Below are 57,671 nucleotides of genomic sequence, written 5' to 3'. Positions count from 1 at the left end.
CCGAACTCTAGGAGCCGGAGCTCGCCGAGATCAGGGGTCGCGCGGGATCAGGCGCCGCGATACGCCTGCTTGTAGACGCGCTCGGTGCCGTCGGGCGCGGTGACCTCGATGGTCGCCGTGCCGGCCTTGATGGGCGTGAAGACGGTCACGGTCTTGACCGTGAACGACTGGCCGGGCTTGACCGTCTTCTTCGTCTTGCTGCCGTACGCCGTCGTGATCTCGATCGAGACCGTCTCGTCGCCGTTGTTCACCGCCGACACCGTCAGCGTCCGCACGACGGCGAGGCGCTTGGTGGAGGCGGTGGTCGCGACGTCGATGACCGTGACGGGCTCGGGCTCCGGGTCCGTCCGGGTCTCGGGCAGGTCGAGGCCGACGACGACCGGGTCGTGGTCGCTGGAGCGGTACGCCGAGGTGTCGTAGAAGATCGTCGCGTTGTAGTCGTAGCGGCTGTACTCCAGTGCCACGGACTCGCCGCTGTTGATGTTCCAGGTGTCGACCCCGGTGACCGTCCTGTCGGCCGCGGGCGAGGCGAAGACGTGGTCCAGCGAGCCGACCGCGCCGTCGAACGAGTACGAGTACTTGCCGTCCTTCGCACCCTGGTCGATGTAGCCGGCGTCGGTGATCACCTTCACCGGGTCCTCCTTCGAGTAGGCGTTGAAGTCGCCCAGCAGGTAGACGAGCTCGGTGGCCTTCTCGGTGCGGAGGCGGTCGGCGAAGGCGACGAGGGCGGTCGCCTGCTTCACGCGCGAGGCGTTCGAGGCGCCCTGGCCGTCGCCCTGGTCGGCGTCGGCGCCGGATCCGGAGCCCTTCGACTTGAAGTGGTTCACGATCGCGACGAACTCGCTGGCGCTGTCGCCGAGGAGGCGGAACTCCTGGGCGAGGGGCTTGCGGGCGTTCGAGAAGTTCACCGTGTCGTTGAGCACGACGGACTCGCCGACCGGCTCGATGACTGCCTTCTTGTAGATGAAGGCGGTGCGGATGACGTCCTCGTCCGCGAGCGCGGGGAGCGCTGCGGGGGAGGGTACGTAGGCCCAGACCTCGGAGCCGGCCGCCGTGTTCAGCGCGGCGGTCAGGTTGGCGAGGGCCTCGTCGCGCGGCTTGCCGAACTTGGCCGAGTTCTCGATCTCCTCGAGCGAGACGACGCCCGCGCCGAGGGTGTTGATCGCGGTCACGATCTTGGCCTGCTGGCGCTCGAGGTCATCGGCGTTCGCCGCTCCGCGGGCGTCGCAGCCGCTGTTGACCGTGACGGGGTCGCCGTCGCGGTCGGTGTAGAAGGTGCAGCCGGTGATCGAGTCGCCGGTGGTGGAGAAGTAGTTGAGCACGTTGAAGGACGCGATCGAGAGGTCGCCGCCGACGGCCTCGGGCTTCGCGGTCCGGGTGTTCGCGAAGGTCGCGGGCTGCACGTCGCCGGCGTTCTCGACGGTCAGCTGCGTGGTGGGCTGGAAGGCCCAGCCGCCGTTGCGGTAGTCGAGGACGACGGGGCGGGTGAAGGTCGCCGGAGCACCCACGCGGATCGGCGCGGTGGTGGTGAGGTAGGGCAGCGGGATCGCCTTGTTCGCGGCGGCGCCGAGGAAGTTGATCGAGGCGCCGTCGTCGAGGGTGATCGCGCGGGCGGCGTTGTCGGCGACGACGGCCGCGAGCTCCGGCGAGCCGGGGCGGGCGACCTCGGTCGGCGTGAGCAGCGGGGACGTGCCGGCGGCGAGGCCGACCGAGCCGAAGCTGTTCAGGTCGAAGGTGTCGGTGACCGTGTAGGCGCCCTGCGGAGCGATCAGCATGCTCTCGAGCACCTCGCGCTCGGCGGCGGTGCGGGGGAGCGCGACAGCGGCCGGGACCGGCGCTGCGGCGGCGTCGTCGAGCTTCACGACGGTCGCGGCCGAGGTCGGGGTGAGCTCGGTCAGGCCGTTGTACTCGCTCACCACGCCGGTGATGCGCAGGTGGTCGCCGATCGCGACCGACCCGACGGAGGCGGAGGAGAAGACGAAGACGGCGTCGGAGGCCGTGCGCGAGCTCTCGCCGCCGGTGCCGGGGGTCTGGATGACGTAGCCGTTGTAGCCGCCGGACGGGTAGCGCGCGGTGACGACGCCGGAGGTGGTGACGGTGCTGCCGACGAGCGGCGACGCGTCGCCGGTGCCCTGGATCTCCGCGATGGAGACGGCCGGGATCTCGGCCGGCGGGGTGGTCGGGGGAGTGGTCGGCGGGGTGGTCGTCGGCGGCGTCGTGGGCTCGGGCTCGGATCCTCCGCCCGCGGCCTGCGGGGTCGGTGCGCCGAGCGCGAAGTCGGCCGAGTTGACGTCGGTGTCGCCGGTGGCGGTGTCTGCGCGGGCGATCGTCTGGGTGAGCGAGGGGACCGTGGCGACGGACGACTCGAAGGTGTTCGAGGTGCCGTAGCCGACGAGGTCGATCACCGCGTCCGGCTGGGCGGCGGCGCCGGTGGGCGGCGCCACGAGCGCCGAGGTCCCGTCGACGAGGAAGAGGGTGCCGCCCGCGGCGGCCATGTTGAGGCCGTTCGCGCTCTGGTCGGGCGTCGGCAGGGCCGCGCCGTTGGTGCCGTTGCTGGCGCCGGCGAGCAGGAAGTGGCCGCCGGCGGGCACCGAGCCGGTGAGCGGCACGGTCGTGGTGGGGTTCGCGGTGCCGGTCGCCGAGCGGTACTGGATCGAGAGGCCGCCGAGGGCGATCTCGGCGGCGGTGGGGTTGTAGAGCTCCACGTAGCGGTTGCTGAACGCGGCACCGGCGGAGCCTCCGCGGGCGAAGACCTCGCTGATGACGAGCTCGTCGCCCGAGGGCGCGGCCGCGGCGGAGGTCGCGACCAGCGGAGCGGCCGCCAGGGCCAGTCCGGTCAGGGCCGCCAGGCCGAGCCCGCGCCTCCGGCGGCGGTCGGGCGGGGTGGGAGAGTCGGGCATGGTGGTCCTCTCGATCGCCGCTCGGAAGAGCGGTCGCAGCGTCGTCGCCGCGCGGCGCGGCCAGCGCACCCCCGGAAGGGGCACGCATGGCCACGCTATGCAGTGCGGGTGCCCGGCCTGTGAACCGGACGTTTCATGAACGTAAACTCATCCACCGACATCGGGGCGCGCGGGTGCCGCTCGCGGCGCGTTCGCGGCTTCGCGGGACACACTCGTCGGATGATCTCCTTCGAGCTGGCCCGTGCCCTGCGCACGGCGGGCGTGCGCTGGACGCCCCGCACCGGTGACCGCTTCCGCATCGAGCGGGAGGGCTTCGACGGCGACGTCTTCACCGTCAGCGACATGACCATCGAGGCGCACGAGTACCCGAGCGGGACCGTCCTCGGCTTCAACGGCACCACGGAATGGGCGCTCGACTCCGTCTCTCTGGAGGACTCGCTCTGGCTGCCGCGGGAGGACCAGCTGCGCGAGCTCCTCCGCGGGACCTTCCGCTCCCTCCGTCGCCTCGCGGAGCCGGAGGCGCGGTTCGCCGTCGAGGTCGAGCTCGGCGGGCGGGCGCGGACCTTCGAGGACGCGGCGGCCGAGAACGCCTACGCGGAGGCGCTGCTCGCGCTGGTCAGCTCGGTCGCGGTCGACCTCGACGACGTGGACGAGCTGGACGCGGCCGACGAGCCCGACCGGGCGGCCGAGCGGGCCTGAGGCTCCGTCCGACCCCGACCCTCCGCATCCGGCGGGGCTAGGACGCCGCCTTCTCCGCCGCCGCGGTCTTCTTCGGGGTCCGCTTCTTCGCAGGCGCGTCGGCGCCCTTCTCCGTGTCGGCCTTCTTCGCCGCGGGCTTCTTCTTCGCGGCGGTCGTCGCCGGAGCCTTCGCCGCCTTCTTCGGGGCGGGCTTCGTCGCGGCCTTCTTCTCGGCGGGAGCCTCCTCCGCCGGCGCGCCCTTCGCCCCGCGGCTGCGCTCGACCGAGCGCTTGAGGGCCTCCATCAGGTCGAGCACCTCGCCGCCGCCCTCCTCCTCCGGCGCCTCGCCGAAGGTCGCGGCGGTGTCGAGGGCGTCGCCCTGCTCGATCTTGGCGTCGATCAGCGTGCGCAGCTCCTCCTGGTACGCGTCGTGGAACTTCGCGGCGTCGAAGTCCTCGGAGTAGGAGTCGACCAGGTGCGCCGACATCTCGAGCTCGCGCGCCGCGATCCGAGTGGTGCCCTCCAGCGACGGGAACTCGACCTCCCGCACCTCGTCCGCCCAGAGCAGGGTCTGCAGCATCAGGAGCTTGCCGCGCACGCGCAGCGCGGCGAGGCGGGTCTTCTGCCGCAGCGCGAACTCGACGATCGCGGTGCGGTCCGTCTGCTCGAGGGTGCGGCGCAGCAGGACGTAGGCCTTGGGGGAGGAGGAGTCGGGCTCCAGGATGTAGGCGCGGTCGAACATGATCGGGTCGACCTGCTCGCTGGGCACGAACTGCACGACGTCGATCTCGCGGTCGCGCTCCTCCGGCAGCGCCTTGAGCTCGTCCTTGGACAGGACCACGGTGCGCTCGCCGTCGTCGTAGGCCTTGTCGATGTGGTCGAAGGTGACGACCTCGCCGCAGATCTCGCACTTGCGCTGATACCGGATCCGTCCGCCGTCCTTGTCGTGGACCTGGTGCAGCGGGATGTCGTGGTCCTCGGTCGCGCTGTAGATCTTCACCGGCACGTTGACCAGGCCGAAGGTTATCGCGCCCTTCCAGATGGCTCGCATGCGCCCAGTGAACACCGTGTCCCCCGGCCGCCGGAAGCCCTGTCGGACGTGAGGGAGCCCCCGACCGTCGAAGGGACCCGCCGCAGCGGGCGGTCTCGACGGTCCGGGGTCCCCCCAGGGCGGAACGACGGAGCCGCCCGGTCGTCGCGGAGCGACGGCCGGACGGCTCCGGGGCGGTGGCGGCTAGCCGCGCTCGGCGCGCCGGCGGCGCAGCGCGGCGAGCAGGAGCCCGCCGACGCCGCCGGCGATCAGCAGTCCGCCGAGGCCCAGCGGCAGGCCGACGTCGGCGCCCGTCGAGGCCAGGGGCGGGCGGCCGCCGGGGTGCGGCGCCACGGCGGTCGGCGTGCTGCTCGGAGTGGGAGCCGCCGTCGGCGCGGTGGTGGGCGCGGTCGTCGGGGCGACGGTCGGCTGCGCGGTCGGAGCGACGGTCGGCTCGGCGGTCGGGGCCACGGTGGGCTCCGGCGTCGGAGTCGGCGTGGTCGGGTCCTTCTCGGCGTCGATCGCGGAGGTGTCCGCGGCGAACGAGGCGGTCACGAAGGCGATGGCCTTCGACGTGATGCCGAGCGCCTCCTGGTTGATGTTGTCGATGTCGTCGGCGGCGGAGTGGTAGTTCGGGTCGTGCGTGATGCCGGCGGTGCCGCCGAACAGCGCGACCTCCTCCTCCGTCTTGACGTCGTCGGCGCCGGTGAAGACGCCCGAGGACGGGATGCCGACCGAGATGAAGCCGTCGTAGTCGCTGCGGCCGTCGAACGCGGTGTCGATCCAGGGCTGGTCGATCGAGTCGAAGTAGTCGGTGAACGCCTTCTCGGTCGCGATCGAGCCGGCGGGCACGTCCACGGGGGCCTCGTAGGTGGACTGGTCCGCGTCGTAGACGGAGATCACGTAGTTCGGCGAGGCGACCATGTCGAAGTTCATGTAGGTCGCGATCTTCGAGGCGTCCTCCTCCGTCAGGGAGTCGACGTAGGTGTAGGAGCCGACCAGGCCCACCTCCTCGGCGCCCCACCAGGCGAAGCGGACCGCGTTGGTCGTGTCGCCCGCGGCGGCCAGCTGCACGGCCGTCTCGAGCAGCGTCGCGGATCCGGAGCCGTTGTCGTTGATGCCGGGGCCGGCGGGCACGCTGTCGAGGTGCGCGCCGAGCATGACCACGTTGTCGTGGTCGCCGCCCGGGGTCTCCGTGACGATGTTGAAGGTCTCCACCTCGGTCGTCGTCTGGTCGATGAGGACCGAGACGCTCGCGGGGAGTGACGCCAGCAGCGCCTGACCCTCGGCCTGCGTGACGCCGACGCCGGGGACGGCGGCCGCGTCCTGTCCGCCGAACGTCCCGTTGAGGGCGTCGCTCGGCGCGTTGTCGTAGATGATGATCGCGGCGGCGCCGGCGGCACCGGCGGCGACCGACTTCTCGAGGAAGCTGCAGGAGCCGCGGCTGACGAGCGCGACCTTCCCGGTGGCGTCGAGGCCGGTCCAGGCGTCCGTGGTGCAGCCGAGCGGATCGACGGGGGCGATGAGCTCGCCGGTCACGCCGCCCTCGGGCGTCGACGGAGTGAACTCCATCGGCGTGCCGACGGCGCCGGTGCCGGTGGTCAGCGTGAACGCGTCGATCGTCTGCGTCGCGGTGGTGAAGTCCTGGCGCTGCGTCGTGTAGCCGGCGTCCGCGAGGACCTTCTCGACGTACGCGCCGCTCAGCTCGTAGCCCGGAGTGCCGATCGCGCGGGTGCCGCCGTTGGCGTCCGCGATCGCCTGGAGCGCCTCCAGGTGGGTCATGATGCCGTCGACCGTGACGGTGTCGGCGAAGTCGACCGGCTCGACGGCGCTCGCCGTCGGCGCGAAGGCGAAGCCGGCGACGAGGGCGCCCGCTCCGATCATCGCGCTCGAGCCGATCAGCGAGCGGCGTCGGCGGCCGCTCGGGGTGTTCGTGGTGGTTCGCGCCACTGGGGCTCCCTCTCCTCGAGAACGGGCCGCCGCGTCGGCGGCCCCGACGCCCACCTCCCGAAGACTGGGAGGGGATCGCGTCCTCTGCGAGGGTATTCACAGGAAACGGTGCGGCCCAGTCCCCCCTGCCAGATTTCATCCGCACGAAACACGGACCGGGTCGGCGAGCGGATCAGGCCGTCGCCGGGCTCTCGGCCCACTCGCGGAGCATCGCGAGCGTCTCCTCCGGACGGTCGCGGTGGGGGCTGTGACCTGCGCCGGCCACGACCGCGTACCGGATGCGCGGATTCGCGCGCAGCACCAGGGCGGCGAGGGAGGGAGGGAGCAGCGTCTCGACCTGCGGATCGCCGGCCAGCACGAGGACCGGCGGGCGGAGGCCCGGCAGGTCCGCCAGCAGGTCCCACGGATCGTTGTCGTCGATCGTCGCCGCCACCGCGGACGGGTCGGCGTCCCGCACCGCGGCGAGCTTCTCGGCCCGGTCCCGCTCGTCCCAGAGCGGCTGCGCGACAGCGAGCTCCTCGGCCGAGACCGCGAGACCGGCGAGCTCGCCCGCGCGGACGGCGGCCCGCTGCTCCGGGGCGAGCCGGAGCACCGGGTCCAGCAGCGCCAGGCGCCCCGCCCAACCGGACTCGCGGGCGGCGGCGCGCACCGCGACCGCTCCGCCGAGCGAGTGCCCGACGACGAGGTCGAACGGTCCCCGCGCGAGGGCGTCGTCGGCGTAGGCGTCGTGGCGGGCGGAGCCGCCGCGCGGCCCGTCGCCGTGTCCGCGCAGGTCGGGAGCGGAGACGCTCCAGCCCGCCGCGGTCAGCTCGCGGCTCAGCCGCCACCAGGTGCGGCCCGAGCCGCCCAGGCCGTGCAGGAGCAGGACCCTGCCCGCCGTCATCGCCGGAGCCTCAGTCGAAGCGCGGGTCGCGGCCGGTGCGCTCACCGGTCGCGAGCCCGGCGATCGCGGCGAGGTCCTCGTCGTCGAGGGCGAAGCCGAAGACGTCCAGGTTCTCGCGGATCCGCTCCGGCGTCACCGACTTCGGGATCACGACGACGCCGAGCTGCACGTGCCAGCGCAGCACCGCCTGCGCCGGCGAGACGCCGTGCTTCGCGGCGACGCGGGCCAGGGCAGGCTCGTCGAGGAGGCGCCCGCGTGCCAGCGGCGACCAGGCCTCGGTGACGATCCCGTGGGCGGTGTCGAAGGCGCGCAGCTCCTCCTGGGGCAGCCGCGGGTGCAGCTCGACCTGGTTGATCGCGGGCACCACTCCCGTCTCGTCGAGCAGGCGCTGCACGTGCTCCTCGGCGAAGTTCGAGACGCCGATCGAGCGGGCCCGCCCCTCGCTCTGCAGGCGCTCGAGGGCACGGTAGGTGTCGACGTAGCGGTCGCGCGAGGGGATCGGCCAGTGCACGAGGTAGAGGTCGACGTAGTCGGTGCCGAGCAGCTCGAGGCTCCGGTCGAAGGCGGCGAGGGTCTCGTCGAAGCCGTGGTCGTCGTTCCAGACCTTGGTCGTCACGAAGACCTGCTCGCGGGGGAGGCCGCTCGCGCGGATCCCCTCGCCGACTCCGCGCTCGTTGCCGTAGAGGGTGGCGGTGTCGACGTGCCGGTAGCCGGCCTCCAGGGCGACGGCGACCGTGCGGGCCGCCTCCTCGTCGCCGATCTTGTAGACGCCGAGCCCGAGCTGGGGGATCGCGCGGCCGTCGTTGAGGGGGATCAGGGGGACGCTCATGCCTCCCATGCTGGCACGCGCCTCAGACGCTCCAGTCGAGCTCGCCGTGCGGTCCCACGTGCACGTCGTCCTCGATCAGCGCCGCGAGACCGGCCACCCCGAAGAGGAGGCGTCGCTCGGCGCGCTCCGCGTCGCTGCGCTCGTCGATGCCGCGCGCGGCGAAGTGCACGTCGTGGCCCGCCTGCAGGCCCTCGACGCCGAGCCGGCCGCGGAGCGCGCGCACGGGGCGCCGGCCGATGCCGAGTCCGCGCCAGAGGGAGCCCGTCTCGAGGACCACCGCCGTCTCGGAGGCGACGACCCCGTGCTGCTCGCGGTGCGCGGTGAGCTGCCACCCGTAGCCGAGGTGGTGCAGGCGGGTCGAGTGCGGGCCGCGCCAGGCGTGCGAGGACTCCTCGCGGCGGAAGTAGACGGGACTCGGGCGGAAGGACCCCTGCCAGAGCGCGGCGGCGAGCTCCGTGCACCACTCCGGGGTCTCCGGATCGGACCAGGGGTCGAGGAGGTCGGTCCGGGCGGCGGCGCGCCGGTGCTCTCGCACCAGCTCCTCCGCGTCCTCCCGCAGTCCCATGCCGTCCCCTCGTCGTCGTGGGCCTTCACCCTAGGGTGCCCGACAGGCGCCGGACAACCGGGGTGGCGGCCTAGGAGGGCAGCGTGACCGGCTCGGTGTCGGGCAGCGGGCTGGCGTCGCGCCCGCGGAGATCCGGGTGGTACCGGCGGCCGAGCAGGGGCACCAGGAAGCCGACCAGGGCGAAGGCAGCGGCGACGACGATGGCGGCGGTCGGCCCGGCCTGGTCGATCTGCACGCCGGCGATCGCGGAGCCCAGCGCCGCGCCGATCAGCTGACCGGTGCCGACCCAGCCGTAGGCCTCCGCCGTGTCCGAGAAGCGCACGCTCGAGGCGGTGATCGCGAACAGCGCCGCGAGAGCGGGGGCGATGCCGATGCCGGCGAGGAACAGCGTGACGCACAGCCACCAGAAGTCGGTCGAGACCGCCGCCAGGCCCATGCCGACCGTGACGATCAGCATCCGCCGCGCGGTCGCCCACCGGCTGATCGGGATGTGGCCGAGGGCGAGGCCGCCGACCAGGGAGCCCGCCGCGAACACGGCGAGCACGACGCCCGACTCGACTCCGCCCTCGCCGAACACCGCGACGACGCCCGCCTCGACCGCCGAGCAGGCGCCGATCAGGAGGAAGCCGACGACCGTGGCCAGCAGCACCGGGGGCTTCGTGAGCACCACGCCGAGGCGGCGCTTCGAGCGCGGGATGCGGACGCGGCCCACCTCGGGCGAGGCGATGAACCAGATCCCGCCGCCGATCAGGAACGCGGCGGCGGTCAGGATGCCCGCGACCGTCGACACCTGGATCGACACGAGCGTCGCCAGCACCGGGCCGAGCACCCAGATGATCTCCTGCGCGGAGGCGTCGAGCGAGAAGAGCGGGGTCAGCTGCGAGCTGGTGACCATCTTGGGGTAGATGGTCCGCACGGCCGGCTGCACCGGCGGCATGCTCAGGCCGGCGACGAACCCGATCACGACGAACTGCCACACCTCGAGCGGGAGCACGGCCATCGCGATGATCGCGCCCGCGCAGACCACGAGGGTGATCGTCAGCACGCGGCGCATCCCGAGCCGCCCCATCAGGCGGCTGGTCAGCGGCCCGGCGATGGCTTGCCCGATCGACATCGAGCCGAGCACCAGGCCGGCGGCGGCGTAGGAGTGGTGCACCCGCTCCACGTGCAGGAGGAACGCCAGCGAGAGCATGCCGAACGGGAAGCGCGCGGTCAGCTGCGCGAGGATGATGCGCCCCACCCCGGGGGTCTTCAAGAGATCGGTGTAGCTGCCCACCGGACGACACTAGCGCTCCGGAGGGGACTGCGGTTCGTCGAGGGAGACCGCTGCCCGAGGGCCCCTCGACGGGTCGCGGTTCCCTCGGCGGAGGGGCGCGTCAGCCGGCCAGCACCTTGCGGATCCGCTGCAGCGACACGCTCTCGGCGGTGCCGAGCGACTGCGCGAAGAAGCTCACCCGCAGCTCCTCGATCATCCAGCGGGCGCGCGCGATCCGCTCCGGGGCGTGCGCGGGCAGCGGCACGACGCCGCCTGCCGAGCGGTAGAGCTCCTGGGCCGCCTGCACCTCGTTCAGCCAGACGCGGTCGCGCCCGACGTTCTCGGCGATCTTTCCGAAGCGCTCGGTGATCCCGCCGAGGTAGCGCGGGAGGTGCCGCAGCCGCTCCACTCCGGTCGCCGAGACGAAGCCCGGGTAGACCAGGCCGGAGAGCTGCTCCCGCGCATCCGTGAGGGCGGGCAGGAGCGCCATGCTCGTCGAGGCCTTGAGCGCCTTCTCGACGCCCCGGGCGGTGGTGAGGATCGTCGTGACCGTCTTCACGGTCTCGAACATCGCGTCCATGACGCTCGCCGAGACCCGGTCGCGCACGGCGTCGAACTCGGCGCGGAGGAAGAGCATCCCGTCGGGCTTCATCCGCCAGAGGACCGCGTCGACGCAGGCGAGCAGGCAGTCGGTGAAGAGCGCGGTCGTGTTCTGGTACGGGCTCTGCGCGAGCACGAGCTTCTCGTTCGAGGTGAGGTGCTGCTGCACGTAGGCGACGGGGCTCGGCGTCGCGAGCAGGAGGAGGCGGCGGACACCTCTCGGGTGCTCGCGCGCCTGGTCCTCGGCCGTGGCCAGCAGGCGGATCGAGACCGAGTCGCCGTCGTCGATCAGGGCGGGGTAGGCGCGGATGGTGTTCCCGCCCTGCCGGGTGTCGGTGACGCGGGGCAGCTCCGGCATGTCCCAGGTCTTCAGGCCCCGGCGCTCGAGCGCGTCGGGGACCCGGGCCTCGACCACGCGGGCGACCTCGTCGCGGACCCGGCCGCGCAGGCGCTCGGCCAGCGGGGCGAGCTCCTTGCCGGCGGCGACCGTGCGCCCCCGCTCGTCGGCGACGGCGAAGGTGACCCGCAGGTGCGAGGGGATGCGCTCGAGGTCGAAGTCCTCGGGCTGCACCACCACGCCGGCCTCGCGGCGGATCGCTCCGGCCAGGGTCGCCGCGAACGACTCCGTCGGCGGGTTCGGCACGTCGTGCGGCAGGGACGCGGTGAGCTTGCGCGCCCAGTCGTTCGCGGGCACCACGTTCCGGCGCAGGTGCTTGGGCAGCGCCTTGATCATCGCGGTGACCAGCTCGGCCCGGAGCCCCGGCACCAGCCAGTCGAAGCCGAGGGGCGTCACGCGGGGCAGGAGCGCGAGCGGCACGTGCACCGTCACTCCGTCCTCCTCCGTCCCCGGCTCGAACCGGTATGAGAGGCGGAAGCGCTGGTCGGCCTGGCGCCACTGCGTGGGGAACGCGGTCTCGTCGATCTGCTCCGCGTCCTCGGGGAGGAGCGTCTCCTGCGTCATCGTCAGCAGGTCGGGCTCGTCGTGCTGGGTCGTCCGCCACCAGGAGTCGAACGAGCGCACCGAGGTGATGTCGCGGGGGAGTCGGCGGTCGTAGAAGTCGAACACGGCCTCGTCGTCGACGAGCAGGTCGCGGCGGCGCGTGCGCTCCTCCAGCCGCTCGAGCTCGGCCCGCAGGGCGCGGTTCTTGCGGTCGAAGGCGTGGCGCGACTCCCACTCGCCCTCGACGAGGGCGTGCCGGATGAACAGCTCGCGGGCGTACGAGGCGTCGATCCGCGAGAACTGGACGCGGCGGCGGGCGATGATCGGCACGCCGTAGAGCGTGACCTTCTCGTAGGCGACGGCCGCGCCCTGCGACTTCTCCCAGTGCGGCTCGCTGAACTGCCGCTTCACGAGGTCGCCCGCGATCGCCTCGGCCCAGGCCGGATCGATCGCGGCGTTCGAGCGGGCGAAGAGGCGGCTGGTCTCGACCAGCTCGGCGCTCATCACCGCGTCGGGGAGCTTCTTGGCCAGGGCGCTGCCGGGGAAGATCGAGAACTTCGCGTTGCGGGCGCCGATGTACTGCACGTTCTGGCGCTCGCGGCTCTTCGCCGCGCGCTGCGCCTGCTGCGAGGTGGTGTCCTTGATGCCCAGGTGCGAGAGCAGGCCGGCCAGGAGGCTCCGGTGGATCCCGTCGGGGTCGACCTTCGGCTCGCCCAGCTCGAGCTTGAGGGGGCGCGCGAGCTGGCGCAGCTGGCGGAACACGTCCTGCCACTCGCGCACGCGCAGGTAGTTGAGGTACTCGGCCTTGCACAGGCGCCGGAAGGCGCTCGAGGAGAGCTCCTCCTGCTTCTCCTCGACGTAGTTCCAGAGGTTCAGCAGGGTGAGGAAGTCGCTGGTGGGATCGACGAAGCGCGCGTGCTGCTGGTCGGCCTGCGCGCGGCGCTCGAGAGGGCGCTCGCGGACGTCCTGGATCGTGAGGCCCGCGACGATCGCAATCACCTCGCGGCTGACGCCGTGGCGGCGCGACTCGATCACCATCCGGCCGAAGCGCGGATCGATGGGGAGCCGCGCGAGGTCGCGCCCGATGCGCGTGAGCTGCGGCGCGGCCTCCGCCCCCTTGCGCGGGACGCCGCTCGAGTGCGCGTTCGGCGGCGTGCCGCGCACCGGAGCGGCGTCTCGCGGCGCGGCGGAGGCGGCGGAGGGGGAGCCGGGGACGCGGAGGGCGCCGAGCTCCGTGAGCAGGTCGAGGCCGTCCTTGATGCCGCGGGAGTCGGGCGGAGTGAGGAACGGGAACGAGGCGATGTCGCCCAGTCCGAGCGAGATCATCTGCAGGATGACCGCGGCCAGGCCCGTGCGGAGGATCTCGGGATCGGTGTACTCGGGGCGGCGGAGGTAGTCCTCCTCGGAGTAGAGGCGGATCGCGATGCCCGCGCTGGTGCGGCCCGAGCGGCCGGAGCGCTGGTTCGCGGAGGCCTGCGACACCGCCTCGATCGGCAGCCGCTGCACCTTCGAGCGCGCGCTGTAGCGCGAGATGCGGGCCGTGCCGCCGTCGATCACGTAGCGGATCCCGGGGACGGTGAGGCTCGTCTCCGCCACGTTGGTCGCGAGCACGACGCGGCGGCGGACGCCGGGGGTGCGCCCCTTCTCGAAGACGCGGTGCTGATCGGCCGCCGACAAGCGCCCGTAGAGGGGGAGCACCTCGGTGCCCGGCAGGTTCCGACCGCGGATGGCGTCCTCGGCGTCGCGGATCTCGTTCTCGCCCGAGAGGAACACCAGGACGTCGCCCGGATCCTCGCGCGCCAGCTCGGCCAGGGCGTCGGCGATGCCGGTCATCAGGTCGCGGCTGCCGCTCGTCGCGTCGGGGACGTCGGTGTCGTCGTCCTCCTCCGGCTCCTCGGCGACCAGCGGGCGGTAGCGGATCTCGACCGGGTAGGTGCGGCCGGAGACCTCGATGATCGGCGCGGGCTCGCCGGCGGCGTCGGCGAAGTGGGCCGCGAAGCTCTGCGGGTCGATCGTCGCCGAGGTGATGATCACCTTCAGGTCGGGGCGCTGCGGCAGCAGGCGGTGCAGGTAGCCCAGGAGGAAGTCGATGTTGAGGCTGCGCTCGTGCGCCTCGTCGATGATGATCGTGTCGTACCGGCTGAGCATCCGGTCGTGGTTCATCTCGTTGAGCAGGATGCCGTCGGTCATCAGCTTGATCCGCGTCGAGGCGGACGCCTTGTCGGTGAACCGGACCTGGTAGCCGACCAGCCCGCCGACCTCGTCGTCGAGCTCCTCCGCGATGCGCTCGGCGATGGTGCGCGCGGCGATGCGCCGGGGCTGCGTGTGCGCGATGCTCTCGCGGCCGAGCTCCAGGCAGATCTTCGGCAGCTGGGTCGTCTTGCCCGATCCGGTCGCGCCGGCGACGATGACCACCTGGTGGTCGCGGATCGCGGCGGCGATGTCGTCGCGCCGCGCCGACACGGGGAGTTCGGGCGGGTAGCGGATGCTGAGCACGTCTGACATGAGCCCTCCATCCTACGCCGCGTGCGACAATGCCCTGTCTCGTGAAACATCGCGGGCCACCCTGCCCGGTCGGGCGCTCCGGCGCCGGTCGACCACGGCGCACGATCCCGTGGAGCACCCCGATGAATCCGCAGTCCCTGCTGGTTGTGCTGAACATCGTGCTGCTGCTCTTCGCGATCAGGGGCGTGCTGTCGAACCCGAGGCTCTCGAAGGTCGCGAAGGTCTCCTGGGTGGCGTTCATCGTGATCGCGCCGTTCATCGGCAGCCTCGCCTACCTGGCGGTGGGCCGTCGCGGCGGGAGCGGCGGAGGCGGCACGGTAGTGCGCGGCACGGAGCGGCCGTCGGGCTGGTTCTTCGAGCGCTGAGCGGCCGGGCGGGCCGGCGGCGGGGGAGACCCGCGGACGTCGGCGCTCCGCGGACCTCCTGACCCTCCGTCGCGCGGCAACCCCCTGACCGGCGGCTCCGCCCGCGTCTAGCGTGGGGCGCATGGCCGATCGTCTGCGCTCCAGTGTCAGCCCCTACCTCCGCTCGCACGCGGACAATCCGGTCGACTGGTTCCCCTGGGGCGAGGAGGCGTTCGCCGAGGCGGTGCGCCGCGACGTCCCGGTGATGGTGTCGATCGGCTACTCCACCTGCCACTGGTGCCACGTGATGGCGCGGGAGTCGTTCTCGGATCCGGTGCTCGCCGCGCGGCTGAACGCGGACTTCGTCGCGGTGAAGGTCGACCGCGAGGAGCACCCGGACGTCGACACGGCCTACCTGACGGCCGCGAGCGCGTTCACCCGGCAGCTCGGCTGGCCGCTGACGGCCTTCGCCACCCCCGCCGGCGAGACCTTCTTCGCCGGCACCTACTTCCCGCCGCGCGCCGTCGGCGGCGTGCCCGCCTTCTCCGACGTCCTCGACGCGGTCTCGGAGGCGTGGCGGCTGCGGCGCGACGAGGTGCAGGCGACGGCGGGGGGCCTGGCCGCGGCCCTGCGCGAGGCGACCGCGGCGCTGCCCGCCGACTCCGCGCTGCCCGGCGACGCCGAGCTCGACGGCGCCGTCCGCGCACTCGCGGACGAGGAGGACCAGGTGCACGGCGGCTTCGGCAGCGCCCCGAAGTTCCCGGTGGCTCCCGTGCTCGGGTTCCTGGCCTCGCGGCCCTCGGGAGCGGCGCTCGCCGAGCGCACGCTGCTCGCGCTGGCCGCGTCCCCGCTTCGCGACCGCGACGGCGGCTTCTTCCGCTACGCGACGCAGGCCGACTGGAGCGATCCGCACTACGAGCGGATGCTGTACGACAACGCGCAGCTGCTCGACGTCGCGGCCGTCCTGCTCGGGCACGACGGGGCCCGGGTAGAGGAGCTGACCGGAATCGCGGAGGGGGTCGCCGCGTTCCTCCTGACCACTCTCGAGCGGCCGGGCGGCGGCTTCGCGTCGGCGCAGGACTCGGAGAGCATCGTCGACGGTCAGCGCTCGGAGGGCGGCTACTACCTCGCCGAGGACCGGTCCCGCCTCGCGCCTCCCGCTCTCGACGAGAAGGTCGTCACCGGCTGGAACGGCCTGGCGATCCGCGCGCTCGCCCGCGCCGGACGCGTGCTCGGACGGGAGGAGTGGCTCGACGCCGCCCGGCGCGCGGCGGACGCGGTGCTGCAGCGGCACCTCGTCGACGGCCGCGTCGCGGTGCGCGCCTCCCTCGACGGTGCCGTCTCCGCGGCCCGCCCGGCGCTGGAGGACCTCGGGATGCTGGCCGGCGGGCTCCTCGAGCTCGCCCTGGCGGAGGGCCGCCCGCTCTACGCGGTCGCGGCGCGCACCCTGATCGACGGCGCGCTCGACGCGGCCGACGGCCCGCTTCCGTTCGCGCTGCCCGGGGGAGGGGACCCGGCGCTGACCGCGCGGGGACTCCTGCTCGCGGCCGATCCCTCCGAGGGCGCCTACCCCTCCGGCCTGTCGGCGACGGCGGACGCGGCGCACGAGCTGTACCTGCTCACCGGATCGCAGCGCTACCGGGAGGCGGCCGAGGCGGTCGTCGCCTCGATCGCTCCGGGCGCGGTCCGCCGGCCGATGGGCTTCGGCGCCGTGCTCGGGCTCGCTTCGCGGCTGGCTCGCCCGGTGCGGCAGCTGGTCGTCGTGGGCCCCGGCGCGGCGGAGGCGGTGCAGGGCGCGCGGTCCGCCGGGATCGGCGTGCTGGTCGGCGTGTCCGACGAGGGCGCCCGGGACTGGGCGGACGCGGGCTTCGAGCTGTTCGAGGGGCGGATCTCGCGGGAGGGGCTGCCGACCGCCTACTCCTGCGAGGCCTTCGTCTGCGCCCTGCCGACGACCCGCCTCCCGGAGGAGCTGCTCACGCGGCCGTGACCACCAGCGGCGCCGCGGGGTCGGCGGCCCACTCGTTGAGCGAGCCGTCGTAGACGACCGCCGTGTGGACTCCGAGCACCGCCAGTGCGAGTGCATCGGCCGTCGCGGCGATCCCGCCCCCGCAGTAGAGGACGATCCGCTCGGCCTGGAGAGCGTCTCCGAACAGCGACCGCAGCCGCTCCGGCGGCAGGAGCGTGTTGTCGGCGCGGTCGACGAGCCGCCCGGCGGGGACGCTCCGCGAGCCCGGCAGGTGTCCGAGGCGGGGGCGGCGCCCCTCCTCCCCGGTGAACTCCTTCGGCGGGACCGCGCAGACCAGCGCCCCGGGAGCCTCGCCGCGCACGACCCTCTCGACGCCGGCCTTGTCGATCCAGAGCGGCCGCTCCTCGCGCACGCTGATGCCTCCGCTCACCGCGGGCTCGACGTGCCCCGTCTCGATCGGGCGCTCCTCCCGCCGCCAGGCCGGGAGCCCGCCGTCGAGCACCGCGACGGCGTCGTGCCCGGCCGAGCGCAGCAGCCACCACACGCGCGAGGCCCACTGGCCGACCGCGGAGTCGTACACGACGACCACCGAGTCGTCGTCGATGCCGAGCGCGGCGGTCGCGGCGGCGAAGCGCTCCGGGTCGAGCCGGGTGAAGGGCAGGGAAGCCGCCGGATCCGACAGCTGCTCGAGCAGGTCGCCGAACACGGCGCCGGGGACATGCCCCTCGAGGAGGTACTGCTCGTCGCCGCTGAGGTAGCCGGGCCGCCCGTCGAAGCCGGGCACGAGCAGCACGCTGGCGTCGACGACGACGAGGTGCTCGCGGCCGAGCTGGTCGGCGAGCCACTGGGTCGAGACGATCGGCCGGGCGAGGTACGGGGCGGAGGAGGTGCTCACCCGCCCCACGGTAGGCGCGACCGCCGACAGGCGCGCCCCCGTGCGTCACGCTCGGTCACGGACGCCGCCGGGCGCTCAGCACTCGATGACGTTGACCGCGAGGCCGCCCTCGCTCGTCTCCTTGTACTTCGACGACATGTCGATGCCGGTCTGGCGCATCGTCTCGATGACCGCGTCGAGCGAGACGCGGTGGTCGCCGTCGCCGTGCAGCGCGAGGCGGGCCGCGCTCACGGCGGTGGAGGAGGCGATCGCGTTCCGCTCGATGCAGGGGATCTGCACGAGCCCGCCGACCGGGTCGCAGGTCAGTCCGAGGTGGTGCTCCATCGCGATCTCGGCCGCGTTCTCGACCTGGCGCGGACTGCCGCCGAGCACCGCGCAGAGCGCTCCGGCGGCCATCGCGCAGGCCGAGCCGACCTCGCCCTGGCAGCCCGCCTCCGCACCGGAGATCGAGGCGTTCGTCTTGCAGAGCGAGCCGATCGCGGTGGCGGTGAGGAGGAAGCGGCGCAGCCCCGCGCGGTCGGCGCCCGGGACGAAGCGGAGGTAGTAGTGCCCGACGGCGGGGATGATGCCCGCCGCTCCGTTCGTCGGAGCCGTCACGACGCGCCCGCCTGCGGCGTTCTCCTCGTTCACCGCGAGGGCGAAGGCGTGGAGCCACTCCACCGAGGTCGCGCGGGCGCGGTCGAGCGGATCCTCCTCGAAGGCCTCGAGCCGCTCGCGGAGCACCGAGGCGCGGCGGCGGACGCCCAGGCCGCCCGGCAGCACGCCGTCGGTCGCCAGGCCGTGCTCGACGCAGGCGGCCATGGCGTCCCAGATCGCGTCGAGGCGGGCGTCGATGTCGACCCCGGGGTGCAGAGCGCGCTCGTTCGCGGCGGCGATCTCGGCGATGCCGGAGCGGGTCCGATCGCAGGTCGCCAGCAGGTCGAGCCCGGAGACGAAGGGGTAGGGGTGCGGGGCCAGCGCAGCCAGCTCGGCACGCTCGCCCGCGCGCCGGATGAAGCCGCCGCCGATCGAGTAGTAGGTCTCCTCCCACACCGGCAGCGCGTCGTCGCCGACCCAGACGCTGAAGGTGAGGGCGTTCGGGTGCTCCGGCAGCCTCGTGCGCGGCTCGAAGACGACGTCGTCGCGCGTCATCGCGAGGCGCTGCTCGCCGGCCAGCAGGATCGTCCCCTCCGCGTCGAGGCGCTGCCATGTCCCGCGCACCAGCGCCGGGTCGCACGTCTCGGGGTCCAGGCCGGCGAGACCGGCGACCACTGCGTCGGGGGTGCCGTGGCCGATCCCGGTGGAGCCGAGCGAGCCGTAGAGGGTGCATCCCACCCGGCTCACGCGGCCGAGGAGCCCGGCGTCGCGGATCCGCTCGGCGAGGGCGAGGGCGGCGCGCATCGGTCCGACGGTGTGCGAGCTGGACGGGCCGATCCCCACGCTGAACAGGTCGAGGACGGAGACGTAGGCGCTCATCCGTCGAGCGTACGCCGGGGCCGGCGGAGTGCGCCGCCCGAGCCGCGCCCGCGACGAAGAGCCACGGAGATCCGGCGTCGACGAGGGTCGGCGGCGGGTCAGCGCAGCGTCTTGCGCGCCGAGATCTGGCCGGTGTCGAAGCCGAGCAGGTGCAGGCCGCCGTGGAAGCGGGCGTGCTCGACCTTGATGCAGCGGTCCATCACGACGGTCAGGCCCTTCGACTCGCCGTACTCGGCCGCCTCCTGGTTCCAGATCCCCAGCTGCACCCAGACCGTGGGCGCGCCGACGGCGAGGACGTCGTCGATCACGGCGGGGATGTCGCTCGCCTTGCGGAACACGTCGACGATGTCGGGCACGACCGGGAGCTCGGCGAGGCTGCGGTAGACCGGCTGCCCCAGGATCTCGGTGGCGTTCGGGTTCACGAAGTAGAGCTCGTAGTCGCTCGACTGCTGCAGGTAGGTGGCGACGAAGTAGGAGGAGCGGGCCGGGTTCGGCGAGGCGCCGACGATCGCCACGGTCCTTGCGCGGCGGAGGATGTCGAGTCGCCTGCGGGCGTCGGGGCCCACCCAGGTGCGCTGCGAGCGCAGCATCTTCGCCAGCGGCGAGTTCGCCGGGACCGAGCAGCTCAGCCCGTTGGACAGCTGGACGACCGTGTCGGCGGTGTCGGTGGTGCTCATGCTCAGACCTCCACGGCCGGGGTGTGCAGGGTGGTGGTCGTGTCCTCGGGGAGCTCGGTCGGAGTGTCGGGAGTGCCGTGCTCCTCGACCGCGCGGGCGAGCGCCTGGTCGAGATCGTAGATGATGTCGTCCGCGTCCTCGATGCCGACGGAGAGGCGGACGAGTCCGGGGAGGACGCCCGCGTGGAGGAGCTGGTCCTCGGTGAGCTGGGCGTGGGTGGTCGAGGCGGGGTGGATCACCAGCGTCTTGGCGTCGCCGATGTTGGCGAGGTGGCTGGCGAGGTCGACCGATTCGATGAAGGTCTGGCCGACGGCGCGGCCGCCCTTGACCACGAAGCTGAAGACCGAGCCCGGCCCCTTCGGCAGGTACTTCTGCGCACGGTCGTGGTGCGGGTGCGCGGGGAGCCCGGCCCAGTAGACGGCCTCGATGCGGGGGTCGGCGTCGAGCCACTCGGCGACGCGGCGCGCGTTGTCGACGTGCGCCTGGATCCGGTACGGCAGCGTCTCGACGCCCTGGGCGAGCAGGAACGCGGAGTGCGGAGCGAGGACCGGCCCGATGTCGCGCAGCTGCTCCGCGCGCAGGCGCGTGAGGAAGCCGTACTCCCCGAAGTTGCCGTCCCACGACAGGTCTCCGTAGGAGGCGACCGGGTCGTGCAGCAGCGGGAACTTCTCGGGGGAGTAGTGGAAGCGCCCCGACTCGACGACGACGCCGCCGAGCGTGGTGCCGTGTCCGCCGAGGAACTTGGTGGCCGAGTGGATGACGATGTCGGCGCCCCACTCGATCGGGCGGACGAGGTAGGGCGTGGCGACCGTGGAGTCGATGATCAGCGGGATGCCGGCGGCGTGCGCGACCGCGGCGAGGCCCTCGATGTCGGCGATCTCGCCGGAGGGGTTCGCGATCGTCTCGGCGTAGAGCACCTTGGTCTTCTCGGTGATCGCCGCCGCGTAGTCGGCCGGGTCGCTCGAGCGGACGAAGGTGGTGTCCACTCCGAAACGGCGGAGCGTGACGTCGAGCTGGGTGATCGATCCGCCGTAGAGGTTGGCGGAGGACACCACGTGGTCGCCCGCGCCGACGAGCGCCGCGAAGGTGATGAACTGCGCCGAGAGCCCGGAGGCCGTGGCGACGGCGCCGAGGCCGCCCTCGAGGCTCGCCACGCGCTCCTCGAAGGAGGCGACCGTGGGGTTCGACAGGCGCGAGTAGACGTTGCCGTACTTCTGCAGCGCGAAGCGGGCCGCGGCGTCGGAGGTGTCGTCGAAGACGAAGGCGCTGGTCTGGTAGATCGGCAGAGCGCGGGCGCCCGTCACCGCGTCGGGGATGTTGCCCGCGTGGATCGCACGCGTCTTGAAGCCGTACTCACGATCTGCCATGCGATCGACGCTAGCGGGAGCCGCCGACACCGCCGCTCCGGAGCGACGCATCGCGTAACAGAGCGGCCCCGCAGTGCAGAGCGACCGTGCGCGACAGAGCGGTCGAGCGGATCGGAGCGCCGATCAGAGCGCCAGCTGCACCGCGGCCAGTCCCATCGCCGCGATCGCCGCCCACGACACCAGGGCGACGAGGAGAGCACGCCACCCCGTCGTCACGAGCGCGCGCACCCGGACGGCGCTGCCGAGCGCGAAGAGGGCCGCGGCGAGGAGCCAGGTCTGCGCGGTGTCGGCGGCGGCGAGCAGTCCCTCCGGCAGGGGGAGGAGCGTGCGCAGCAGCACCGCGGCGAGGAACCCGACCACGAACAGCGGCACGATCGCCGGGCGCGTCCCGCCGGTCCCGCCTCGGCGCCTCGTGACCGCCGCCGCCACCGCGACCATCGGCGCCAGCATGACCACTCGGGTGAGCTTCACCACGACCGCCACGGCCAGCGCCGACGCTCCGGCCACCTGGGCCGTCGCCACGACCTGGCCCACGTCGTGGACCGAGGCGCCGACCCAGTGCCCGAACTGCACGTCGGAGAGCCCGAGCGGCTGCTGCAGTGCGGGGAGCACCGCGATCGCGAGCGTGCCGCAGAGCGTCACCAGCGCGACCGGCGTCGCCTGCTCCTGCTCCTTCGCCCGGGTCGCTCCGGCCATCGCGCCGATCGCCGAGGCCCCGCAGATCGAGAAGCCCGCCGCGAGCAGCAGCGGCTCCTGCCCGGGCAGCCGGAGCACCCGGCCCAGCGCCCAGGTCAGGCCGAAGGTGGCCAGGACGATCCCGACCACGACCAGGATCGCGCCCCAGCCCAGCGCAGCGATGTCGATCAGAGAGAGCTTCAGCCCGAGCAGGACGATGCCGGCGCGCATCAGCGAGCGGGACGAGAACTTCAGGCCCGGCGCCAGCGCCCCGCTCAGCAGGGGGCGCGCCGCGGGCAGCTGCGCCACGAGGATCCCGAGCGCGACCGCCGCGGTCAGCATCGGCACTGCCGGCACCGTCGCGTGCAGCAGGGCCGCGATCACCGCCGCGACGGCGCAGGCCGCGACTCCCGGGCCCAGCCGCCGGATCAGACCCACGAGGGCAGCCACATGTGGGCCTGCCAGAAGGTGAAGGACGTCTGCGCGCCGATCCAGAGTGGCAGGAAGTAGGCCGTCAGCGCGGCCGCCGCCACCGCGAAGACGAGCACCACGAGGACGCCCCGGGTGCGCCGCCTCCGCTCGTCGCCCGGACTCCCGATCACGATCCCGGCCGTCAGCGCCAGCGCCAGCATCATGTAGGGCTCGAAGACGACGCAGTAGAACTGGAACACCGTGCGGTCGAGGTAGAGCAGCCACGGCAGGTAGCCCGCGACGATCCCCATCAGCACGAAGCCGGCGCGCCACTCCCGGTACCGCGCGAGCCGGTAGAGGAGGTACACCAGCGCCAGGACTCCGGCGTACCAGATGAGCGGATTGGCGACCGAGGTGATCGCCTCGTCGCAGCGTGCGGCGGTGCAGCCGTCGACGCCCGTCGCCTGGTCGACGAAGTACATGCTGGTCGGTCGGAGCATGAGCAGCCAGGTGAGCGGGTTCGCCTCGTAGGGGTGCGAGGCCCGCAGGTTGATCGAGTAGTCGTACATCTGCACGTGGTAGTGCCAGAGGCTCTGCGCCCAGTCCGGCACCCACGCGAGAGCCCCGGTCCAGGCGTTGCCGGGGGCCTCCGACGCCCACTGCCGGGCCCATCCGCCGGAGGTGCGCAGCCAGCCCGTCCAGGTGACGAGGTAGGCGATCAGGGCGATCGGCACGACCAGGAGGAAGGTGACCGGACCCTGCTTGAGGATCGCGCCGCTGCCCCAGAACGGCACGCCCGCACGGCGCCGCATCAGCGCGTCGACGACCACCGCGTACACGCCGTACGCCGCGAGGAAGTAGACGCCCGTCCACTTCACGCCCGCGGCCAGGCCGAAGAGCACGCCGGCCGCGAGCAGCCAGGGCCGCCACCACAGGACCGGCCCCCAGCTCGGCAGCACTCCCGCCGCCACCTTCCGCGCCAGCTGCAGCTCGGCCCAGCGCCGGTCCAGCAGCACCGCCGCGACCCCGCAGAGCGCGACGAACATCAGGATCCCGTCCAGGAGCGACACCCGCGACATCACGATCGCGTGGCCGTCGAGCGCGAGCATCAGCCCCGCGAAGGAGGAGAGGATGGTGGAGCGGAACAGGAGGCGGCCGATCACGATCACCAGCGCGACGGCGAGGATCCCCACGACGGCGGTCGCGACGCGCCAGCCGACGCTGTCGTCCGCGCCGAACACGCCCATCCCGAGCCCGATGATCCACTTGCCCAGCGGCGGATGCACCACGAAGGACGGCGCCCCCGTGAAGGTGTCCACGTCGCCGGCCGCGAAGCCGGGGTCCGGGTTCTCGGGCCAGGCGCCCTCGAACCCGAGGTTCCAGAGGGTCCAGGCGTCCTTCACGTAGAAGGTCTCGTCGAACACGAGCGAGCGCGGGTGGCCGAGGTTCCACAGCCGCAGCACCGCGGCCAGTGCGACCACCAGCAGCGGCAGTCCGAGCTCGTACAGCCGGCGGCGCGCGGGGGAGGCGACGAGCCGGGTGTGCAGGTCGTCGAACCAGGAGCCGCGCGGCACGTCCGGGAGCGGGGTGCGCTCGCGCGGTGCGGACGCCTCGGCGGGCTCCACCGGGACCGAGCGCGCCGATCCCGCCGCGTCCAGGAGCAGGTCGTCGAAGTCGCGCTGCGGTCGGTCCGTCACCTGGCCATGCTAACGGGGCGCCTCCTCCCGGGACGGCGGCGATCCGCGGCGGGAGGCCCCGGACCCGGCCTGGGAGACTGGCGGCATGATCATCCTCGCCGGCACTCCCATCGGAAACCTCGGCGACGCCTCCCGCCGGCTCGTGGAGGCGCTGGGCTCCGCCCGCCACGTCGCCGCTGAGGACACGCGCGTGACCATCCAGCTGATGCGCGCCCTGGGCGTCGAGAACCGGCCCGCCCTCTACGCGCTGCACGACCACAACGAGCGCGAGCGCGCCGCCGAGCTGGTGGAGCTGGCCCGCGAGGAGGACCTGCTCGTGCTGAGCGACGCGGGCATGCCCACGGTCTCGGACCCGGGCTACCACCTGGTCGAGGCGGCGGTGGCGGCGGGAGTCGCGGTCACCGCGCTGCCCGGTCCCTCGGCGGTGCTCATGGCGCTCGCCGTGTCCGGGCTCCCGACGGATCGCTTCAGCTTCGAGGGGTTCCTGCCCCGCCGGCACGGCGAGCGGGTCTCGACCTTCCGGGCGCTCGTCGACGAGCGCCGCACCATGGTCTTCTTCGAGTCCCCGCACCGGATCGGCGACGCGCTCGCCGACCTGGTCGAGGCGATGGGCCCGGAGCGGCGCGTCGTCGTCTGCCGCGAGCTCACCAAGATGTTCGAGGAGGTCCGTCGCGGCACGGCGGCCGAGCTGGCCGAGTGGGCGGCCGACGGCCTGCGCGGCGAGATCTGCCTGGTCGTCGAGGGAGCCCCCGCGAGGGAGGCGTCGCTCGAGGACGCGCTGTCCGACGTGCTGGCCCGCGTCGAGGCCGGATCGCGGCTCAAGGAGGCGTCGGCCGAGGTCGCCGAGATCACAGGGCTCTCCCGCCGCGCGCTCTACGAGGCGGCGCTCGCCTCCCGCCGCGGCTGAGGGCCCCCTCCCCGGCGGCGACCGCGGCCGGTCGTCCACAGCGTCCGTTACACGCCGGGAGCGGTGCCGCACGGTGAATAGGATGGTCGCCATGTCCGACGGCGCCTCCTTCTACCTCACGACCCCGATCTTCTACGTGAACGACGTCCCGCACATCGGGCACGCGTACACCGAGGTCGCCGCCGACGTGCTCACCCGCTGGCACCGCCAGGCGGGCGACGACACCTGGCTGCTGACCGGCACCGACGAGCACGGCCAGAAGATCCTCCGCACCGCCACCGCCAACGGCACGACCCCCCAGGAGTGGGCCGACCGCCTCGTGAGGACCGCCTGGCAGCCGCTGCTCGAGACCATCGACATCGCCAACGACGACTTCATCCGCACCACGGACGCGCGGCACGAGGTCAACGTCCAGAAGTTCCTGCAGAAGCTGTACGACGAGGACGCGATCTACACCGGCGAGTACGAGGGCTACTACTGCGTGGGCTGCGAGGAGTACAAGCAGCTGTCCGACCTCGAGGAGGGCACCGGCGACTACGCCGGCCAGTACGTCTGCAAGATCCACTCGAAGCCGGTCGAGCTGCTGAAGGAGAAGAACTACTTCTTCAAGATGAGCGAGTACACCGAGCGGCTGCTCGCTCTCTACGAGGAGCGTCCCGACTTCGTCCAGCCCGAGTCGGCGCGCAACGAGGTCGTGAGCTTCGTCCGCCAGGGCCTGGCCGACCTGTCGATCTCCCGCTCCAGCTTCGACTGGGGCGTGAAGGTCCCGTGGGACGACTCGCACGTGGTCTACGTCTGGTTCGACGCGCTGCTCAACTACATCACCGCGGTCGGCTACGGCCAGGACGAGGCGGAGTTCGAGCGCCGCTGGCCCGCGACCCACATCGTCGGCAAGGACATCCTGCGCTTCCACGCCGTGATCTGGCCCGCCATGCTCATGGCCGCGGGCCTCGAGGTGCCCCGGCAGGTGTTCGGCCACGGCTGGCTGCTGGTCGGCGGCGAGAAGATGTCGAAGTCGAAGCTCACCGGCATCGCGCCCGAGCAGATCACCGACACCTTCGGCTCCGACGCCTTCCGCTACTACTTCCTCCGGGCCATCACCTTCGGCCAGGACGGCTCGTTCTCGTGGGAGGACCTGTCGGCGCGCTACCAGTCCGAGCTCGCGAACGGCTTCGGCAACCTCGCCTCGCGGGTCGTCGCGATGCTGCACCGCTACTACGACGGCGTCGTGCCCGCGCCGGGGGAGCCGACCGAGGCGGAGGAGCGCGTGCAGCGCATCGTCGCCGAGGCCGCCGCGTCGGCCGACCGGTCGATCGACGCGCTCGCGATCCACGACGCGATCACCGCCGTGTGGAGCATCGTCGAGGAGCTCAACGGCTACATCACCGAGCAGGAGCCGTGGGCACTCGCCAAGCGCGAGGAGCGCGAGCGCCTCGGCACGGTGCTCTACACCGCGACGGAGGGGCTCCGCGCCCTGGCCGTGCTGCTCTCGCCGGTCGTGCCGCGCGCGACGGCGTCCCTCTGGGAGGCGCTCGGCGTGACGGAGTCGCTGGGCGCCCTCACCGCGCAGCCGATCCGCGAGGCGGGCCGGTGGGGAGTCCTCCCCGTCGGCACCACCGTCGGCACGCTCGCCGCGCTCTTCCCGCGCATCGAGGCTCCCGCGTCCTGACGGCCGCGCCTCGACCCGTGGACGGAGCAGCCGAGCGGTGCGGAGTCGCCGGCGGAGGATCCGCAGGAGAGTGCCCGATGACCGCGATCCGAACGCGAGGGGCCGGGTGCGAGCGGCCCTCCGCTCCGTTGGTGCGCTGATGACGCGCGAGGTCCTCGACGCTCTCGAGCAGGCGGCCGAGCTCACCCGGCGGCACGTCGGGCACCCCGAGCGCGCCGCCGCGCTCGCCCTGCGCCTGCACCGGGTGACCGCTCCGACCGAGCTCGTCTACACCCGGTTCCCGCCGACCCTCAGCCTGGTGCTGGCCGGCCGGAAGCGCTCGGTGGTCGGCGACTCCGACGAGCGGTGGGGCGCCGGCCGCTTCCTGATCACCCCCGTCGATCTGCCGGTGGTCGCGGCCGTCGTGGAGACCGGCGACCGCGGCGACTTCCTGTCGGCCAACTGGCGTCTCGACCCGCTCGTGGTGGCCGAGATCGCGGCGCTCGCCCCCCGGACGGCCCCGCGGGCTCCCGCCCCGCGGATCGGCACGGTCACGGAGGAGATGGCCGACTCGCTGCGCCGACTCTTCCGTCTGCTCGACGCCCCCGCCGACATCCCGGTGCTCGCCCCCGCGATCACGCGCGAGCTCGTGCTGCGGCTGCTGCAGACGGACCAGGCGCCCCGGCTGCTGGCCGCGTCCAGCACCGTCCGCTCGGAGGCCGTCTCCCGCGCGGTCGAGGCGATGAGCGCGTCGCTGTCGCGCGGATGGACCCTCGGCGCGCTCGCCGCGGAGGCGGGCACCAGCGTGCCCACACTCACCCGCCGCTTCCGCGAGCTGACCGGGATGTCGCCGCTGGGCTACCTGCGGCGGCTCCGCCTCGGGGAGGCCAGGAGGCTGCTCCTGGTCCGGGGCGACACCGCCGCGCAGGCCGCGGCCGCGGTCGGCTACGCGAGCGCGTCGCACTTCGGGCGCGACTACCGCCGCGCCTACGAGACGACCCCCGCGGCCGACGCCGCGCTCCACCCCGGGCCGCTCGTCCAGATCCACTGAGCGGCGGGCGCTGTCGCGGGGACTCCGAGCGGCGCGTGCCGCGGCGTCAGACGCGGGCGCCGACGATGCCTCCGTCGACGTCGAGCGTCGTGCCGTGGACGTACGAGGCCTCGTCCGAGACGAGCCAGCGCACGGCCAGGGCGATCTCGTCCGGACGTCCGGGCCGGCCGGCGGGGGCGGACGCGGTCATCTGCTCCAGGATCGCCGCGGCGTGCTCGTTGCCGGGCGTGAGAGTCGCGCCGGGCGCGACGGCGACCACGCGCACGCCGCTCGGGCCGTACTCAGCCGCCCACGCCCGCGTGAGGTGCTCCAGCGCCGCCTTGGTCGCGGGGTAGAGCGCGGTCCCCGGCGTTCCCACCCGTCCCATCCACGAGGTGATGTTGACGACCACTCCGCTCCCGCGCTCGGCCATGGCCGGGGCGATCGCCGCGACGAGCTGGTGCGGCACGCGGATGTTCGTGGTGAGGAGGGACTCGACATCGGCGTCGCTGAGGTCGGCGGTCGGCCCCACCGGGAACACTCCGGCGTTGTTGACGAGGACGTCGATCCGCCCGTCGAGGAGGGTCAGCGCCCGCTCGGCGACGGCGCGGGTCTCCTCCGGCGTGCCCGCGAGGTCGGCGACGAGCGCGGAGGCGGTGCCCCCGTCGGCGCGGATGCCGCGGACGACGGACCCGACCCGCTCGGGGTCGCGTCCGTGCACGAGGACGTGAGCGCCGGCCCCGGCGAGCCGGCGGGCGATGGCCGCGCCGATCCCGCTCGAGGATCCGGTGACGAGGGCGTGGCGCCCGGCGAGGGAGCCGGGTGCGGAGTGGGCGAGGAGCTCGGTGTCTGTCATGGCTCCAGCCTCCCGGCGGCGCGGGAGGCGGGCTGTCCCGATCCGATCGGGTGCTGACCCGATCCGCTCAGGGCGCCTCAGCGGCCGCCTCTCGGCCCTCGTCCACCCGGGACTCCGGTCCGCGCGAGCCCTCCCGGTAGCCTGGAGCGCATGACCGACAGCCAGCACGTCCGCTCCCGCGAGGCCTCGTCCGGCCGCGACCTGACGTACCCGCCGCTGCCCGAGGCGCTCGTCGTCCCCGTCTACGACAACCACACGCACCTCGAGATCGCCGACGGCCTCGAGCCGCTCGACCACCGCGAGCAGCTCGACCGGGCCTCCACCGTCGGGGTCCGCGGCGTCGTCCAGGTCGGCACGGACGTCGAGACGAGCCGCTGGTCGGCCGAGCAGGCGGCGAGCGAGCCGCGCATGCTGGCCGCCGTCGCGATCCACCCCAACGAGGCGCCCGAGCTGGAGCAGCGCGGCGAGCTCGACGCCGCCCTCGCCGTGATCGCCGAGCTGGCGGAGCAGCCGCGGGTGCGCGCCATCGGCGAGACCGGGCTCGACTTCTTCCGCACCGGCGAGAGCGGCCGCGCCGCGCAGTTCCGCTCCTTCGAGGAGCACATCCGCATCGCGAAGGAGCACGACCTCGCGCTGCAGATCCACGACCGCGACGCGCACCGCGAGGTCATCGAGACCCTGCGCCGCGTCGGCGCCCCCGAGCGCACCGTCTTCCACTGCTTCTCCGGGGACGCGGAGATGGCGCGGATGTGCACGGACGAGGGCTGGTACCTCTCCTTCGCCGGCACTGTGACGTTCAAGAACGCCGAGCCGCTGCGGGAGGCGCTCGTCGCGACTCCTCGGCACCTCATCCTGGTCGAGACCGACGCGCCGTACCTCACTCCGTCGCCCTTCCGCGGCCGCCCGAACGCGCCCTACCTCCTCCCGCACACCCTGCGCTCGATGGCCGCGACCCTCGAGACCGACGTCGGCCACCTGGCCGCGACGATCGCCTCGAACACGGAGGCCGTGTACGGCGAGTGGGGCGGCGAGGTCGGCTCCGAGCCGACGGAGCCGGTCGGACCCCTCGCATGAGCGGCCGCCACGCCGCCGAGCCGACGGCCGCCGCGATCCCGCGCCTGCTGGGCCCGGCCGAGATCCGCGACCTCGCCGGCCTCCTCGACGTCACGCCGACCAAGAAGCTCGGCCAGAACTTCGTGCACGACGCCAACACGGTCCGCCGCATCGTCAAGCTCGCTCGGGTGCGCCCGGGGGAGACCGTCGTCGAGATCGGCCCCGGCCTCGGATCGCTGACCCTCGGCCTGCTCGAGGCGGGCGCACAGGTCGTGGCCGTCGAGATCGACGGGCGCCTCGCCGAGCAGCTGCCGCGCACCGTCGAGCTGATGGCGCCGGGCGCCGATCTCGCGGTCGTGCACGCCGACGCGATGAAGGTGCTCGACCTGCCGGGGGAGCCGGTCCGGCTCGTCGCCAACCTCCCGTACAACATCTCGGTGCCGGTGCTCCTGCACTTCCTCGAGCACTTCGCCAGCATCCGGTCCGGAGTGGTGATGGTGCAGTCCGAGGTCGGGCACCGGCTCGCCGCCGGTCCCGGCTCCAAGGTCTACGGCGGCCCGAGCGTCAAGGCGGCGTGGTTCGGCTCCTGGACGACGGGCGGCGCGGTCTCGCGTCAGATCTTCTGGCCGGTGCCGAACGTCGACAGCGTGCTCGTCGCGTTCGACCGCGGCGAGGAGCCGGGCGACGAGACCCTGCGCCGCGCCGTCTTCGCGGTCGTCGACGCGGCGTTCGCGCAGCGGAGGAAGATGCTCCGCCAGTCGCTCGCGACCCTCTTCGGCGACAGCGCCGCGGCGATCGTCGCGCTCGAGCGGGCCGGCGTCCCGCAGACCGCGCGCGGCGAGGAGCTGGACGTCGCCGCCTTCGTCCGCCTGGGCCGCGAGCTCGATCCGGCGCGGGTCCCCGTGCGCGGCGCGGCGGTGCCCGACGGGTCGCCGGCGGAGACCGACGGGGACGATGCGGACGGCGACGGGGAGCCCGCCCCGGGTGCGGACGAGGGCGCCTCCGCCACCCTGTAGCGTGGATGCATGGCCCACCGCGCGACGTCGAACCGGGTCCACGCGCGGGCGCCAGGCAAGATCAACGTGTTCCTCAAGGTCGGCGCCGTGCGCGACGACGGGTACCACGAGCTGGCCACCGCGTTCCAGTCGCTCTCCCTCTACGAGGACGTGTTCGCGGAGGAGGCGGCTGACTTCTCGGTCTCCTTCTCGGGCTCGATCGACACCTCCCGCCTGGCCGTCGACGGCTCCAACCTCGCGATCAAGGCGGCTCGGGCGCTCGCCCGGGCGACCGGCTACCGCGGCGGCGTGCACCTCGAGATCGAGAAGAACGTCCCCATCGCCGGCGGCATGGGCGGCGGCTCGGCCGACGCAGCCGCGACCCTGCTCGCCTGCGACGCGCTCTGGGGCACGGCCTGCACGAGGGAGCAGCTGCTCGGCATCGCCGCGAGCCTCGGCGCCGACGTCCCCTTCTCCTTCACCGGCGGCACCGCGATCGGGGTCGGCCGAGGCGACGAGCTGAGCCCGGCGCTCGCCAAGGGCCGCTTCGAGTGGGTGCTGGTCCTCTCGAAGGAGGGCCTGTCGACCCCCGAGGTCTACAGCGAGCTCGACCGGCACCGCGAGCGCCACCTGCACGACTTCCGCCCGATCTCGGCGACCCCCGACATCGATCCCAACGTGCTGCAGGCCCTCCGCGCCGGCGACGCCGCCATGCTCGCCGACGCGATGCACAACGACCTCCAGGCGCCGGCGCTGCACCTGCAGCCCGGGCTCGCCCGCATCCTCGAGCTCGGCGAGGGCCGCGGGGCGCTCGGCGGCCTCGTCTCGGGGTCCGGCCCGACCGTCGCGTTCCTCGCTCCGGACGTCGATGCGGCGGCCGACCTGCAGCGCGAGCTGAGCTCCGCGCGGCTGAGCGCCGTGCGGGTGTCCGGCCCGGTCCACGGGGCTCGCCTGCTCTCGACCTAGTCGCGGAGGCGGTGCCTCCGGAGCGGGGCTCGCGAGCGTCGCGCCCGGCGCCCTCCACAGACGGTCCGCAGAGAAGTTCCGACCTCGTGGCTTAGAGTGCCGCTCATGTCCCGCCGAGCCACCCTCTTCGCGATCCTCTCCGGGATCGTGGCCGCCGTCGTCGCCCTCGCGGCCGCCGAGGTCGTCGCGGTCTTCACCGGATCCGGCGGCAGTCCGCTGGTCGCGGTCGGCGGCTTCGTCATCGACATCGTGCCCCCGGGCGTGAAGGACACGGTCATCGCGCTCTTCGGCACCGGCGACAAGCTCGTACTGCTGGTCTCGATCGGCCTCGCGATCGCGCTGCTGGCCGTCGGCGCGGGAGTCCTCGAGTACCGCCGCCCGCCGTTCGGCGTGCTGCTGCTGGCCGTCGTCGCGGGCGCCGGTGCGCTCGCCGCCGTCAGCCGCGAGGGCGCCTCCGGGATCGACGCGGCGCCGAGCGTCGTGGGCATGGTGGCCGGTGCCGCGGTGCTGCGCTCGGCCTCCGTCCGCCTCCGCGGCTGGCAGGAGGAGCGCGAGAGCGACTCCCCGGACCGCCGGTCGTTCCTCCGCCTGGTCGGGATCGCCGGAGTCGCCGCGGTCGCCGCCGGCATCGGCGCCCGCTTCCTCACGTCCGCCTCCGCCGCCGTCACCGCCGTGCGCGAGGCCGTGTCCCTGCCGGCTCCCGCCTCGGCCGCCGCGCCCGTCCCGGCCGGCGCCGTGCTCGACGACATCGACGGCATCAGCTCCTACGTCACTCCCAACTCCTCGTTCTACCGGATCGACACCGCGCTCTCGGTGCCGTCGGTCGAGCCCGCCGACTGGTCGCTGAAGATCACCGGCATGGTGGAGGAGGAGATCGAGATCACCTGGGACGAGCTGCTCGCGCTGCCGCTCGAGGAGCACCTGGTCACCCTGTCCTGCGTGTCCAACGAGGTCGGCGGCGACCTGATCGGCACCGCCCTCTGGCTGGGCTACCCGATCCGCGAGCTGCTGGCCCGGGCCCGGCCGACCGCCGGCGCCGACATGGTGCTCTCGCGGAGCATCGACGGCTTCACCGCCTCCAGCCCGCTCGACGTGCTGCAGGACGAGGACCGCGCGAGCCTGCTCGCCGTCGGGATGAACGGCGAGCCGCTCCCGGTCGAGCACGGCTTCCCCGTCCGGATGGTCGTCCCCGGCCTGTACGGCTACGTCTCGGCGACGAAGTGGGTCGTCGAGCTGAAGGTCACGACCTTCGCGGAGGACCTGGCGTACTGGTCGACGCGCGGCTGGACCGAGCGCGGTCCGATCAAGATCGAGTCGCGGATCGATGTGCCGCGCCAGGGCCAGCCCGTCGAGGCGGGGACGGTCGCCGTGGCGGGAGTCGCCTGGGCGCCGCACACCGGCATCGCGAAGGTGGAGGTGCAGATCGACGGCGGCGCCTGGCAGGAGGCGCGCCTCGCCGAGCAGGTCACCGCGGACACGTGGATCCAGTGGGTCCTCGAGTGGGACGCGACGGTCGGCGACCACGTCGTGACCGTGCGCGCCACCGACGCGGACGGCACGGTGCAGACCACGGTCGAGCGCCCGCCCGCTCCCGACGGTGCCACGGGACTGCACCGCCGCTCGGTGTCCGTCTCGGAGCCGGCACCCGCGGGCTGAGGTCCGGGGGCCGCGACCCGGCCGCACTGTGATCGACCCGCGGCGGACCGCTCAGGCGGCACCGCCTAGGCTGGATCCCTATGGCACATCTGCTGGGCGCCGAGGCGCTGCGACTCGAGTACCCCACACGCGTGATCTTCGACGACGTCTCCCTGGGGATCGAGGAGGGCGACCGCATCGGGATCGTCGGACGCAACGGCGACGGCAAGTCGACCCTCCTGCGCCTGCTCGCGCAGCGCATCGAGCCGGACAGCGGCCGCGTCACGCACCGCCGCGGCGTCACGCTCGGGATGCTCGACCAGGCCGACACGGTCGATGAGGACCTCACCGTCGCCCAGGCCGTCGTCGGCGGGCTCCAGGAGCACGAGTGGGCGGGCGACGCGCGCACCCGAGACGTGATCGCGGGCCTGCTGCGCGACGTCCCCTGGGACGGAGTGGTCGGCTCCCTCTCGGGCGGGCAGCGGCGCCGGGTCGCCCTCGCGAAGCTGCTCGTCGGCGACTGGGACGTCGTCTTCCTCGACGAGCCCACCAACCACCTCGACGTCGAGGGCATCGCCTGGCTCGCCGAGCACCTCAAGCGCCGCTGGGCGGCGTCGTCGGGCGGGCTCGCGGTCGTCACCCACGACCGGTGGTTCCTCGACGAGATCTGCACCGCCACCTGGGAGGTGCACGACCGTCTCGTCGAGCCGTTCGAGGGCGGGTACGCGGCGTACATCCTGCAGCGAGTGGAGCGCGACCGGATGGCCTCGACCATGGAGGCCAAGCGCCAGAACCTGATGAAGAAGGAGCTCGCCTGGCTCCGGCGCGGCGCCCCCGCCCGCACGGCCAAGCCCAAGTTCCGGATCGACGCCGCGAACCAGCTGATCGAGGACGAGCCCCCGGTGCGCGACTCGGTCTCGCTCTCGCAGCTCGCCGTCTCCCGCCTGGGCAAGGACGTCGTCGACCTGCTCGACGTCACCGTCCGCTACGGCGAGCGGACCGTCCTCAACCGCATCGAGTGGCGGATCGCGCCCGGCGAGCGCACCGGCATCCTCGGCGTGAACGGCGCCGGCAAGTCGACCCTCCTCGGCCTGGTCGCGGGCAGCGTGGAGCCGACGAGCGGCCGGGTGAAGCGCGGCACCACCGTGCGCGTCGCGATCCTCGACCAGCAGCTGCGCGAGCTGACCGGTGTCCAGCACCGGCCCGTCCGCGAGATCATCGCGGAGCAGCGCACCAGCTACTCCATCGGCGGCAAGGAGATGACCCCGGGCCAGCTGCTCGAGCGGCTCGGCTTCTCGAGCGCGCAGCTCTCGACGCCGGTGAAGGACCTCTCGGGCGGTCAGCGCCGGAGACTCCAGCTCCTGCTCATCCTGCTCAGCGAGCCCAACGTGCTGATCCTCGACGAGCCGACCAACGACCTCGACACCGACATGCTCGCCGCGATCGAGGACCTGCTCGACTCCTGGCCGGGCACCCTCCTCGTCGTCTCGCACGACCGGTACCTGCTCGAGCGCGTCACCGACCAGCAGTACGCCGTGATGGACGGCGCGTTCCGCCACCTGCCCGGCGGAGTCGAGCAGTACCTCGACCTGCGCCGCGCGCTCGAGAAGGGCGCGCCCGCGGGGGCCTCGTCGGGCTCCTCCTCCGCCGCGCCGGCGTCGAGAGGACTCGCGGGGGCCGAGCGCCGCACCGCCGAGAAGGAGGTGTCGGCGATCGACCGGCGCCTGCACAAGCTCACGCAGCTGACGAAGACCGTGCACGAGAAGATGGCGACGCACGACCAGGACGACTACGACGGCATCCTGGCGCTCAACGCCTCGCTCCGAGCCTACGAGGACGAGACGGCCGAGCTCGAGCTGCGCTGGCTGGAGCTCTCGGAGCAGCTCGAGGGCTGACGCCGCTCTCCTCCGCGGCACCGGCAGTTGTCCCGTACCGCGAGGGCGGGACGCTGTCGCGGGCTCGGGCCGACCGGCTCAGCCGAAGTCGAGGGAGAGCTTCCGGAGGAGCTGCGCCAGCCGCTCCTGCTGCGCGTGCGTGAGCGCACCGAGCAGCTCCTGCTCCGCGTCGACCAGGCGGGTGATCGCCGCGTCGACCCGCGCGAGCCCGGACGGCGTCATCTGCACCAGCACGCCGCGCCCGTCGTTCGGGTCGTCGAGGCGCTCGACCAGGTCGCGCTCGACCAGGCGGTCGATGCGGTTCGTCATGGTGCCGCTGGTGACCATGGTGGCCTGGAGGAGCTGCTTGGGGCTCATCCGGTAGGGCGCGCCCGCGCGCCGCAGCGCGGAGAGCACGTCGAACTCCCACGTCTCGAGCTCCGAGCGGCCGAAGGCGCTCCCGCGCGCCCGCTCGAGCTGCTTGGCCAGTCGGCGCATCCGCGAGAAGACCTGGAGCGGCGTGAAATCGAGATCGGGCCGCTCCCGGACCCAGGCGTCGACGATCCCGTCGACCTCGTCATTCGCACTCACCCGTCCATTGTGGCGGCTGGGCGGCTCGGGGGATGCCGGGAGGCGGACGGGCCGGGAGGCGGGGGCCTCCCGGGCCGCCGTCGTCCGCCCGAGCGGCGGCCGCCCGCGCCCGAGGCGGGGCCGGGGGCGCGGGGGTGGCAGGATGGACGGCGCGCGATCGCGCGGTCCGCCATGGTGTAACGGCAGCACGGCAGCCTTTGGAGCTGTCCGGTCCAGGTTCGAATCCTGGTGGCGGAGCGGCACCAGGACGGTGCGCTCACGGAGGAGAACGCGAAGAACATGGCAGACAGCACGCTCGCCGTCGTGATCCTGGCGGCAGGCCAGGGCACCCGCATGAAGTCCCGCACCCCGAAGGTCCTGCACCGCCTCGCCGGGAGGCCGCTGCTCGGGCACGTGCTCGACACGGCCGCCTCGCTCGACGCGGCGCACGTCGTCACCGTGGTGCGCCACGAGCGCGACCGGGTCGCCGAGGCCGTCCTCGAGCACACCCCCTCCGCGCTGGTGGTGGACCAGGACGAGACGCCCGGCACCGGCCGCGCGGTCGAGCAGGGCCTCGCGGCGCTCCCGGAGTCCTTCGCCGGCACGGTCGTCGTGCTGAGCGCCGACGTCCCGCTGCTGGACGCGCCGACCCTCCGCCGCCTGCTCGACGAGCACCTCGCCGCGGCGAACGCGCTCACCATGCTCTCCTGCGTGCTCGAGGACCCGACCGGCTTCGGCCGGATCGTCCGCGGCGGCGACGGAGCCTTCGCCTCCATCGTCGAGCAGAAGGACGCGAGCCCCGACGAGCTCGACCTCACCGAGATCAACGCCGGCGTCTACGCCTTCGACGCCGCCGCGCTCCGCTCGGTCATCGGCGCGATCGGCACCGAGAACGCCCAGCGGGAGAAGTACCTCACCGACGCCGCCGCCGCGCTCAAGGCCGCCGGCCGCGCGATCGAGGCCGTCCCCGTGCAGGACCGCTGGCTCGTGGCCGGGATCAACGACCGCGCCCAGCTCGCCGACGCGGCGCTCGAGCTCAACGCGCGCATCGTGCGCCGCTGGCAGCTCGAGGGCGTCACGATCCAGGACCCGGCGACGACCTGGATCGACGTGGACGCGGTCCTCGCCCCGGACGTCGAGATCCTCCCGGGCACGCAGATCAAGGGGCCGACGGTCATCGCCACCGGTGCGGTCATCGGCCCGGACACCACGCTCGACTCCTGCGAGGTCGGCGAGGACGCGGTCGTGAAGCGCTCCGACGCGACGCTCGCCGTCATCGGCGCGAAGGCCCAGGTCGGCCCGTTCTCGTTCCTCCGCCCCGGCACCGTGCTCGGCGCCCGCGGCAAGATCGGCACCTACGTCGAGACCAAGAACGCCGTCATCGGCGAGGGATCGAAGGTCCCGCACCTCTCCTACGTCGGCGACGCGGTCATCGGCGAGGAGTCGAACATCGGCGCCGGCTCGATCTTCGCCAACTACGACGGGGTGAGCAAGGCGTCCTCCGTGGTGGGCTCGCACGTGCGTGCGGGGTCGCACAACGTCTTCGTCGCCCCCGTTAGAATCGGTGACGGAGCGTACACGGGCGCCGGCACGGTCATCCGCAAGGACATCCCCGCCGGAGCCCTCGGGATCACCGTCGCTCCGCAGCGCAACATGGCCGGGTGGGTGCAGACCCACCGTCCGGGCACCGCAGCGGCCGACGCCGCCGAGGCGGCCCTGGCGTCGGATCCCACCGGATCCGACCAGGCGCCCACCGGAGGAAGCGGAGCACAGTGACCGGCATCACCGCCAGCAACAAGAAGAGCCTGGTCCTCGTCTCGGGGAGGGCGCATCCGGCACTGGCGGAGGCGGTCGCCGCCGAGCTCGGGACCGAGCTCGTCACGACCGAGGGGCGCACCTTCGCCAACGGCGAGCTCTACGTCCGCTACGGCGAGTCGGTCCGCGGAGGCGACGTGTTCGTCCTCCAGTCGCACACGTCCCCGATCAACGAGTGGCTGATGGAGCAGCTGATCATGGTCGACGCGCTCAAGCGCGCCTCCGCCAAGCGGATCACCGTGGTCGCCCCCTTCTACCCCTACGCGCGCCAGGACAAGAAGGGCCGCGGCCGCGAGCCGATCTCGGCCCGCCTCGTCGCGGACCTCTTCAAGGCGGCGGGAGCCGACCGGATCATGTCGGTCGACCTGCACGCGGCGCAGATCCAGGGCTTCTTCGACGGCCCCGTCGACCACCTCTTCGCGATGCCGGTGCTGCTCGAGCACTTCCGCGAGAAGCTCGACCCCTCGACCCTCACCATCGTCTCGCCCGACATGGGCCGCGTCCGCGTCGCCGACATCTGGAGCGACAAGCTCGGCGTCCCGCTGGCGATCATCCACAAGCGCCGCGACCCGAAGGTCGCCAACCAGGTCTCCGTCCACGAGATCGTCGGCGAGGTGAAGGGCCGCGTCTGCCTCCTCGTCGACGACCTCATCGACACCGGGCGCACCATCGCGAAGGCGGCCGAGGCGCTGAAGAAGGCGGGCGCGATCGGCGTGGTCGTCGCGGCCACCCACGCCGTCTTCTCGGATCCGGCGGTCGAGCTCCTGAGCTCCGAGTTCATCGACTCGGTCGTCGTCACCGACACCCTGCCGCTGCCGGCGGAGAAGACGTGGGACCGCCTGACGATCCTGCCCATCGCTCCGCTGCTGGCCCGCGCCATCCACGAGGTCTTCGACGACGGCTCCGTGACGTCGATGTTCGACGGCGACGCGTAGGACCCCGCGCCCCGGGTGCGCCCTGCACAGCGCACCCGGGTCCCGCCCCGGCTCCACCGCCTAGGGTGAGGCCGTGCCCCAGCGTTCGGATGCGACCCTCGCCCTGGCGGCGGTCTTCCTGGTCTGGTCGCCGGCCGCCGCCGCAGCGGGCTGGTGGCTGCTCCTCGGGCTCGCCGTCGCTGCGGCCGCCGCGGCCCTGAGCGCCGTCGCCGACGCCGGGCGCACCGTCCACGACGGCCCCTCCTCCGAGTGGCTCGGGATCGTCGGGCGCGCCTTCGCCTCGGCCGCGCTGGCCCTGACCGCGGCCCAGTCGGTCCTCGGGGGAGCGGCCCGGCCCCTGGCCGTCCTGCTGCTCGTGGCCGTCGCGCTCTTCGGCCTGCGCGGCGGGCGCCTCCCCGCTCGCCCGGTCCTGCTCCTCGTCGGTGCGGTCGTCGTCCTGCTGGCCGCCGCCGCCGTGATCGTGCTGGTGTCTCCTCCGGACCCCGCGCCGCTCGACCCGCTGCGCGACGGAGGGCCGCTGGGAGCCGGCACCGCCGCGGCCCTGCTCCTGATCCTCCTGCCGACCTCCCGCTCCGGCGCGGTGACGGCTCTCCGCCCAGCCCTGCTGCGCATCGGGATCGCCACGGCGGCCGCCGCCGCGCTCGCCACCGGTCTGCTCCTGGCGGCCGGTCCCGAGGTCCTCGCGTCCTCGGAGACCCCCCTGAGCGCTGTCACCCGGGGCACGCCCGCGTCCGGGCTCGTCGGGGCCGCCGCTGTGATCGCGGTCCTGCTCGCGCTCCTCGACCTCGGGAGGAGGGATGCGCGCGCCCTCGTGCGTCTCGCCGACGCAGGGGAGATGCCGGCGGTGCTCGCCGCCAGGAACCGCAGGACCGGCGTGCCCGCGGCGGCCCAGCTGGTCCTCTGCCTGGTCGCCGTGCTCGCGGTCGTGATCCTCGACGCCGACGCGCTGCTCGCCTTCGCCGTGGCCGCCCTGCTGGTGGCGACCATCGTGCGGCGCCTCGACCACGGAGCTGCCGGGGCGAGCGGCCCGGCCCTCGCGTCGGCCGCGGTCTCGCTGCTGCTCCTGCTCGCCCTCCCGGCTGCCACGGCGGCCGCCGCAGCGGTGCTCCTGGCGGCGCTCCTGATCGCGCGGGCGTTCCGGAGCTGAGGGGTCAGCCGGCCCGGGCGTCGAGCGCCCGCTCGAGGAGCCGGACGCCACCGCCCGGCTCCGCTGACGACGGGGGAGCTCCCTCCGCGACGAGCAAGGCGCCCCGCCCGAGGATCCTGCAGGCGGGGGCGCCTTCCCGTGCGACGCGGGTCAGTGCGTGGAGGGGTCCTGCTCGACCTCGGTGCGGTCGCCCGACCACAGTGTGTGGAAGGTGCCCTCCTTGTCGACGCGCTTGTAGGTGTGCGCTCCGAAGAAATCGCGCTGGCCCTGCACGAGAGCGGCCGGGAGGCGCTTGGAGGCGAGCGAGTCGTAGTACGACAGCGCGGCGCCGAAGCCGGGGATCGGCACGCCCGAGAGCGCGGCGGTCGAGACGATGCGGCGCCAGGCGGCCTCGCCGTTGGCGACGGCCTCGGCGAAGTACGGGTCCTCGAGGAGAGTCGTGATGCCGGCGTTCTCGTCGTAGGCGTCGACGATGCGGTTGAGGAACTGGGCGCGGATGATGCAGCCCGCGCGCCAGATCTTGGCGACCGCTCCCTTGTCGATCTCCCAGCCGTACTTCTCGGCCCCGGCGATGATCGCGTCGAAGCCCTGCGAGTAGGCGACGACCTTGGAGGCGTAAAGCGCGGCGCGCACGTCGTCCTCGAAGCCCTCGTACTTCTCGACCGGGGTCGGGCGCGAGGTGACGCGGGCCTGCACGGCCTCGCGCTGCTCGGGGTGGGAGGACACGGCACGGGCGAAGACGGCCTCGGCGATGCCGCCGACGGGGACGCCGAGGTCGAGCGCGTTCTGCACGGTCCAGACGCCGGTGCCCTTCGAGCCGGCCTGGTCGAGGACGACGTCGATGAAGGGGTTGCCGGTGTCGGCGTCGACCTGGCGGAGCACCTCGGCGGTGATCTCGATGAGGTATGACTCGAGGTCGCCCTTGTTCCAGGCGTCGAAGACCTCGGCGATGGCGGCGGGCTCGTGTCCGCCGACGGTGCGGAGCAGGTCGTACGCCTCGGCGATGAGCTGCATGTCGGCGTACTCGATGCCGTTGTGGATCATCTTGACGAAGTGGCCGGCGCCGTCGGTGCCGATGTGGGTGACGCAGGGCTCGCCCTCGGCGACCGCGGCGATCGACGAGAGGATCGGGCCGAGGGTCCTGTAGGACTCGACCGAGCCGCCGGGCATGATCGACGGGCCCTTGAGCGCGCCCTCCTCGCCGCCGGAGATGCCGGTGCCGACGAAGTGGATGCCGGTCTCGCGGACGGCCTTCTCGCGGCGGATGGTGTCGGTGAAGAGCGCGTTGCCGCCGTCGACGATGATGTCGCCGGGCTCGAAGACCTTCGTCAGCTGCTCGATCACGGCGTCGGTGCCGCGGCCGGCCTGGACCATGATGATCGCGGTGCGCGGGATGGCGAGCGAGGCGGCGAAGTCCTCGATGGTCTCGGACGCGACGAAGCCCGCCTCCGGGTGCTCCGTGATGAGGGTCTCGGTGCGGCCGTAGGAGCGGTTGAACACCGCGACCGTGTTGCCCTCGCGGCTGGCGAGGTTGCGGGCGAGGTTCGAGCCCATCACCGCCAGACCGACGACTCCGATGTTGGCTGTGGCGGTGGGCTTGTCAGACACGGTTCTCCTCGACGTTCGCGTTCAGGGGCGAGCCCAGGCTAGCCCCGGGTCGCTCCGGGGAGCCCGGGTCCGAGCCGTCTCCCGGCTGCACATCGGTCGTGCGGCGCGCGCACGGTCTTGCGCGCGCCGCGACGACCGCGACCGGAGCCGGTCAGGCGCCGTGGCCGAGGGGGACGCGCTCCGACGGGATCGGCGGCGGCGGGGGAGTGCCGTCGCCGAACGGGCGGCCGCCGAGCTCCTCGCGGCGCGAGGGGACGAGCCAGCCGGAGAGGTCCGGGCCCTTGGGGACGACGCCGGTCGGATTGATGTCCCGCTGCACCTCGTAGTAGTGCGACTTGATGTGGGTGAAGTCGATCGTGTCGCCGAACCCCGGAGTGGCGAAGAGGTCGCGGGCGTAGCCCCAGAGCGCGGGCATCGCCGACAGCAGGTTCCGGTTGGCCTTGAAGTGGCTGTAGTAGACGGCGTCGAAGCGGGCGAGCGTCGTGAAGAGCCGCACGTCCGCCTCGGTGATGGTGTCGCCGACCAGGTAGCGGCGGGTGCTCAGCCGCTCCTCCAGCCAGTCCAGCCGCGCCCAGAGGCGGTCGTAGGCCCGGTCGTAGGAGCGCTGCGAGCCGGCGAAGCCGCACTTGTAGACGCCGTTGTTCACGTCGTGGAAGACCAGCTCGGCGATCTCGTCGATCTCCTCGCGGTGCTCCTCGGGGTAGAGGTCGGGGGCGCCGTCGCGGTGGAACGCGGTCCACTCGGTGGAGAAGTCGAGCGTCATCACCGGGTAGTCGTTGGTGACGACCTGGCCGCTCGGGATGTCCACGAGGGCCGGGACGGTGATCCCGCGCGGGTAGTCGGGGAAGCGGGCGAAGAACGCGTCCTGGAGGCGGGGGATGCCCAGCACCGGGTCGACCCCGCCCGGATCGAGGTCGAAGGTCCAGCTGCGCTTGTCGTGGGTGGGCCCGCAGATGCCCATCGAGAGGGCGTCCTCGAGCCCGAGCAGGCGCCGCACGATCACGGCGCGGTTCGCCCACGGGCAGGCGCGGGAGACGACGAGGCGGTAGCGCCCGGCCTCCACCGGGTACCCGTCGCGGCCGTCGGCGGTGATCCGCGTCGGGATGTAGTTCGTGTCGCGGTGGAAGCCGTTCTTCTCGACGTAGGAGCCGAAGTCGTCGCTCGTCATACCCGCACGGTAGGCGGTCCGCCTGGACGTCCGGCTCCGAGTCCGGCGGCGCGACCGCCTGCTGGCGGGCGGCCGCGATGCCGGGTAGGATCGGCAGCTGAACTTCGGCGAGGGATGCACGTGCATCCGTGATCGACGCGGTGGAAGCAGGCGAGGCCCCCACGGGGCGCCACGGACTTCTCCTCACGCTGACATGCGTTCGAGTCGACAAACCGTCCGTGGCCGCAGGCCACGACCCGATCCGGTGGCGTGCGCGCCGCCCAAGGAGAACATCATGGCTGAACTGACCAACAAGGTCGTCGTCGAGGTCCGCACCTCGTTCGGCAAGGGCGCCGCCCGCAAGATCCGCGCGCAGGACAAGATCCCCGCGGTCCTCTACGGCCACGGCACCGAGCCCCAGCACCTCACCCTCCCGGGCCACCAGGTGCTCCTGCTCACCCGCAAGGCGAACGCGATCCTCGAGCTCGACATCGAGGGCGCCGCGCAGACCACCCTGGTGAAGGACATCCAGCGCGACCCGGTGCGCCAGATCATCGAGCACATCGACCTCGTCGTCATCAACAAGGGCGAGAAGGTCGAGGTGGACATCCCCGTGCACGTCGAGGGCGACGCCGCTCCCGGCACCCTCGTCTCGATCGAGTCGAACACCCTCTCGCTCGAGGTCGACGCCACGCGCATCCCGCAGAACATCGTCGTCTCCGTCGAGGGCCTCGAGGCCGGCACGCAGATCACCGCCGCCGACGTCACGCTCCCCGAGGGCGCCACGCTGGTCACCGACGCCGAGGTGCTCATCGTCAACGTCACCGCCGAGGTCGAGCAGGACCTGGGCGAGGACGACGAGACCCCGGCCTCGGGCGACGTCGTCGCCGAGACCGCGGAGTAGTCCGCACCACCCCGGGAACGGGCCCGCTCGCAGCCGCGGCGGGCCCGTTCCGCGTCCGGCGGGGGAGCCCCTCCGCCGTCCCCGAGGAAGAGGAACGACATGGGTGACACCTGGCTGGTCGTCGGACTGGGCAACCCGGGCGCGCAGTACGCGCGCAACCGGCACAACGTCGGCCAGATGGTGCTCGACGAGCTCGCGACGCGGATCGGCGGCTCGTTCCGCCGGCACAACCGCGCCAACGCCGTGGTCGCCGAGGGCTTCCTCCGCCCGGGCGGGCCGAAGCTCGTGCTGGGCAAGCCCAACAGCTTCATGAACCTCTCCGGCGGGCCGACGGCGCAGCTGCTCGACTTCTACTCGGTCGACCCGGCGCACCTGATCGTCGTGCACGACGAGCTCGACATCCCCTTCGACACCCTGCGCCTCAAGCAGGGCGGCGGTCACGGAGGGCACAACGGCATCCGCGACATCCTCGCGGCGACCGGAGGAGCCGAGTTCCTGCGCGTGCGGGTCGGCATCGGCCGCCCGCCGGGCCGCCAGCAGGCCGCCGACTTCGTGCTGAAGGACTTCGCCGGCCCGGAGCGCGAGGCGCTCCAGATCCTGGTCTCGGACGCCGCCGACGCCGTCGAGCTCATCGCCGACTCCGGCCTCTCCGCCGCCCAGCTGAAGTTCCACACCAGCGCCTGACCCGCCCTCCACCGAGGGAGCCCCGAACCGGCGAGGGAGACCGCAGCCCCGGGCTCCCTCGACGGTTCGGGGCTCCCTCGGCGGTCGGCCCGCGGGGCGGCCGTAAACTGGACCCGTGCCCCTCAACGAGATCATCTCGGCGCTGTCGCGCGCCTCCACGTTCGACGATGCTCTCGCGTACGCGGTGCGGGACGCCGACTTCTCGGTGGCCGACGGCCTCCGGGTCCCCCTGCTCGCGGGCCTGATCGAGAGGCGCGCGGAGGCGGGACGCCCGCAGGCGGCGCTGGTGGTCACGGCCACGGGCCGCGACTCCGAGAACGTGCGCGCCTCCCTCGGCTGCATGCTGCCGGACGCGGACGTCGTCGAGTTCCCCGCGTGGGAGACGCTGCCGCACGAGCGCCTCAGCCCGAGCGCCGAGATCGTGGGGCGGCGCCTGGACGCGCTGCGGCGGATGAAGCAGTGGTCCGGCGAGCGGCCCCTCGTGGTGGTCGCCTCCGTGCGCGCGGCGCTGCAGCCGGTCGCCGACAACCTCGCCGACATCGAGCCGATCCGACTCGTGAAGGGCGCCCGCGGCTACGACCTCGGCCGCATCTCCTCCGAGCTGGTCGACCTGGCCTACGCCCGGGTCGACATGGTCACGCGCCGCGGCGAGTTCGCCGTGCGCGGCGGCATCCTCGACGTCTTCCCCGCGGTGGCCGAGCATCCGAGCCGAGTGGACTTCTTCGGCGACGAGGTCGACTCCATCCGCGGCTTCTCCGTGGCCGATCAGCGCTCGCTCCCGGGCGAGGCCGACTCGGTGGTCCTCCCGCCGAGCCGCGAGCTGCTGCTGGTGCCCGCGGTGAGGCAGCGGGCCCGCGAGATGCTGCACGAGTTCCCGAGCCTGTCGGCGATGCTCGCGAAGATCGCCGAGGGCATCCCGGTCGAGGGCATGGAGTCGCTCGCCCCCGCGTTGCTGGAGCGGCTGGTCCCGATCTCGCACTACCTGCCCGCGGGGGCGGCCGTCGCGGTCCTCGCCCCCGAGCGCGTGGCGACGCGGGCGATCAGCCTCGCCGAGACGAACCGCGAGTTCCTGCAGGCGGCCTGGAGCGCGGCGACCGCCGGCGCCGAGGCCCCCATCGACCTCGCCTCGGGCGAGTTCATCTCGCTCGGCGCGCTCCGCGACTCCGTGAAGCTCAGCGCCCCGGGCGCCGACGCTCCCGACCACCCCTGGTGGACGATGAGCACGTTCCGCCAGGGCCCCGCCGCGGGCGAGGCCGAGGTGCTGCCGGAGGAGCTCGGGATCGACGAGATCCTCGCCGTCCGCGTCGAGGGCGAGCCGGTCCCCGGATTCGGAGCGAGCGTCGAGGGCGCCCTCGCCCACGTCCGCGCGCGCCTGGCCGACGGCTGGACCGTGGTCCTGACCGCGCCCGGCACCGGCACGGTCGAGCGCACCGACCAGGTCCTCGCCGAGCACGAGGTCGCCGCCCGCATCGTCGCCGACCTCCCCGCCGGGCTCGAGACGGGTCTGGCCTACGTGGTCCAGGCCTCCGTCGATCACGGCTTCGAGGTGGAGGAGGCGAAGCTCGCCCTGCTCACCGACACGGAGTTCTACGGCCGCACCGTCGGCTACGACTCCCGAGCGGTGAAGAAGCTCGCCTCGCGCCGCAAGAACGTCGTCGACCCGCTGCAGCTCACGCCCGGCGACTTCGTGGTGCACGCCACCCACGGCATCGGCCGGTTCGTGGAGCTCTCTCAGCGCGAGGTCTCCAGCGGGGGCCGCAACGCGATCAAGACGCGCCGCGAGTACCTGGTGCTCGAGTACGCCCCCAGCAAGCGCGGCTTCCCCGGCGACAAGCTGCTCGTCCCCACGGACCAGCTCGACCTGCTCTCCCGCTACGTCGGCGGCGAGGCTCCGGCGCTGAGCAAGATGGGCGGGAGCGACTGGGCGCAGGCCAAGAGCAAGGCCCGCCGCGCGGTCCGCGACATCGCGGTCGAGCTCGTGAAGCTCTACTCCGCCCGGATGGCCTCCCGCGGGCACGCGTTCCCGCCGGACACCCCCTGGCAGCGCGAGCTGGAGGAGGCGTTCCCGTTCGCCGAGACCCCCGACCAGCTCACCGTCATCGACGAGGTCAAGGCCGACATGGAGCGGCCGATCCCGATGGACCGCCTGCTCTCGGGCGACGTCGGCTTCGGCAAGACCGAGGTCGCCGTGCGCGCCGCGTTCAAGGCGATCCAGGACGGGAAGCAGGTCGCGATGCTCGTGCCGACCACGCTGCTCGTCCGCCAGCACCTCGAGACGTTCCAGGAGCGCTTCGCCGGCTTCCCCGTCCACCTGCGGGCGCTCAGCCGGTTCCAGAGCGCGAAGGAGTCGAAGGAGACGATCGAGGGCCTGGCCGACGGCACCGTCGACATGGTCATCGCGACCCACCGGCTCCTCAGCGACAACATCGTCTTCAAGGACCTCGGCCTGCTCGTGATCGACGAGGAGCAGCGCTTCGGCGTCGAGCACAAGGACAAGCTCAAGGCGCTGAAGAAGAACGTCGACATCCTCTCGATGAGCGCCACGCCCATCCCGCGGACGCTCGAGATGGCGGTGACCGGCATCCGCGAGATGTCGACCCTCGCGACCCCGCCGGAGGAGCGCCACCCGATCCTCACCTTCGTCGGCCCCTACTCCGAGAAGCAGGTGTCGGCCGCGATCCGCCGGGAGCTCCTGCGCGAGGGCCAGGTGTTCTTCGTGCACAACCGCGTCTCGACGATCAACCGCGTCGCCTCGCAGCTCGCCGAGCTGGTTCCCGAGGCGCGGATCGCGGTCGCGCACGGCAAGCTCAGCGAGTCGCAGCTCGAGCGGATCATCGTCGACTTCTGGGAGCGCAAGTTCGACGTCCTGGTGTCGACGACGATCGTCGAGACCGGCCTCGACATCCCGAACGCCAACACGCTGATCGTCGACCGCGCCGACAAGTACGGTCTCTCGCAGCTGCACCAGCTGCGCGGGCGGGTCGGCCGCGGCCGCGAGCGCGCCTACGCCTACCTCCTCTACGACGAGACGAAGCCGCTGAGCGAGACCGCGCACGACCGGCTGCAGACCCTGGCCGCCAACTCGGACCTCGGCGGCGGCATGCAGATCGCGCTGAAGGACCTCGAGATCCGCGGTGCGGGCAACCTCCTCGGCGGCGAGCAGTCCGGGCACATCCAGGGCGTGGGATTCGACCTCTACCTGCGGATGATCGGCGAGGCCGTCGACACCTTCCGCGGCGAGGTCGCCGAGGGGCAGACGGAGCTGCGGCTCGAGCTGCCCGTCGACGCGCGCATCCCGGAGGAGTACGTCGACAGCGAGCGGCTGCGCCTGGAGGCGTACCAGAAGCTGTCGGCCGCGTCGTCGCCGACGGCGAAGGAGGGGAGCATCGACCTCGTGGTCGAGGAGCTGACCGACCGCTACGGCGAGCTGCCCGAGGCGGTCGAGAACCTCATCCTGGTGTCGAGGCTGCGGATGCGCGCACAGAAGGCGGGCCTGAGCGACGTGGTCGCGATGGGCTCGAACGTCCGCGTGGCTCCCGCTCATCTGCCCGACTCGATCCAGGTGCGCCTGCGCCGGATGTACCCGACCGCGAAGTACCTGCAGCAGGCCGACGCGGTCGTCGTGCCGATGCCCGTGCTCGACGGCGTCCCGCTCGGCGACCGGGCGCTCATCCAGTGGGTGGCGTCGCTCCTGGACTCGCTGTTCCCGGAGCCGGTCACCGTCTGAGGTCCTCGGGGCGGCGCTCCCCGGAGGCGCGCCGCCCCGCTCCGGCGGCCGTCGCCGCTGCGGGAGGGCCCGCTGGCAGGATGGAGGGCATGCCGCTCCTCGCCGCCCGACGTCCTCGAGAGCCGGAGCCGCTCGCCGGCCCGCTGGTCGCCGTCCGCGGGGTCGCGGTCCGCGCCTCGGGGGTCGAGCTGCTCGCCCCGTGCTCGCTCGAGGCGGAGGCGGGGGAGCGCGTCGCGGTGACGGGCCGCAACGGCACCGGCAAAACCACGCTCCTGCGGGTGATCGCCGGCCTCACCGCTCCGAGCGAGGGAGTCGTGGCGGTGGCCGGGCGCGCCCCGGAGGAGCGCTCCGCCGCCCACCGCCGCGCCGTCGCCGCCCTGATCGGCACCCCGCCCTTCGAGCGGGACCTGACCCTCGAGGAGCACCTCGCGATGGTGGCCGTCTCGTGGGGCGCGCCGGTCGCCGACGCCCGCCGCGAGGCCGCGGCAGGTCTCGACGCGCTCGCGCTCGCTCCGCTCGCCCGCCGCTTCCCGCACGAGCTCTCCTCCGGGCAGACGCAGCTGTTCTCCCTCGCGCTCGTGCTAGCCCGGCCCTCGGCGGTGCTGCTGCTCGACGAGCCGGAGCAGCGGCTCGACGTCGAGCGGGTGCCGCTGGTGGCGGAAGTCCTGCGGCGCGCAGCCGCGTCCCGGGCACTCGTCGTCGCGACCCACAGCCCTGTGCTGATCCAGGGTCTGGGCGCGCGGGTCGTCGAGCTGGAGCGGGCGTGACGCGCGCGGAGAGGGCTCGCGTCGCCGAGGTGCGGGCTCTGCACCGGCACCGCGCCGCGGCTCCGCCGAGTCCGCGCGCCTACGCGGGCTACCTCGCCGCGATGACCGTCCTCGTCGTCGTCCTCCCCGTCGCCCGGGCCCTCGCGCTCCTCGCCGCCGAGGCGGGAGCCGCGCCGGAGCCGCTGATCGCCCTCGCCGCGGGTCTCGCCCTGCCCGCCGCCGTGCTCCTGGGTCGGGTGCGCGGACCCGCGGTGGGCGAGCCGCACACCACGGCCGTGCTGCTCGCGACCGATCTGCGCCGCTGGGCGGTGCTCCGCCTGCCCGTGGTCCGGGCGTCGGCCGGTCTCGTGGCGTGCTGCTCCGCCGTCGCGTCGCTCCTCGCCCTCGCCGCCTCCGCGCCGCTCCTCGCGGCCGTCGTCGGCGGCGCCGCGTTCGCCGGCCTCCTCGCCGTCGCCTGGCTCGCCGGTCAGTGCCTGCCCTCGCGCCTCCCCGCGCTCGCGGCGGGCCTCCTCGTCTCCCTCGCGGTCCTCGGGGCCCTCCTGCCCGGTGCGCCCACGCCGGGCGGCCTCCTCGCCTCGGCCGTGAGCGGAGCGGAGGAGGTGCGCGCCGCGACCGTGCTGCTCGCGTCGGCCGCGGTCGTCCTGGCCGCGGCGCCCCGGCTGCTCGACGCCGCGCGCGGATCTCGGCTCCTCGCCCAGGCCCGGCAGTGGTCGGCGACCGCCCGGCTCGGAGCGACGGGCGACCTCGCCGAGTCGCTCGACGGGTACCGCGCCCTCCCGGCGGTCGGGCGGGGGCTCCGAGCGGTCCGCCTCTCCCCGTTCGCTCTCGCGGTGCCGGTGCGCGACGCGATCGGCGCGCTGCGCACTCCCGGACGCTCGGCGGTCGCGGTCGTCGCGCTGGCCGCCGCCGGCGCCGCCGCCGTGCTCGCCGCGGTCGTGCCGTCCTCCCTCCTCGCGCTCCCGGCCGCCGCGGCGGGCGTGCTCGCCTACCTCGGCGCCGGCGTCTGGAGCGACGGCTTCCGCCACGCCGCCGCGACCGCGGGACAGCCGGCGCTCCTCGCGCCCGGCCCGTTCGAGCTGCTCCTCCTGCACGCCGTCCTCCCGCTGGTGCTCGCGGTCGGAGTCGCGATGCTCGGCGCCCTCGCCGCCTCGCTGCTGCTCCCGGGCGCGGCGGTGCCGGTGGCCGCCGCGACCGCCGTCGCCGCCGTCGCCGCGCGGGCGATGGACGCGACCCGGGGTCCGCTGCCGCCGCAGCTGCTCAGCCCGGTGCCGCTCCCGATCGGGGACGGCGCGGGAGTCGCGGTGGTCCTCTGGAACCTGGCGGCTGCACTGGTCAGCGCCTCGACCGCGGTGTCCGTCGCGGCGTCACCCGGGCTCCTCGCCGCGGTGCCGCTCGTCGCCGGCGGCTGCCTCCTCGTCGCGCGGCGGCGTCTCGCGCGGGCCTGAGGCTCCCGGGCGCCCGCGCCGCCCGGATGTCCGCGGAGGCGGCCGGACCGGATGCGAGGATGGCGGTGTGACCGCGCATCCCCGGCTCGACGAGCTCATCCGCACCGTCCACGTCCTCCGCGCCCCGGGCGGCTGCCCGTGGGACGCCGAGCAGACCCACGAGTCGCTCGTGCGCTACCTGATCGAGGAGTCGCACGAGCTCGTCGACGCCATCGAGGCGGGGGACCGGGCCGACCTGATCGAGGAGCTCGGCGACGTCCTCTACCAGGTGCTCTTCCACGCCGACCTGGCCGCCGAGAGCGCCGAGCCCTTCACCATCGAGGACGTCGCGGCGCACATGAACGCCAAGATGATCGGCCGCCACCCGCACGTGTTCGGCGACGCCACGGCCGAGACGGCCGACGACGTCATCGCGGTGTGGGACGAGCTCAAGCGCACCGAGAAGCCGCACCGCACGAGCGTGCTCGACGGGATCCCGCAGGGCATGCCGGCCCTCGCGCTCGCCGACAAGGTGATCGGCAAGGCGACCTCGCTGGGCGTCGTGGACGCCGGCCAGGGCCCGCTTCCCATCGAGTCGGAGGAGGACCTCGGCCCGCTGCTGCTGGCCATCGTCGCCTCCGCCCGCGCCCAGGGGCTCGACGCCGAGCGTGCGCTCCGCACCGCGACGCGCGACCTGCAGGACGAGATCCGCGCGGTGGAGCAGGAGCGGCGCGCGGACTGAGGCGCCCGCGGGCCCGCCCCGGCCGATCTGGGAGAATCGCCGTCATGGCCTCCCCGATCACCCCGCCCCGCGGCATGCGCGACTTCCTCCCCGCCGACAAGGCGAAGCGCGAGCACGCGCTCGGCGTCATCCGCCGCGTGTACGCCTCCCACGGGTTCGACGAGATCGAGACGCCCGTGGTCGAGGACTTCGACCGCCTCCACTCCGGGCTCGGCGGCGACAACGAGAAGCTCGCCTTCAGCGTCCTGCGCCGCGGGCTCACCCGCGACGACCTGGCGGCGGTCGACGACGCGTCCGCCCTCGCCGACCTCGGCCTGCGCTTCGACCTCACGGTGCCGCTCGCCCGCTTCTACGCCTCCCACCGCGCCGAGCTGCCGGCCGTCTTCCGCTCGGTGCAGATCGCGCCGGTGTGGCGCGCCGAGCGCCCGCAGAAGGGGCGGTACCGCCAGTTCGTGCAGTGCGACATCGACATCATCGGCGAGCCCGGGCAGCTGGCCGAGGTCGAGCTCATCACCGCGACCGCGGCGGCACTCGACGCGCTGGGCCTCCAGGACTGCACCATCCGCATCAACGACCGCCGCATCCTCACCGGAATCCTCGAGCACTGCGGCTTCGCCCCCGAGCGCTTCGGCCCGGCGCTGATCTCGATCGACAAGCTCGACAAGATCGGCGCCGCCGGAGTCGTCGCCGAGCTGGAGGCCGACGGGCCGGACGCGGCCGCGGTCCTCGGGGGCTACCTCGCGCGGATCGAGGAGGCGGTCGCCGCCGGGGGAGTGGCGCTCGAGCAGTCCGCGATCCTCGACGTGCTGCCCGAGGGCATCGACCCGGAGGCGGTGCTCGCGCTCGAGACCCTGGCCCGGTCGCTGCGCTCGCTGCCCGCCGGCGTCTCGCTCCGCTTCGACCCGACGCTCGTGCGGGGCATGGGCTACTACACCGGCACGATCTTCGAGATCGCGCACCCGTCCTCGGGCTCCTCGGTCGGCGGAGGCGGGCGGTACGACGGGATGATCGGCCGCTTCCTCGGTCAGGACGTGCCGGCCTGCGGCTTCTCGATCGGCTTCGAGCGGATCGTCGAGCTGATCGGCGGTGCCGTCGTCGAGCGCCCCGACGCCGTCGTCCTCGTCCACGAGCGCGACGCGGCGCCCGAGCTGCTGCTCGCGCTCAAGCAGGAGCTGATCGCCCGGGGCTCGCGCGTGCGCCTCGAGCGCCGGGCGAAGAACCTCACCCCGCTGCTGGACCGCGCGGCCGCCGCGGGCTTCACCCGCTTCGCTCTCGTTCCGCGCGATGCCGCCTCCGCCGCCGACCTCTCCTTCAAGGACCTCGGCTGATCCGCGCCGGCGGCGCCGGGTGAGCGACGCCGGCTGCCTGCGCTGAGCCGCGCCCGCGGGAGGGGCCGGGGCCGTCCTGTCGGGCCTGAACTGGGTCTCAGCCGATCCGTCAGAGGATCATGTCGATCTGGTCGGATCCTTGTCGGATCCGTGAGAGCCTTAATACCCGCGAAATCTGCGGACACACCCGAGAAATCTCCCCCGGATAGCGTCGAGGCACCCGATCGGCGCGGCTTGGCGCGCCCGCACGGGCACCCCGTCGCGACCCCGCGCACCCCACCGCAGCAGCCCTGACGATCCCCACCCGAGGAGTCCCCTTGACCCTGTCGCCCCTCCGCTCCCTCCCGGCCTTCGACCGCCGCAGCCTCCTCCGCCTGGCGGGTGTCGCCGGCCTCGCGATCGGCGGCGCCTCCGTCCTCGCCTCCTGCGCCTCCGACTCCTCCGGTGCGTCCGCCGCGGACGGCGGCGACCTCGGCACCCTCAAGGTCCAGCTCTCCTGGATCAAGAACGAGGAGTTCGCGGGCGAGTTCTTCGCCGACTCGAAGGGCTACTTCACCGAGGCCGGCCTGGCGGGAGTGACGCTCACCCCCGGCCCCTCGACGGGCGTGGCCGAGCTCCTCTCGGGCAGCGCGGACGTCGCGCTCAGCGACGCCGTCTCGATCGGCACCGCGATCGCCCAGCAGGAGGCCCCGCTCAAGATCATCGGCGCGACCTACCAGAAGAACCCCTTCACGGTCCTCTCGATCAAGACCGCCGGGAACATCGCCACTCCGGCCGACCTCGCCGGGAAGAAGATCGGCGTCCAGGCCTCGAACACCTCCCTGTTCCAGGCGCTGCTCGCCGCGAACGGCCTCTCCGAGTCGGACCTCACGGTCGTCCCCGTCGAGTACGACCCCTCCGTCCTCGTCAACGGCACCGTCGACGGCTTCATCGCCTACCTGACGAACGAGGCCATCACGGTCGCGGCCGAGGGCTACGAGGTCGTCAACCTGCCCTTCGCCGACAACGGCCTCCCCTTCGTCGCCGAGACCTTCTCGGTGTCGGAGCAGGCGATCGCCGAGAAGCGCGACGCTCTGAAGGCGTTCCTCGTCGCCGAGATCAAGGGCTGGACCGACGCGGTCAACGACCCGGAGGCGGGCGCGATGCTCGCCGTCGAGAACTACGGCAAGGACCTCGGCCTCAACGAGGAGTCCTCCAAGAAGGGCGCCACCATCCAGGCCGAGGAACTGGTCGTCTCGGACGAGACGGTCTCGAACGGCCTCTTCACCATCTCCGAGACGCTGCAGTCCGAGACCATCGCGTCCCTCGCGGGCGCCGGGATCGACGTCACGGCCGAGGACCTCTTCGATCTGACCCTCCTCGACGAGGTCTACGAGGAGAACCCCGAGCTGATGAAGTACGCGGCCTGATCCTGATCCACGAAGGGCACCACTCGTGACCGACACGACCGACGCCGGCACCCTGCGCGACCAGGGTGCCGGCGGCACCGGCATCCAGATCCACGGCCTGTCGAAGACGTTCCGGATGGGCTCGCGCAGCGTCGCGGCGCTGCAGGACACCGATCTCCACACCGACCAGGGCAGCTTCCTCGCCCTGCTCGGCCCGTCGGGGTGCGGCAAGTCGACCATCCTGCGCATCCTCGCGGGACTGGAGGAGCCGACGTCCGGCTCCATCCGGGTCGACGGCCGCACTCCCCAGGAGCTGCGCCGCGACAACAAGCTCGGCATCGCCTTCCAGGACCACGCGCTCCTGCCGTGGCGCAGCGTCATGGCGAACATCCGCCTGCCGTTCGAGATCGCGGGCAAGAGCGTCGACCAGTCCTACATCGACGAGCTGATCGACCTCGTCGGTCTCCGCGGCTTCGAGAAGGCCAAGCCGGCCCAGCTCTCGGGCGGCATGCGCCAGCGCGTGTCGATCGCCCGGTGCCTGATCCTCAAGCCCGAGGTCCTGCTGCTCGACGAGCCGTTCGGCGCCCTCGACGACATGACGCGGCAGAAGCTCAACCTCGAGCTGCTGCGGATCTGGACCGAGAAGCCCGCCACGACGCTCCTCGTCACGCACGGCATCTCGGAGGCGATCTTCCTCTCGGACCGCGTCGCGGTCATGAGCCCGCGCCCGGGACGGGTGAAGGAGATCATCGACATCGACCTCCCCCGCCCGCGCACCCCCGAGATGCAGCGCACCCCCGAGTTCCACGCCTACGTCGACCAGGCCTCCGAGCTGCTGTTCGGCGACGGCAGCGCGGCCGCGGACGACCGCGTCTAGGAGGCACCGTGGCCACCACGCTCCCCGCGGCCCCGCGCCGCACCCTGTCCCTGCCTCCGTGGCTCACCGGGCTGATCGGCGTCGCCGCGATCGTCGCCGTCTGGTGGATCGTGGCGCTCGTCACCGCGCCCACCGGCGCCGCGACCTACGCGCCCGTCCCCACTCCCGTGCAGGTCGTGCAGACCGCGATGGAGGACGGCGCCGGCTTCTACTGGCGCAACTTCTCCGTCACGATCGGCGAGGCGGCCGTCGGCTACTTCTGGGGCAACCTCCTCGCGCTGGTGCTCTCGGCGCTCGTGCTGGTCCTGCCCTGGCTGGAGGGGGTCGTCTCGCAGCTCGCGGTCATCACCTACTGCGTGCCGATCGTCGCCATCGGAGCGATCGTGCTGCTGATCCTCGGTGGTGCGGACGCTCCCGGGAAGGCGAGCGCGACGGCGATCTTCCTGGCCGGCCTCTCGGTGTTCTTCACCACGGTCGTCGGCAGCCTCCTCGGGCTGAAGGCGGCCGACAAGGCGGCGCTCGACGTCGTCACGGTCTACGGGGGCTCGCGCTTCACCCAGCTGCGCAAGGTGCGTCTGATCGCGGCGCTGCCCAACATCCTGTCGGCGCTGCAGATCGCGGTGCCCGCGGCCTTCCTCGGCGCGATCCTCGGCGAGTACTTCGGCAAGATCGAGACGGGCGTGGGCCCGATCCTGGTCGCGGCGCAGGTCTCGCTGAACTCGCCCCGCGTCTGGGCGCTCTTCCTCCTCTGCGCGGGCGTCGCGCTCCTCGGCTACGGCATCGTCGGACTGATCGGGCGCCTCATCGCGCCCTGGTCCTCCGGAAAGCGGGCATGACCATGACGACCACCGTCCCCGACCGCACGGAGCAGTCCACGGCCACGTCGATCCTCGCGGTCGACGAGCTGCGGCGCCAGCTGCGCACGGCCGCCCTCGGCGCGACTCTCAAGAGCCTGCGCAAGAGCCTGCTCGTCGCCCTGTCGACGATCGTGATCGTGCTGGCGATCTGGATCGGTGTGGTCCTCTTCGGCGGGGTCTCGCCCTACGTGGTCAAGGGCCCGTGGGACGTCTGGCAGCACCTGGTGACCGATGCGAAGGCCGCGGAGCACCGCGCCGAGCTGGGCGGCCTCTTCGCCGTGACCATGGGCGACGCACTGATCGGCTTCGCGGCCGGCCTGGTCGTGGCGATCCTCGGCGCGATCCTGTTCCGCCTGTCGAAGGGCATCGAGCACGCGCTGATGCCGTTCGCGATGCTGCTGCGCTCGGTGCCGCTGATCGCGATGGCGCCGCTGATCATCCTCGTCTTCGGGACCGGCTCGATCGCCTCGGTCGCGGTGATCGGCGGGATCGTCGTCCTGTTCCCCGCGCTGGTGACGATCGCCTTCGGCCTCAACAACGCCTCCCCGCAGATGCTCGACGTGGTCGCGGTCTACGGCGGCAGCACCCTCACCGCGATCCGCAAGGTCGCCATCCCCGGCTCGCTGCCCTCGCTCTTCGCCGCGATCCGCATCTCGGTGCCCGGAGCGATCACGGGCGCGCTGCTCGCCGAGTGGCTCTCCACCGGTGCGGGCATCGGCGGGGCGATCAACGCCTGGTCCGCCCAGGCCCGGTTCGCGGACGTCTGGTCGGCGGTCGTGCTCGTGACCGGCGTCTCGCTCGTGCTCTACATGCTCGTGCAAGTGCTCGAGACCTTCGTCCTCTCCCGGATGTCCCTCTCCCTCACCTGACCCCGTCGCTTCCCCCTTCCGCGGGACGCCATTCGAGTGCGGCTCGCCCGGTGGGTCGCATACCCCGGTGGTGTCTCGCGGGAAGGGGGAGGGCAGGGGGAGCGGAGCGACGGGGCCGGGTCAGACGGTGACGATCGCGTCGACGCGGTGGCCGGCCAGCATCTCGCGGCCCCCGAGCCCGTCGAGCTCCATGACCACCGCGATCCCCTCGAGGCTCCACCCGGCGCGCTCGATCAGGCGGCGGCTCGCGTCGAGCGTGCCCCCGGTCGCCAGCACGTCGTCGACCAGCAGCAGGCGCGCGCCGCGGGGCGCCGCGTCCTCGTGCACCTCCAGCATCGTCTCGCCGTACTCGAGGGTCGCCTGCTCGCGCAGCACGGCCCGCGGCAGCTTGCCGGGCTTGCGGATGGTCACGACGCCGAGACCGGCCGAGTAGGCGGCCGCCGCGGCGAGCAGGAAGCCGCGCGCCTCCACGCCCGCGATCGCGTCGATCCGTCCGCGGTAGGGCTCGATCAGCGCGTCGGCCACCGCCCGCAGGGCCTCGCCGTCGCCGAAGACCGGCGTGAGGTCGCGGAACAGGATGCCCGGGCTCGGGAAGTCCGGGACGACGGCGGTGAGACGGTCGACGTGGTCGGCGGCGGTCGTGGTCACGGGGAACCTCCGGGTCGGCGGGTGCGCCCGGGCCGTCCGGCGATCGGGCCCTGGGAGTCTACGACCGGCCGCGGTCTCCTGCGCTTCGGAGGCGGTCAGTAGACTCCTTCCCGACCGCTCCCGTCTCCGGGAGCCCACCCGTCAAGAGGAGATAGTTGTGGCCCTTATCGAGGCAGTCGTCGCCCGAGAAATTCTGGACTCCCGTGGCAACCCCACGGTCGAGGTCGAGGTCCTGCTCGAGGACGGCGCGTCCTCGCGAGCGGCCGTCCCGTCCGGCGCCTCCACCGGCGCGTTCGAGGCGTACGAGCTCCGCGACGGCGACTCCGACCGCTACCTCGGCAAGGGCGTGCAGAAGGCCGTCGACGCCGTCATCGACGAGATCGGCCCGGCCATCGAGGGCTTCGACGCCACCGACCAGCGCCTCGTCGACGCCGAGCTGATCGAGCTCGACGGCACCGAGAACAAGTCCCGCCTGGGCGCGAACGCGATCCTCGGCGTCAGCCTCGCCGTGGCCAAGGCCGCCGCGCAGTCGTCGGACCTCGACCTGTTCCGCTACGTCGGCGGCCCGAACGCGCACACCCTGCCCGTGCCGCTGATGAACATCATCAACGGAGGCGCGCACGCCGACACCGGCGTCGACATCCAGGAGTTCATGGCCGTCCCGCTGGGCGCCGAGTCCTTCTCCGAGGGCCTGCGCTGGGGCGTCGAGATCTACCACGCGCTCAAGGCGCAGCTGAAGAAGGCCGGCTTCGCCACCGGCCTCGGCGACGAGGGCGGCTTCGCCCCCGACCTGCCCACCAACCGCGAGGCGCTCGACTTCATCCTCAAGGCCGTCGAGGCCGCCGGATTCACCCCCGGCAAGGACATCGGGCTCGCGCTCGACGTCGCCTCCTCGGAGTTCTACGAGGACGGCGCCTACACGTTCGAGGGCAAGAAGCTCTCGGCCGAGGAGCTCTCCTCCTACTACGCCGACCTCGTCGCCAACTACCCGCTGGTCTCGATCGAGGACCCGCTGGACGAGGACGACTGGGCCGGCTGGACCCACCTCACCGCGGCCATCGGCGACAAGGTGCAGCTCGTCGGAGACGACCTGTACGTCACCAACCCGGTGCGCCTCGCCCGCGGCATCGCCGAGAAGGCCGGCAACTCGATCCTGGTCAAGGTGAACCAGATCGGCACGCTCACCGAGACGCTCGACGCCGTGGCCCTCGCCCAGCGCAACGGCATGACCGCGATCCTCTCGCACCGCTCCGGCGAGACCGAGGACACCACCATCGCCGACCTCGCGGTCGCGGTGGACGGCGGCCAGATCAAGACCGGCGCCCCGGCCCGCTCGGACCGCGTCGCGAAGTACAACCAGCTGCTGCGCATCGAGGAGATCCTGGGAGGTGCGGCGACCTACGCGGGTCGCTCCGCCTTCCCGCGCTTCTCCGCGTAGTCTCGGCACGCCGGAGCGGCCCCGGAGCCCAGCACCTCGGTGCGGGCGCCGGGGCCGCTCCACTTCCCCCGCCGCGATCGAGGAGGCACCCGCCCATGGCCCGTCCGCCCCAGCCGGCCCAGTCGCTCGGGGTCTCCTGCACCGTGTCGCTCGCGGGCTGCTGCGCCTGCTGGGCGAGCGTCACGTCGTCGAGCACGAGGTAGCTCACCT

The 57,671-nt window shown here is 73.1% G+C and carries 45 protein-coding genes and 1 tRNA gene; 27 read left to right on the top strand and 19 right to left on the bottom strand.

Features of this window, described 5'->3' with window-relative positions:
* Positions 1-47 precede the first annotated feature (47 nt).
* Positions 48-2,900 carry an ExeM/NucH family extracellular endonuclease gene (locus C5D36_RS07080; protein ID WP_104295511.1) on the bottom strand — a complete coding sequence of 951 codons (2,853 nt, stop codon included), beginning with the start codon at positions 2,898-2,900 and terminating at the stop codon, positions 48-50.
* Positions 2,901-3,119: 219 nt separating this feature from the next.
* Here C5D36_RS07080 and C5D36_RS07075 point away from each other — a divergent pair, with 219 nt between their 5' ends.
* Positions 3,120-3,599 (top strand): pilus assembly protein CpaE, encoded by a 480-nt coding sequence (locus tag C5D36_RS07075; protein ID WP_244230665.1) that lies wholly within the window; start codon positions 3,120-3,122, stop codon positions 3,597-3,599.
* A 37-nt stretch (positions 3,600-3,636) separates the two neighbouring features.
* Here C5D36_RS07075 and C5D36_RS07070 read toward each other — a convergent pair whose 3' ends face one another.
* The 7 genes from C5D36_RS07070 to hrpA all read right to left on the bottom strand — a co-directional run bounded on the left by C5D36_RS07070 (position 3,637) and on the right by hrpA (position 14,135).
* On the bottom strand, positions 3,637-4,629 hold the full coding sequence (locus C5D36_RS07070; protein WP_104295510.1) for a Ku protein: 993 nt from the start codon (positions 4,627-4,629) through the stop codon (positions 3,637-3,639).
* 183 nt (positions 4,630-4,812) lie between these two features.
* Complete coding sequence (locus C5D36_RS07065) at positions 4,813-6,558, bottom strand: M28 family peptidase (RefSeq protein ID WP_104295509.1); 1,746 nt, start codon at positions 6,556-6,558, stop codon at positions 4,813-4,815.
* Positions 6,559-6,730: 172 nt separating this feature from the next.
* Positions 6,731-7,441, bottom strand: coding sequence for an alpha/beta fold hydrolase (locus C5D36_RS07060; protein WP_146078986.1), 711 nt, complete (start codon positions 7,439-7,441; stop codon positions 6,731-6,733).
* A gap of 10 nt (positions 7,442-7,451) precedes the next feature.
* The gene (locus C5D36_RS07055; protein ID WP_104226933.1) at positions 7,452-8,270 is read right to left on the bottom strand and encodes an aldo/keto reductase; all 819 of its coding nucleotides are present in this window, start codon (positions 8,268-8,270) and stop codon (positions 7,452-7,454) included.
* Between the two features lie 22 nt (positions 8,271-8,292).
* Positions 8,293-8,835, bottom strand: a complete 543-nt coding sequence (locus tag C5D36_RS07050) for a hypothetical protein (RefSeq protein WP_104233702.1) — start codon at positions 8,833-8,835, stop codon at positions 8,293-8,295.
* A gap of 70 nt (positions 8,836-8,905) precedes the next feature.
* Positions 8,906-10,111: an MFS transporter gene (locus tag C5D36_RS07045; protein WP_104222308.1), complete on the bottom strand. Its 1,206-nt coding sequence runs from the start codon at positions 10,109-10,111 to the stop codon at positions 8,906-8,908.
* Positions 10,112-10,211: 100 nt separating this feature from the next.
* Positions 10,212-14,135 carry an ATP-dependent RNA helicase HrpA gene (gene hrpA / locus C5D36_RS07040; protein ID WP_104295508.1) on the bottom strand — a complete coding sequence of 1,308 codons (3,924 nt, stop codon included), beginning with the start codon at positions 14,133-14,135 and terminating at the stop codon, positions 10,212-10,214.
* A gap of 122 nt (positions 14,136-14,257) precedes the next feature.
* Between hrpA and C5D36_RS07035 the strand changes: the two genes are divergently transcribed.
* Positions 14,258-14,500, top strand: coding sequence for a PLDc N-terminal domain-containing protein (locus tag C5D36_RS07035; protein ID WP_160033960.1), 243 nt, complete (start codon positions 14,258-14,260; stop codon positions 14,498-14,500).
* A gap of 121 nt (positions 14,501-14,621) precedes the next feature.
* On the top strand, positions 14,622-16,466 hold the full coding sequence (locus C5D36_RS07030; protein ID WP_104295507.1) for a thioredoxin domain-containing protein: 1,845 nt from the start codon (positions 14,622-14,624) through the stop codon (positions 16,464-16,466).
* Here C5D36_RS07030 and C5D36_RS07025 read toward each other — a convergent pair.
* The 6 genes from C5D36_RS07025 to C5D36_RS07000 all read right to left on the bottom strand — a co-directional run bounded on the left by C5D36_RS07025 (position 16,453) and on the right by C5D36_RS07000 (position 23,622).
* A complete protein-coding gene (locus C5D36_RS07025) occupies positions 16,453-17,340 on the bottom strand; it encodes a sulfurtransferase (RefSeq protein ID WP_146083720.1) in 888 nt (295 codons plus the stop codon). The two genes, C5D36_RS07030 and C5D36_RS07025, sit on opposite strands and share 14 nt — an antisense overlap.
* A 75-nt stretch (positions 17,341-17,415) precedes the next feature.
* Entirely contained in the window at positions 17,416-18,795 is a 1,380-nt protein-coding gene (locus C5D36_RS07020) for an L-serine ammonia-lyase (RefSeq protein ID WP_104295505.1), read from the bottom strand.
* 98 nt (positions 18,796-18,893) lie between these two features.
* Positions 18,894-19,472 carry a CoA-binding protein gene (locus C5D36_RS07015; protein ID WP_104233696.1) on the bottom strand — a complete coding sequence of 193 codons (579 nt, stop codon included), beginning with the start codon at positions 19,470-19,472 and terminating at the stop codon, positions 18,894-18,896.
* A 2-nt stretch (positions 19,473-19,474) separates the two neighbouring features.
* On the bottom strand, positions 19,475-20,839 hold the full coding sequence (locus tag C5D36_RS07010) for an O-acetylhomoserine aminocarboxypropyltransferase/cysteine synthase family protein (RefSeq protein ID WP_104247355.1): 1,365 nt from the start codon (positions 20,837-20,839) through the stop codon (positions 19,475-19,477).
* Positions 20,840-20,962: 123 nt separating this feature from the next.
* Complete coding sequence (locus C5D36_RS07005; protein ID WP_258062883.1) at positions 20,963-21,952, bottom strand: YeiH family protein; 990 nt, start codon at positions 21,950-21,952, stop codon at positions 20,963-20,965.
* Entirely contained in the window at positions 21,943-23,622 is a 1,680-nt protein-coding gene (locus tag C5D36_RS07000; RefSeq protein WP_258062882.1) for a dolichyl-phosphate-mannose--protein mannosyltransferase, read from the bottom strand. The genes C5D36_RS07005 and C5D36_RS07000 overlap by 10 nt, the downstream gene beginning before the upstream one ends.
* A gap of 85 nt (positions 23,623-23,707) precedes the next feature.
* On the opposite strand from C5D36_RS07000, the gene rsmI reads away from it, so the two are divergent.
* The 3 genes from rsmI (at position 23,708) to C5D36_RS06985 (ending at position 27,228) form a co-directional block, all read left to right on the top strand.
* Complete coding sequence (gene rsmI, locus C5D36_RS06995; protein WP_104295504.1) at positions 23,708-24,529, top strand: 16S rRNA (cytidine(1402)-2'-O)-methyltransferase; 822 nt, start codon at positions 23,708-23,710, stop codon at positions 24,527-24,529.
* A 91-nt stretch (positions 24,530-24,620) separates the two neighbouring features.
* Positions 24,621-26,198 carry a methionine--tRNA ligase gene (metG, locus tag C5D36_RS06990; RefSeq protein WP_104226924.1) on the top strand — a complete coding sequence of 526 codons (1,578 nt, stop codon included), beginning with the start codon at positions 24,621-24,623 and terminating at the stop codon, positions 26,196-26,198.
* Between the two features lie 139 nt (positions 26,199-26,337).
* Entirely contained in the window at positions 26,338-27,228 is an 891-nt protein-coding gene (locus C5D36_RS06985; protein WP_104226935.1) for an AraC family transcriptional regulator, read from the top strand.
* Between the two features lie 46 nt (positions 27,229-27,274).
* On the opposite strand, the gene C5D36_RS06980 is transcribed toward C5D36_RS06985, so the two are convergent.
* On the bottom strand, positions 27,275-28,063 hold the full coding sequence (locus C5D36_RS06980) for an SDR family NAD(P)-dependent oxidoreductase (RefSeq protein WP_104222330.1): 789 nt from the start codon (positions 28,061-28,063) through the stop codon (positions 27,275-27,277).
* Positions 28,064-28,213: 150 nt separating this feature from the next.
* On the opposite strand from C5D36_RS06980, the gene C5D36_RS06975 reads away from it, so the two are divergent.
* The 5 genes from C5D36_RS06975 (at position 28,214) to C5D36_RS06955 (ending at position 34,607) form a co-directional block, all read left to right on the top strand.
* The gene (locus C5D36_RS06975; protein ID WP_104222332.1) at positions 28,214-29,137 is read left to right on the top strand and encodes a TatD family hydrolase; all 924 of its coding nucleotides are present in this window, start codon (positions 28,214-28,216) and stop codon (positions 29,135-29,137) included.
* The gene (gene rsmA, locus C5D36_RS06970; RefSeq protein WP_104250635.1) at positions 29,134-30,132 is read left to right on the top strand and encodes a 16S rRNA (adenine(1518)-N(6)/adenine(1519)-N(6))-dimethyltransferase RsmA; all 999 of its coding nucleotides are present in this window, start codon (positions 29,134-29,136) and stop codon (positions 30,130-30,132) included. The genes C5D36_RS06975 and rsmA overlap by 4 nt, the downstream gene beginning before the upstream one ends.
* A 9-nt stretch (positions 30,133-30,141) precedes the next feature.
* Entirely contained in the window at positions 30,142-31,077 is a 936-nt protein-coding gene (locus C5D36_RS06965) for a 4-(cytidine 5'-diphospho)-2-C-methyl-D-erythritol kinase (protein WP_104295503.1), read from the top strand.
* Between the two features lie 105 nt (positions 31,078-31,182).
* Positions 31,183-32,733, top strand: a complete 1,551-nt coding sequence (locus tag C5D36_RS06960) for a molybdopterin-dependent oxidoreductase (RefSeq protein ID WP_104295502.1) — start codon at positions 31,183-31,185, stop codon at positions 32,731-32,733.
* Positions 32,734-32,813: 80 nt separating this feature from the next.
* Complete coding sequence (locus tag C5D36_RS06955) at positions 32,814-34,607, top strand: ABC-F family ATP-binding cassette domain-containing protein (protein ID WP_104295501.1); 1,794 nt, start codon at positions 32,814-32,816, stop codon at positions 34,605-34,607.
* Positions 34,608-34,685: 78 nt separating this feature from the next.
* Here the strand turns inward: C5D36_RS06955 and C5D36_RS06950 are convergent, their stop codons facing one another.
* Positions 34,686-35,177 (bottom strand): MarR family winged helix-turn-helix transcriptional regulator, encoded by a 492-nt coding sequence (locus C5D36_RS06950; protein ID WP_104222340.1) that lies wholly within the window; start codon positions 35,175-35,177, stop codon positions 34,686-34,688.
* A gap of 165 nt (positions 35,178-35,342) precedes the next feature.
* Between C5D36_RS06950 and C5D36_RS06945 the strand changes: the two genes are divergently transcribed.
* The 4 genes from C5D36_RS06945 (at position 35,343) to C5D36_RS06930 (ending at position 39,053) form a co-directional block, all read left to right on the top strand.
* Positions 35,343-35,414, top strand: a tRNA-Gln gene (locus C5D36_RS06945).
* A 42-nt stretch (positions 35,415-35,456) separates the two neighbouring features.
* Entirely contained in the window at positions 35,457-36,932 is a 1,476-nt protein-coding gene (gene glmU / locus C5D36_RS06940; RefSeq protein WP_104295534.1) for a bifunctional UDP-N-acetylglucosamine diphosphorylase/glucosamine-1-phosphate N-acetyltransferase GlmU, read from the top strand.
* On the top strand, positions 36,929-37,906 hold the full coding sequence (locus C5D36_RS06935; protein ID WP_104250639.1) for a ribose-phosphate diphosphokinase: 978 nt from the start codon (positions 36,929-36,931) through the stop codon (positions 37,904-37,906). Before glmU ends, C5D36_RS06935 begins: the two co-directional genes overlap by 4 nt.
* 73 nt (positions 37,907-37,979) lie before the next feature.
* Entirely contained in the window at positions 37,980-39,053 is a 1,074-nt protein-coding gene (locus C5D36_RS06930; RefSeq protein ID WP_104295500.1) for a hypothetical protein, read from the top strand.
* A gap of 150 nt (positions 39,054-39,203) precedes the next feature.
* On the opposite strand, the gene gndA is transcribed toward C5D36_RS06930, so the two are convergent.
* Together gndA and C5D36_RS06920 are read right to left on the bottom strand one after the other, a co-directional pair.
* The gene (gene gndA, locus C5D36_RS06925; RefSeq protein WP_104295499.1) at positions 39,204-40,661 is read right to left on the bottom strand and encodes an NADP-dependent phosphogluconate dehydrogenase; all 1,458 of its coding nucleotides are present in this window, start codon (positions 40,659-40,661) and stop codon (positions 39,204-39,206) included.
* A gap of 151 nt (positions 40,662-40,812) precedes the next feature.
* A complete protein-coding gene (locus C5D36_RS06920) occupies positions 40,813-41,829 on the bottom strand; it encodes a glutathione S-transferase family protein (protein WP_104226929.1) in 1,017 nt (338 codons plus the stop codon).
* Positions 41,830-42,103: 274 nt separating this feature from the next.
* On the opposite strand from C5D36_RS06920, the gene C5D36_RS06915 reads away from it, so the two are divergent.
* From C5D36_RS06915 to C5D36_RS06865, 11 genes are all read left to right on the top strand, one after another.
* On the top strand, positions 42,104-42,712 hold the full coding sequence (locus C5D36_RS06915) for a 50S ribosomal protein L25/general stress protein Ctc (RefSeq protein ID WP_104238997.1): 609 nt from the start codon (positions 42,104-42,106) through the stop codon (positions 42,710-42,712).
* Between the two features lie 99 nt (positions 42,713-42,811).
* Positions 42,812-43,396: an aminoacyl-tRNA hydrolase gene (gene pth / locus C5D36_RS06910; RefSeq protein WP_104295498.1), complete on the top strand. Its 585-nt coding sequence runs from the start codon at positions 42,812-42,814 to the stop codon at positions 43,394-43,396.
* Between the two features lie 115 nt (positions 43,397-43,511).
* Positions 43,512-47,123 carry a transcription-repair coupling factor gene (mfd, locus tag C5D36_RS06905; protein ID WP_104295497.1) on the top strand — a complete coding sequence of 1,204 codons (3,612 nt, stop codon included), beginning with the start codon at positions 43,512-43,514 and terminating at the stop codon, positions 47,121-47,123.
* An 89-nt stretch (positions 47,124-47,212) separates the two neighbouring features.
* Entirely contained in the window at positions 47,213-47,890 is a 678-nt protein-coding gene (locus C5D36_RS06900) for an ATP-binding cassette domain-containing protein (protein WP_104268002.1), read from the top strand.
* Positions 47,887-49,335 (top strand): hypothetical protein, encoded by a 1,449-nt coding sequence (locus C5D36_RS06895; RefSeq protein ID WP_104268003.1) that lies wholly within the window; start codon positions 47,887-47,889, stop codon positions 49,333-49,335. The genes C5D36_RS06900 and C5D36_RS06895 overlap by 4 nt, the downstream gene beginning before the upstream one ends.
* Before the next feature lie 67 nt (positions 49,336-49,402).
* Positions 49,403-50,056 carry a MazG family protein gene (locus tag C5D36_RS06890; RefSeq protein ID WP_104222356.1) on the top strand — a complete coding sequence of 218 codons (654 nt, stop codon included), beginning with the start codon at positions 49,403-49,405 and terminating at the stop codon, positions 50,054-50,056.
* Between the two features lie 44 nt (positions 50,057-50,100).
* On the top strand, positions 50,101-51,384 hold the full coding sequence (gene hisS, locus C5D36_RS06885) for a histidine--tRNA ligase (protein WP_104295496.1): 1,284 nt from the start codon (positions 50,101-50,103) through the stop codon (positions 51,382-51,384).
* A gap of 317 nt (positions 51,385-51,701) precedes the next feature.
* On the top strand, positions 51,702-52,793 hold the full coding sequence (locus tag C5D36_RS06880) for an ABC transporter substrate-binding protein (protein WP_258059873.1): 1,092 nt from the start codon (positions 51,702-51,704) through the stop codon (positions 52,791-52,793).
* Between the two features lie 115 nt (positions 52,794-52,908).
* A complete protein-coding gene (locus C5D36_RS06875; RefSeq protein ID WP_104295533.1) occupies positions 52,909-53,649 on the top strand; it encodes an ABC transporter ATP-binding protein in 741 nt (246 codons plus the stop codon).
* An 8-nt stretch (positions 53,650-53,657) separates the two neighbouring features.
* Entirely contained in the window at positions 53,658-54,485 is an 828-nt protein-coding gene (locus C5D36_RS06870) for an ABC transporter permease (protein ID WP_258059477.1), read from the top strand.
* Positions 54,482-55,375 (top strand): ABC transporter permease, encoded by an 894-nt coding sequence (locus C5D36_RS06865; protein WP_104295495.1) that lies wholly within the window; start codon positions 54,482-54,484, stop codon positions 55,373-55,375. The genes C5D36_RS06870 and C5D36_RS06865 overlap by 4 nt, the downstream gene beginning before the upstream one ends.
* A gap of 120 nt (positions 55,376-55,495) precedes the next feature.
* On the opposite strand, the gene C5D36_RS06860 is transcribed toward C5D36_RS06865, so the two are convergent.
* Positions 55,496-56,023: an adenine phosphoribosyltransferase gene (locus tag C5D36_RS06860; protein ID WP_104292313.1), complete on the bottom strand. Its 528-nt coding sequence runs from the start codon at positions 56,021-56,023 to the stop codon at positions 55,496-55,498.
* Positions 56,024-56,180: 157 nt separating this feature from the next.
* On the opposite strand from C5D36_RS06860, the gene eno reads away from it, so the two are divergent.
* Positions 56,181-57,461, top strand: coding sequence for a phosphopyruvate hydratase (gene eno, locus C5D36_RS06855; RefSeq protein ID WP_104222361.1), 1,281 nt, complete (start codon positions 56,181-56,183; stop codon positions 57,459-57,461).
* The last annotated feature ends 210 nt before the right edge of the window (positions 57,462-57,671 follow it).

This window comes from Rathayibacter sp. AY1C6 (assembly GCF_002931535.1).
Taxonomy (GTDB): Bacteria; Actinomycetota; Actinomycetes; order Actinomycetales; family Microbacteriaceae; genus Rathayibacter.
Note: the sequence above shows the minus strand (reverse complement) of the source record. Positions and strands in the feature narration are given on the sequence as shown.

Coding starts and splice junctions, on each gene's coding strand:
- C5D36_RS07080 (WP_104295511.1), bottom strand. CDS start 2,900: ATGCCCGACTCTCCCACCCCGCCCGACCGCCGCCGGAGGCGCGGGCTC.
- C5D36_RS07075 (WP_244230665.1), top strand. CDS start 3,120: ATGATCTCCTTCGAGCTGGCCCGTGCCCTGCGCACGGCGGGCGTGCGC.
- C5D36_RS07070 (WP_104295510.1), bottom strand. CDS start 4,629: ATGCGAGCCATCTGGAAGGGCGCGATAACCTTCGGCCTGGTCAACGTG.
- C5D36_RS07060 (WP_146078986.1), bottom strand. CDS start 7,441: ATGACGGCGGGCAGGGTCCTGCTCCTGCACGGCCTGGGCGGCTCGGGC.
- C5D36_RS07055 (WP_104226933.1), bottom strand. CDS start 8,270: ATGAGCGTCCCCCTGATCCCCCTCAACGACGGCCGCGCGATCCCCCAG.
- C5D36_RS07050 (WP_104233702.1), bottom strand. CDS start 8,835: ATGGGACTGCGGGAGGACGCGGAGGAGCTGGTGCGAGAGCACCGGCGC.
- hrpA (WP_104295508.1), bottom strand. CDS start 14,135: ATGTCAGACGTGCTCAGCATCCGCTACCCGCCCGAACTCCCCGTGTCG.
- C5D36_RS07035 (WP_160033960.1), top strand. CDS start 14,258: ATGAATCCGCAGTCCCTGCTGGTTGTGCTGAACATCGTGCTGCTGCTC.
- C5D36_RS07030 (WP_104295507.1), top strand. CDS start 14,622: ATGGCCGATCGTCTGCGCTCCAGTGTCAGCCCCTACCTCCGCTCGCAC.
- C5D36_RS07020 (WP_104295505.1), bottom strand. CDS start 18,795: ATGAGCGCCTACGTCTCCGTCCTCGACCTGTTCAGCGTGGGGATCGGC.
- C5D36_RS07015 (WP_104233696.1), bottom strand. CDS start 19,472: ATGAGCACCACCGACACCGCCGACACGGTCGTCCAGCTGTCCAACGGG.
- C5D36_RS07010 (WP_104247355.1), bottom strand. CDS start 20,839: ATGGCAGATCGTGAGTACGGCTTCAAGACGCGTGCGATCCACGCGGGC.
- rsmI (WP_104295504.1), top strand. CDS start 23,708: ATGATCATCCTCGCCGGCACTCCCATCGGAAACCTCGGCGACGCCTCC.
- metG (WP_104226924.1), top strand. CDS start 24,621: ATGTCCGACGGCGCCTCCTTCTACCTCACGACCCCGATCTTCTACGTG.
- C5D36_RS06985 (WP_104226935.1), top strand. CDS start 26,338: ATGACGCGCGAGGTCCTCGACGCTCTCGAGCAGGCGGCCGAGCTCACC.
- C5D36_RS06980 (WP_104222330.1), bottom strand. CDS start 28,063: ATGACAGACACCGAGCTCCTCGCCCACTCCGCACCCGGCTCCCTCGCC.
- C5D36_RS06975 (WP_104222332.1), top strand. CDS start 28,214: ATGACCGACAGCCAGCACGTCCGCTCCCGCGAGGCCTCGTCCGGCCGC.
- rsmA (WP_104250635.1), top strand. CDS start 29,134: ATGAGCGGCCGCCACGCCGCCGAGCCGACGGCCGCCGCGATCCCGCGC.
- C5D36_RS06965 (WP_104295503.1), top strand. CDS start 30,142: ATGGCCCACCGCGCGACGTCGAACCGGGTCCACGCGCGGGCGCCAGGC.
- C5D36_RS06960 (WP_104295502.1), top strand. CDS start 31,183: ATGTCCCGCCGAGCCACCCTCTTCGCGATCCTCTCCGGGATCGTGGCC.
- C5D36_RS06955 (WP_104295501.1), top strand. CDS start 32,814: ATGGCACATCTGCTGGGCGCCGAGGCGCTGCGACTCGAGTACCCCACA.
- glmU (WP_104295534.1), top strand. CDS start 35,457: ATGGCAGACAGCACGCTCGCCGTCGTGATCCTGGCGGCAGGCCAGGGC.
- C5D36_RS06920 (WP_104226929.1), bottom strand. CDS start 41,829: ATGACGAGCGACGACTTCGGCTCCTACGTCGAGAAGAACGGCTTCCAC.
- C5D36_RS06915 (WP_104238997.1), top strand. CDS start 42,104: ATGGCTGAACTGACCAACAAGGTCGTCGTCGAGGTCCGCACCTCGTTC.
- pth (WP_104295498.1), top strand. CDS start 42,812: ATGGGTGACACCTGGCTGGTCGTCGGACTGGGCAACCCGGGCGCGCAG.
- C5D36_RS06900 (WP_104268002.1), top strand. CDS start 47,213: ATGCCGCTCCTCGCCGCCCGACGTCCTCGAGAGCCGGAGCCGCTCGCC.
- hisS (WP_104295496.1), top strand. CDS start 50,101: ATGGCCTCCCCGATCACCCCGCCCCGCGGCATGCGCGACTTCCTCCCC.
- C5D36_RS06875 (WP_104295533.1), top strand. CDS start 52,909: ATGGGCTCGCGCAGCGTCGCGGCGCTGCAGGACACCGATCTCCACACC.
- C5D36_RS06865 (WP_104295495.1), top strand. CDS start 54,482: ATGACCATGACGACCACCGTCCCCGACCGCACGGAGCAGTCCACGGCC.